39 protein-coding genes are annotated in these 52,169 nt (G+C 73.7%); 15 read left to right on the plus strand and 24 right to left on the minus strand.

The annotated features are described in order from the left end of the window. Positions 1-79: 79 nt before the first annotated feature. Entirely contained in the window at positions 80-424 is a 345-nt protein-coding gene (locus LE548_RS03205) for a GNAT family N-acetyltransferase (RefSeq protein ID WP_225095060.1), read from the minus strand. Between the two features lie 42 nt (positions 425-466). Then, complete coding sequence (gene panD, locus LE548_RS03210; protein WP_225095061.1) at positions 467-889, minus strand: aspartate 1-decarboxylase; 423 nt, start codon at positions 887-889, stop codon at positions 467-469. Between the two features lie 212 nt (positions 890-1,101). On the opposite strand from panD, the gene LE548_RS03215 reads away from it, so the two are divergent. Both LE548_RS03215 and LE548_RS03220 read left to right on the plus strand, forming a co-directional pair. Continuing rightward, positions 1,102-3,882 (plus strand): SpoIIE family protein phosphatase/ATP-binding protein, encoded by a 2,781-nt coding sequence (locus tag LE548_RS03215; protein ID WP_225095062.1) that lies wholly within the window; start codon positions 1,102-1,104, stop codon positions 3,880-3,882. Positions 3,883-4,123: 241 nt separating this feature from the next. Next, positions 4,124-5,263: an ABC transporter substrate-binding protein gene (locus LE548_RS03220; protein ID WP_225095063.1), complete on the plus strand. Its 1,140-nt coding sequence runs from the start codon at positions 4,124-4,126 to the stop codon at positions 5,261-5,263. A gap of 60 nt (positions 5,264-5,323) precedes the next feature. Here LE548_RS03220 and LE548_RS03225 read toward each other — a convergent pair whose 3' ends face one another. The 3 genes from LE548_RS03225 to LE548_RS03235 all read right to left on the minus strand — a co-directional run bounded on the left by LE548_RS03225 (position 5,324) and on the right by LE548_RS03235 (position 9,371). Continuing rightward, on the minus strand, positions 5,324-7,393 hold the full coding sequence (locus tag LE548_RS03225) for a SpoIIE family protein phosphatase (RefSeq protein ID WP_225095064.1): 2,070 nt from the start codon (positions 7,391-7,393) through the stop codon (positions 5,324-5,326). Between the two features lie 233 nt (positions 7,394-7,626). Continuing rightward, positions 7,627-8,754 (minus strand): MFS transporter, encoded by a 1,128-nt coding sequence (locus LE548_RS03230; protein ID WP_225095418.1) that lies wholly within the window; start codon positions 8,752-8,754, stop codon positions 7,627-7,629. 26 nt (positions 8,755-8,780) lie between these two features. Further along, on the minus strand, positions 8,781-9,371 hold the full coding sequence (locus LE548_RS03235; RefSeq protein WP_225095065.1) for a Chromate resistance protein ChrB: 591 nt from the start codon (positions 9,369-9,371) through the stop codon (positions 8,781-8,783). Between the two features lie 143 nt (positions 9,372-9,514). Here LE548_RS03235 and LE548_RS03240 point away from each other — a divergent pair, with 143 nt between their 5' ends. Then, the gene (locus tag LE548_RS03240) at positions 9,515-10,456 is read left to right on the plus strand and encodes a M56 family metallopeptidase (RefSeq protein ID WP_225095066.1); all 942 of its coding nucleotides are present in this window, start codon (positions 9,515-9,517) and stop codon (positions 10,454-10,456) included. A gap of 25 nt (positions 10,457-10,481) precedes the next feature. On the opposite strand, the gene LE548_RS03245 is transcribed toward LE548_RS03240, so the two are convergent. From LE548_RS03245 to LE548_RS03295, 12 genes are all read right to left on the minus strand, one after another. Further along, a complete protein-coding gene (locus LE548_RS03245; RefSeq protein WP_225095067.1) occupies positions 10,482-10,760 on the minus strand; it encodes a thioredoxin family protein in 279 nt (92 codons plus the stop codon). Positions 10,761-10,797: 37 nt separating this feature from the next. After that, complete coding sequence (locus tag LE548_RS03250; RefSeq protein ID WP_225095068.1) at positions 10,798-11,988, minus strand: sensor histidine kinase; 1,191 nt, start codon at positions 11,986-11,988, stop codon at positions 10,798-10,800. Positions 11,989-12,404: 416 nt separating this feature from the next. After that, on the minus strand, positions 12,405-14,129 hold the full coding sequence (locus LE548_RS03255; protein ID WP_225095069.1) for a cation acetate symporter: 1,725 nt from the start codon (positions 14,127-14,129) through the stop codon (positions 12,405-12,407). Next, positions 14,126-14,503 (minus strand): hypothetical protein, encoded by a 378-nt coding sequence (locus LE548_RS03260; protein ID WP_225095070.1) that lies wholly within the window; start codon positions 14,501-14,503, stop codon positions 14,126-14,128. Before LE548_RS03260 ends, LE548_RS03255 begins: the two co-directional genes overlap by 4 nt. Before the next feature lie 110 nt (positions 14,504-14,613). Then, positions 14,614-15,447 (minus strand): LytTR family DNA-binding domain-containing protein, encoded by an 834-nt coding sequence (locus LE548_RS03265; protein ID WP_225095071.1) that lies wholly within the window; start codon positions 15,445-15,447, stop codon positions 14,614-14,616. Positions 15,448-15,510: 63 nt separating this feature from the next. Next, positions 15,511-17,886 (minus strand): glycoside hydrolase family 65 protein, encoded by a 2,376-nt coding sequence (locus tag LE548_RS03270; protein ID WP_225095419.1) that lies wholly within the window; start codon positions 17,884-17,886, stop codon positions 15,511-15,513. Beyond that, complete coding sequence (locus LE548_RS03275; RefSeq protein ID WP_225095072.1) at positions 17,883-19,997, minus strand: xanthine dehydrogenase family protein molybdopterin-binding subunit; 2,115 nt, start codon at positions 19,995-19,997, stop codon at positions 17,883-17,885. Before LE548_RS03275 ends, LE548_RS03270 begins: the two co-directional genes overlap by 4 nt. 47 nt (positions 19,998-20,044) lie before the next feature. Then, positions 20,045-21,043, minus strand: a complete 999-nt coding sequence (locus tag LE548_RS03280; RefSeq protein ID WP_225095073.1) for a xanthine dehydrogenase family protein subunit M — start codon at positions 21,041-21,043, stop codon at positions 20,045-20,047. Further along, complete coding sequence (locus LE548_RS03285; protein ID WP_225095074.1) at positions 21,040-21,579, minus strand: (2Fe-2S)-binding protein; 540 nt, start codon at positions 21,577-21,579, stop codon at positions 21,040-21,042. Before LE548_RS03285 ends, LE548_RS03280 begins: the two co-directional genes overlap by 4 nt. A 120-nt stretch (positions 21,580-21,699) precedes the next feature. Continuing rightward, on the minus strand, positions 21,700-23,904 hold the full coding sequence (locus LE548_RS03290; RefSeq protein WP_374116016.1) for an RICIN domain-containing protein: 2,205 nt from the start codon (positions 23,902-23,904) through the stop codon (positions 21,700-21,702). A 24-nt stretch (positions 23,905-23,928) separates the two neighbouring features. After that, positions 23,929-24,051, minus strand: a complete 123-nt coding sequence (locus tag LE548_RS45325; RefSeq protein WP_263635644.1) for a hypothetical protein — start codon at positions 24,049-24,051, stop codon at positions 23,929-23,931. Between the two features lie 238 nt (positions 24,052-24,289). Then, on the minus strand, positions 24,290-26,149 hold the full coding sequence (locus tag LE548_RS03295; protein ID WP_225095421.1) for an ABC transporter ATP-binding protein: 1,860 nt from the start codon (positions 26,147-26,149) through the stop codon (positions 24,290-24,292). Positions 26,150-26,377: 228 nt separating this feature from the next. On the opposite strand from LE548_RS03295, the gene LE548_RS03300 reads away from it, so the two are divergent. Together LE548_RS03300 and LE548_RS03305 are read left to right on the plus strand one after the other, a co-directional pair. Next, positions 26,378-27,295 (plus strand): lysylphosphatidylglycerol synthase transmembrane domain-containing protein, encoded by a 918-nt coding sequence (locus tag LE548_RS03300; protein ID WP_308029880.1) that lies wholly within the window; start codon positions 26,378-26,380, stop codon positions 27,293-27,295. Between the two features lie 39 nt (positions 27,296-27,334). Continuing rightward, on the plus strand, positions 27,335-28,099 hold the full coding sequence (locus tag LE548_RS03305; protein ID WP_225095076.1) for a crotonase/enoyl-CoA hydratase family protein: 765 nt from the start codon (positions 27,335-27,337) through the stop codon (positions 28,097-28,099). Between the two features lie 46 nt (positions 28,100-28,145). Here LE548_RS03305 and LE548_RS03310 read toward each other — a convergent pair whose 3' ends face one another. From LE548_RS03310 to LE548_RS03320, 3 genes are read right to left on the minus strand one after another with little or no spacing between them, the layout of a single operon-like run. Next, on the minus strand, positions 28,146-29,618 hold the full coding sequence (locus tag LE548_RS03310; protein WP_225095077.1) for an FAD-dependent oxidoreductase: 1,473 nt from the start codon (positions 29,616-29,618) through the stop codon (positions 28,146-28,148). A 14-nt stretch (positions 29,619-29,632) separates the two neighbouring features. Beyond that, positions 29,633-31,036, minus strand: coding sequence for an FAD-dependent oxidoreductase (locus tag LE548_RS03315; RefSeq protein WP_225095078.1), 1,404 nt, complete (start codon positions 31,034-31,036; stop codon positions 29,633-29,635). Then, positions 31,033-32,463, minus strand: a complete 1,431-nt coding sequence (locus LE548_RS03320) for an FGGY family carbohydrate kinase (RefSeq protein WP_225095079.1) — start codon at positions 32,461-32,463, stop codon at positions 31,033-31,035. The genes LE548_RS03315 and LE548_RS03320 overlap by 4 nt, the downstream gene beginning before the upstream one ends. A gap of 253 nt (positions 32,464-32,716) precedes the next feature. Here LE548_RS03320 and LE548_RS03325 point away from each other — a divergent pair, with 253 nt between their 5' ends. From LE548_RS03325 to LE548_RS03360, 8 genes are all read left to right on the plus strand, one after another. Then, positions 32,717-33,694, plus strand: coding sequence for a hypothetical protein (locus LE548_RS03325; protein ID WP_225095080.1), 978 nt, complete (start codon positions 32,717-32,719; stop codon positions 33,692-33,694). A gap of 49 nt (positions 33,695-33,743) precedes the next feature. Continuing rightward, positions 33,744-35,300: an amino acid permease gene (locus tag LE548_RS03330; protein WP_225095081.1), complete on the plus strand. Its 1,557-nt coding sequence runs from the start codon at positions 33,744-33,746 to the stop codon at positions 35,298-35,300. A 183-nt stretch (positions 35,301-35,483) separates the two neighbouring features. Next, entirely contained in the window at positions 35,484-36,569 is a 1,086-nt protein-coding gene (locus LE548_RS03335) for a mechanosensitive ion channel family protein (RefSeq protein WP_225095082.1), read from the plus strand. A gap of 149 nt (positions 36,570-36,718) precedes the next feature. Further along, the gene (locus tag LE548_RS03340) at positions 36,719-38,938 is read left to right on the plus strand and encodes an NADP-dependent isocitrate dehydrogenase (RefSeq protein WP_225095083.1); all 2,220 of its coding nucleotides are present in this window, start codon (positions 36,719-36,721) and stop codon (positions 38,936-38,938) included. A gap of 229 nt (positions 38,939-39,167) precedes the next feature. Further along, on the plus strand, positions 39,168-40,481 hold the full coding sequence (locus tag LE548_RS03345) for a bifunctional o-acetylhomoserine/o-acetylserine sulfhydrylase (protein ID WP_225095084.1): 1,314 nt from the start codon (positions 39,168-39,170) through the stop codon (positions 40,479-40,481). 8 nt (positions 40,482-40,489) lie between these two features. Beyond that, complete coding sequence (locus LE548_RS03350; protein WP_225095085.1) at positions 40,490-41,617, plus strand: homoserine O-acetyltransferase; 1,128 nt, start codon at positions 40,490-40,492, stop codon at positions 41,615-41,617. 69 nt (positions 41,618-41,686) lie between these two features. Beyond that, positions 41,687-42,466 (plus strand): N-formylglutamate amidohydrolase, encoded by a 780-nt coding sequence (locus LE548_RS03355; RefSeq protein WP_225095086.1) that lies wholly within the window; start codon positions 41,687-41,689, stop codon positions 42,464-42,466. Between the two features lie 59 nt (positions 42,467-42,525). After that, positions 42,526-43,749 (plus strand): cytochrome P450, encoded by a 1,224-nt coding sequence (locus LE548_RS03360; protein WP_225095087.1) that lies wholly within the window; start codon positions 42,526-42,528, stop codon positions 43,747-43,749. Between the two features lie 6 nt (positions 43,750-43,755). Here LE548_RS03360 and LE548_RS03365 read toward each other — a convergent pair whose 3' ends face one another. The 3 genes from LE548_RS03365 to LE548_RS03375 form a co-directional block, all read right to left on the minus strand. Then, entirely contained in the window at positions 43,756-44,343 is a 588-nt protein-coding gene (locus LE548_RS03365; protein WP_374116021.1) for a hypothetical protein, read from the minus strand. A 101-nt stretch (positions 44,344-44,444) separates the two neighbouring features. Further along, the gene (locus LE548_RS03370; protein WP_225095088.1) at positions 44,445-45,083 is read right to left on the minus strand and encodes an RNA polymerase sigma factor; all 639 of its coding nucleotides are present in this window, start codon (positions 45,081-45,083) and stop codon (positions 44,445-44,447) included. Further along, entirely contained in the window at positions 45,080-46,519 is a 1,440-nt protein-coding gene (locus tag LE548_RS03375; protein WP_225095089.1) for a S8/S53 family peptidase, read from the minus strand. Before LE548_RS03375 ends, LE548_RS03370 begins: the two co-directional genes overlap by 4 nt. An 86-nt stretch (positions 46,520-46,605) precedes the next feature. On the opposite strand from LE548_RS03375, the gene LE548_RS03380 reads away from it, so the two are divergent. Beyond that, positions 46,606-49,209, plus strand: coding sequence for a CHAT domain-containing protein (locus LE548_RS03380; protein WP_225095090.1), 2,604 nt, complete (start codon positions 46,606-46,608; stop codon positions 49,207-49,209). A gap of 3 nt (positions 49,210-49,212) precedes the next feature. On the opposite strand, the gene LE548_RS03385 is transcribed toward LE548_RS03380, so the two are convergent. Next, entirely contained in the window at positions 49,213-50,940 is a 1,728-nt protein-coding gene (locus LE548_RS03385) for a LuxR C-terminal-related transcriptional regulator (RefSeq protein WP_225095091.1), read from the minus strand. A 95-nt stretch (positions 50,941-51,035) separates the two neighbouring features. Here LE548_RS03385 and LE548_RS03390 point away from each other — a divergent pair, with 95 nt between their 5' ends. After that, on the plus strand, positions 51,036-52,121 hold the full coding sequence (locus LE548_RS03390; RefSeq protein ID WP_225095092.1) for a M12 family metallopeptidase: 1,086 nt from the start codon (positions 51,036-51,038) through the stop codon (positions 52,119-52,121). The last annotated feature ends 48 nt before the right edge of the window (positions 52,122-52,169 follow it).

The following is a 52,169-nucleotide window of genomic DNA, read 5'->3' on the forward strand; positions in this document are numbered from 1 at the left end:
GATCCATCGTCCCTCTGGACTCGTCCCACGCCTGCCCGGCGAGCCCTGGGTCACTCACCCGACTGGGCGAGCCGGGTCTTCAGAAGCGGCCCGGGTGGCCCCGCAGCCAGTCCTTCGCGGCCGACAGCAGCGCCGGGTCGGCCGGCGGGGCGACCTCGGGGTGGCGGGCGGCCCACGTGACCACGTACGGGCACAGCGGGGCCACCAGGACGCCCTCGCGTTCGGCGACGGCGTACAGCTCGCGGGCGAGGGAGCCGGCGATGCCCTTGCCCTCGTGGGCGGGCTCGACGACGGTATGGACCGGGACCAGGGCGCGCGCGGGCGACTCCAGCACGAAGTACTCGATACGGCCGACGACTTCGCCCTCGCCGACGGCCTCCAGGCGGCCGGCCGCCCGGTCGTCGCGGATGTCGATCTCGCTCATGGGCTCACACGCTCCTGGTCCGGTCCTGATCAGGCGCTCCGGTCAGGCCGTCGGCACAGCCTGCGGGCTGCGCCGCTGGTCCGAACCGGGCACCGGTTCGGACGCGTCGGCGCCGAGGGAGACGATCCGGTTGGCGCCGTCCACGTGCACCACCCGTGGCCGCAGCTCACGTGCCTCGGCGTCGGTGACCTGAGCGTAGCTGATGATGATCACCAGGTCTCCGGGATGCACCAGATGGGCCGCGGCCCCGTTGATCCCGATGACCCCGGACCCGCGCTCACCCTCGATGACGTACGTCTCCAGGCGGGCGCCGTTGGTGATGTCGACGATGTGCACGAGCTCGCCGGGCAGCAGGTCGGCGGCGTCGAGGAGGTCGGCGTCGATGGTCACCGATCCCACGTAGTGCAGGTCGGCCTGGGTGACGGTGGCCCGGTGGATCTTGGACTTGAACATGGTACGAAACACGAAGAAACTCCCGATTCGTTCTGCTCCCTGCCTGCTTCTGCAGGTCAAGGGCGGTCTTCGGAGGCTACATCGTTCCGCGTGTCCGGTCAGCCGACGCTTGAGTCCGTGCGAGTCCGCCCGCCGTCGCTTCGAGGTCGGTCACCTGGAAAAGATAGAAAGGGGATATGAGTGGAGTTTCGAGTCAATCCGGGCAGGATGTGTCTGATGCGTCCATGAGCGTTCACCGGCCCGGTCGGCCACGCCGGGCGAGACAGGCGCGGCGGTCGGGTTCACTGCTGAGTCTGCGCAGCCTCGCGGGCCAGGTCTTCGTGCTCCAGCTGGCGGTGGTGATGCTGCTCGTCGCCGCCGCCCTCGTGGCGCTCGTCGTGCAGGCCCGACGCGACGTGATGGCGGACGCCCGCCACCGGACGCTCACCGTGGCGCAGACGTTCGCGAACGCCCCGGGGACCGTGTCGGCGCTGAACAGTGCGAACCCGACGGCGGCGCTGCAGCCGCACGCCGAGGCGACCCGGACGGCCACAGGCGTCGACGCCGTCATCGTGTACGGGCTGAACGGGATCACCCTCGCGCACAGCGACCCGCGTCAGATCGGGAAACGCGTCATCGGGCCCTACGCGGCGGCGGCGACCGGCACGCCGTTCACGAGTACGTTCAGGGGCTCGCTGGGGCTCTCCGTGATCTCGGCGGTGCCCGTCAGGGGTCCCGGCGGTTCGGTCATCGCCATCGTCTCCGTGCCCGTCAGGGTCGAGAGGGTGCGGCACCGGGTGAACCGTCAGCTGCCGGTCCTCCTCGGCGGCGCCGCCACGGCCCTGGTCGTCGCCGCGGGCGGGTCGGGCCTGGTGAGCCGGCGGCTGCGGCGGCAGACCCACGGCCTGGGGCCGACCGAGATGACCCGGATGTACGAGCACCACGACGCGGTGCTGCACGCGGTGCGGGAAGGAGTGCTGATCGTCGGCGGTGACGGCCGGCTGCTGCTGGCCAACGACGAGGCACGGCGGCTTCTGGACCTGCCGGCGGATGCCGAGCGGCGGCACGTCACCGATCTGGGGCTGGACGAGGACCTCGCCGGGCTGTTGGCCGGCGACCGCCCCGCCACCGACGAGGTGTACCTGGCGGCCGACCGGCTGCTCGCGGTCAGCAAGCGGCTCACCGCACCGCACGGACCGGACGGCAGCGTGGTCACGCTCCGGGACACCACCGAGCTGCGTGCCGTGTCCGGCCGGGCGGAGCAGGCGCGTGAACGGTTGCAGTCGCTCTACGACGCCGGACTGCGGATCGGCACCACGCTCGATGTGAAGCGCACGGCCGAGGAACTGGCCGAGGTGGCGGTGACCCGGTTCGCCGACGTCGTCACCGTCGATCTGCTGGACCGGGTCCTGCGTGGCGAGGAGAGCTCGGGTGGCGCCGGGATCACCGAGCTGCGCCGCAGCGCCGTCGCCGGTGTCGACGCGGGCCCTCCCCTCCACCCCGTCGGCGAGCTGATCCGGCTCGTCCCGGCCGACCCCGTCTCCACCGCGCTGGCCGAGGGCCGCCCGGTCCTGATCAGGGACGTGTCCGCCGCCGGCGCCTGGCGGGCCCGGCAGCCGGAAAGTGCCGGGCGGATCTTCGATCACGGCATCCGCTCCATGCTCGCGGTGCCCCTGCGCGCCCGCGGCGTGGTGCTGGGCGTGGTGGTCTTCCGGCGCGCGGAGGGCTCCCCTGCGTTCGAGGACGAGGACGTGACCTTCGCCGAGGAGCTGGCCGCCCGGGCAGCGGTGTGCATCGACAACGCGAGCCGCTACACCCGCGAACACGCCATGGCCGTCACCCTGCAGCACAGCCTGCTGCCCCGCGCGCTGCCCGAGCAGTCCGCCCTCGACGTCGCCTACCGCTATCTGCCGGCCCAGGCCGGGGTGGGCGGGGACTGGTTCGATGTCATCCCGCTGTCCGGTACCCGGGTGGCGCTGGTCGTGGGCGATGTCGTCGGCCACGGTCTGCACGCCGCGGCGACGATGGGCCGGCTCCGCACCGCCGTGCACAACTTCGCCGCCCTGGACATGCCCGTCGAGGAGCTGCTGGGCCGGCTGGACGAGCTGGTGGCGCAGATCGACGCCGAGGAGGTCACCGCGGCGGAGCACGAGCAGGGGGTGATCACCGGAGCGACCTGCCAGTACGCCGTCTACGACCCCACTTCCGGGCGGCTGGCCATCGCCACCGCGGGCCACCCGGGACCGGCGGTCGTCCGGCCCGACGGGACCGTCGACTTCCCTCAGCTGCCCGTCTCCCCGCCGCTGGGACTCGGAGCGGGCCTGCCCGTCGAGACCGCCGAGCTCACCGTGCCCGAGGACGCCCGGCTGGTGCTGTACACCGACGGGCTGATCGAGGACCGCACCCGGGACCTGGGCGCCGGCTTGGCGGCCCTGCGCGACGCTCTGACCGGGCCCGGTCGCACACCGGAGGCCACCTGCGCGGCGGTGATGGAGGCCATGCTGTCCGACCGGCCCCGGGATGACATCGCGCTGCTGGTGGCCCGCACGCGCCGGCTCGGACCGGATCAGGTCGCCGAGTGGGAGGTGCCCCGTGACCCGGCTGCGGTGGCCCCCGTGCGCACCGCCTGCGCCCGTCGGCTGGCCGAGTGGGGGCTGGAGCGGATCGGTTTCACCGCCGAACTCATCCTCAGTGAGCTGATCACCAACGCCATTCGCTACGGAGCCGAGCCCATCGCCGTGCGGCTGCTGCGCACGGAGCCGGTCGGCAGCCCCGATGCGGGCAGCCTGATCTTCGAGGTCGCCGACGGCAGCAGCACCTCGCCCCGGCTGCGCCGGGCGAAGGTCACCGACGAAGGCGGCCGCGGTCTCTTCCTGGTCGCCCGCTTCGCCGAACGCTGGGGGACCCGCTACACGGCCACCGGCAAGGTCATCTGGGCGGAACACTCCCTGCGCCACGACGCCACGCCGGAGGGGGAAGGACTCGACGAGCTCTTGCTCGACCAATGGGACGACACCGCGCTGTGAGGTGAGCCGGTACGTCCGTACGAAGAAGCCGGGGTGCCGGGGGAAGACGGTGATCTCGGGCCTCCCGGGCGGCATTCCGCTGTCGAGGCGGCCGGGTACGCTGGCCTCGATGACCACTTCGCCGGCGCCGTGGAGCCGAAAGAGCCGGGACGCACAGCGGCAGGCCCGCCGCTGCGGACCCGGTGGCACCGCCGGCAGCCGGCCGAGGTGACCACCTCATCCCCCACGTCCGGGAGCAGCCGTGACCACACCGTGTGCCCGAGCAGCGGCGGTCTTCGGCTGCTTCGCTCTCGTGGCACTGGGCCTGAGCGCCTGCGAGAACACACCGCCCGCCGGCCACGCGAAGCCGTCGGCCGCCACGTCCGCCGAGAGCATGGGCGGCATGCGCGCACTGATCGCCGCAGCGAAGCAGGAGGGCACGCTCAGAGCGATCGCGCTGCCGCGTGACTGGGCCGGCTACGGCAGCCTGATCAACGGCTTCGAGAAGAAGTACGGGATCAAGGTCACCGTCGAGCAGCCGCTGGGCCACAGCGAGGACGAGATCGACGCCCTGAGCAACAGGGGGAACCGGCCGACGGCACCCGACGTGATCGACGTGGGCGACACGTTCGCACGGAAAGCAGCGGTGAAGAACCTTCTCGCGCCGTACAAGGTGGCCGCTTACGCTTCGATCCCCGGAAATCAGAAGGACTCCAAGGCCCGCTGGGCCAACAACTACGGGGGCTACATCTCCATCGGCTGCGACGCCAACCGGGTCAAACCCTGTCCGCAGACCTTCGCCGATCTGCTGAAGCCACGGTACAAGGGCCAGGTCGCACTCGAAGGCGATCCGCGGCGGTCGGCCACCGCCTTCGCCAGTGTCTACGCGGCCGCGCTGGCGAACAACGGGTCGTTCGACGACGTCCAGCCAGGCCTCGGCTTCTTCGCCGAACTCAACCATCGCGGCAACTTCAACCCGCTCGCTTCCACCTCGGCGACGGTCGCGAGCGGCCGGACCCCGATCAGCATCAACTGGGACTACATCAACCTCGACTACGCCGACCAGCTCCGTGACAAAGGCGTGAACTGGCAGGTCGCGATCCCCTTCGACGGCAGCTTCGCCCAGTATTTCGCGCTGGCGATCAACAAGCACGCCCCGCACCCGGCGGCTGCCCGCCTGTGGCACGAGTACCTCTTCGGCCCGGAAGGCCAGAACCTCCGGCTGCGCGCCTATGCCCGCCCGGTGCTCATGGACGCCATGCGGCGGGACGGCACCCTCGACGAGGCCGCCGCCGCACGACTGCCGACGGTCGAAGGAACGCCGCAGTTCCCGACGGACGCGCAACTGGAGAAGGCGAGGCAGGCGGTCACCCGGGGCTGGGCGAAGGCCGTCTCCGGCTAGCTGGACGATGAGGACCCGCCCGGCTTCGAGCCGGGCGAGGTCGTCCGCAGACATGGTGGCTCAGGACCGGGCTCGGGCGATGAGCAGTGCCACGTCGTCCTCACCACCGGGCGGGCGCAGAGTCTCCAGGAGGCGGTCGCACGTGCCCTCCAGGTCGTCGCCATGTGCCGCCGTGAGGGTGTCGAGGAGGGTGTCGAGGCGGGCGTCGATGGGTTCGCTTCGGGTTTCGATCAGGCCATCGGTGTAGAGGACCAGCTCGTCGCCGGGGCGGAAGGCGATCGTGGCGGCCTCGAAGGGCACCCCGCCGACGCCCAGCGGTGCGCCGGGGGGAAGGTCCAGAAGCTGTGCCGCGTGGCCGCCGCGTATCAGGGCCGGGGGCAGGTGGCCGGCCAGGCAGATCTCGCACTGGTCCCGGTGAGGGTCGTAGACGCAGTAGACGCAGGTGGTGATGGTCTGCTCGACACCTTCGGTCAGGTGATCCAGGTGATGAAGGGCCTCGGCGGGGGCGAGGGCGAGTTCGGCGAAGGCACGGGCGGCACTGCGGAGCTGCCCCATGGTGGCGGCGGCATCGATGCCGCTGCCCATGACGTCTCCGACGACCAGGGCGGTTCTGTCACCTTGGAGAGGGATGGCGTCGTACCAGTCGCCGCCGATCTCGCTCGCGGAGCCGGCGGGCTGGTAGCGGCAGGCGACCTCCAGGCCGGGCAGGTGCGACGGGCGCTCGGGCAGCAGACTGCGCTGGAGGATGAGGGCCGCATGGCGCTGGGCCTGGTATCCGCGGGCGTTGTCGATGCAGACCGCGGCTCGGGCGGCCAGCTCCCGGGCGAGCAGCGCATCGTCGTCGTCGAAAGGCGCGGGGTTCCGGGTGCGTATGAGGTCAAGGGCGCCGAGGACTTCGCCCCGGGCGAGGAGCGGTACGGCCAGGTAGGAGTGAACGCCGGCCGCCGCGAGGAGGGAGGCGGCCTCGCCATGCCGGGCGATGCGCTCCAGATCCTGACGGGAGGTGTGGGGCACCAGTACCGGTTGCCGGGTGCGCACGCACTGGGTGATCAGGCGGTCGCTGTCGTAGGGGGCGAGTTCCCCCGGCGGGTCGGCCGCGCGGACCGCCTCGGTGGAGTGGGCCGCGCTGATCGCGAGGGCGCGGAAGAGGGCGGGTCCCTCGTGTGGGTCGGTCCGGCCGTCGAGAGCGCTGTCGAGTACGTCCACGGCCGCCACATCGGCCAGGACCGGTACGACGACGTCGGCAAGCTCGCGCGCCGTCGCTTCCAGATCGAGGGTGGTGCCCACGCAGGCGGAAGCTCTGGCGATCAGTGCCAGCCGTTGCCGGGCCTGTGCCGCTTCGGCAGCGGCTCGATGACGCTCGGTGACGTCGATGACGGAGTAGGCCAGGCCCAGCACCCGCCCACCGGAATCCTCCAGCCGGTAGTACGAGACGGACCAGGCGTGCTCGTGGTCCGGATCGGCGGGGGGACGACAGATGATCTCCCGGTCCACGACCGGCTCGCCCGTCTCCAGGACACGGCGCAGACGTGCCTCGGGGTCCGTGTCCAGGAAGGTCAGAACCTCGCCGGCCGGCCGCCCCAGACGCTCGGCGGCGGACTGACCGGTGATGCGTTCGAGAGCAGGGTTCACGGCCAGGTACCGCAGGTCCGGGTCCAGAATGGCCAGCCCGACCGGGGACTGGGACACCAGACACATCGCCAGGGCGGCATCTCGCTCGACCCGCTCCACAGCGGCCTGGTCCGCGACAAGGCCCAGGGCGTAGACGTCACCGAGGTCGTCCAGCAGCCGCATGTTGCGGAACTCCACCAGGCGGATGCTGCCGTCCTTGTGCCGGATCGGGAACACCCCTGCCCAGTCGGTGCCGGATTCCATGACCTCGGCGAACAGCTTGATCACCGCGTCCCGGTGCTGCTCGTGGACCATCAGCCGAGCCGCGTGCCGGCCCAGCGCTTCCGTCGCGGTGTAGCCGAACAGTTCCTCGGCCTTCGGGCTCCAGAAGACCACCTTCCCCTGCGCGTTCAGCACCACCGCGGCGACGCTGAGCAGATCGAGCAGGCCACTGGGCGGCGCGGCAGGACCCACCACCGACCGGTCGCAGCCTGCTCGGGAGGAGTCCGTCGTGCCCATACCTCATCTTCCCTCCCGCTCGGCGTCTCGGCTCTCGCCGTGCCGGCGGGGTGTTCTGCCTTCGTCCATGGTCGGCCCGGAACCCGCCTCGCTCAGCGCCTGAGTACTCGGACAGCTCGGCAGAGGCGGGCCGCGTCCGGCATCGCCGCGTGGACGTTCCTGCTCGCCACGGCGTCGCCGCAGGCCGGCGTCGAGTCGGACGAGCGAATGGCTCAGGCCGCTCGGTGATCCACTCATCGGCGGCGGTGGGCGAGGGCTGCCACCGCGCCCGCCCCGACGACGGCCGCGAGTGCTCCGAAGCCGTAGGTCAGAGTGGTGACGGAGGCGACGCCGGCGACCAGCAACGGGCCGCCGGCGTCGCCGAGTTCGCGGCCGAGTTCGGCGGCGCCCATAGTCTGGCCGAGGCGTTCCACGGGGGTACTCGCGGCCAGTGCGGCGAAGCCGAGCGGGGTGATCAGGCCCGTACCGATACCGGTGAGGGCGGCCGCGATCAGGATCCCGGTCAGGCCCGGCAGCATCGCGCAGGCCAGGCCCGTGGCCGTGAGCAGCAGGCCCGCGGCCAGACCGGTCCGGGTGGTCAGCCGGCCGTCGTCCAGGGCGTGTCCGGCGCGTGGCTGGACGACGGCCGCGCAGCCGGCGAGCACCGACACCGCCGCTCCGGTCGCCACCGTGCCCAGCCCGGCGGCTCGGCCGGAGACCGGCAGGAACCCGACTCCGACCGACAGCGCGGCGGTCGCCGCCGCGAGTGCCGACGTCGGGGCGAGGAAGGCCGGGTCGGCCAGCCGCCGGGCGAGGTCGAGCACCGTCTGCCGGGCCTTGGGCAGCGGGGGTACGACGGGGACGGCGAGCGCGGCCCAGGCGGCGACCGTGGCGCCGAGCACCGCGAGCACGGCGAACAGCAGTCGCAGTCCCCCGGCCCACACGAGGACGCCGCCGAGCAGCGGGCCGAGGGTGTAGCCGATGGACTTGTAGAAGCCGTAACTGCCGAAGGCACGGCCGTGTTTTGCGGCCGGATTGAGGCGGGCGACCAGTGCGGAGGCGGACGGCGAGAACGCGGAGGCCGCGGCGCCCTGCCCGAGCCGGGCGGCCCAGAGCCAGCCGGGGCTGTCGGCGACGACGTACAGCGTGGACGCGACGGCGAAGGCCACGAGCCCGCCGAGCAGGACCGGGCGGGCGCCGACGCGGTCGGCGAGGGTGCCGAAGAGCGGCTTGAGCAGCACCTCGGCACCGTCGTAGAGGGCGAGCAGCCCGCCCAGGACCAGCAGGGAGGTGACCGCGCCCTGGGCGCGACCGCCGAGGCTGGCGGCGATGCCGTGCGCGCCGAAGGCGGTGGTGAACCCGGCCGCGTACAGCGGCCACATCCGGCGGGCCGGGGCCGCCCGCCCGGTCACCGCTCCCCCTCGGGGTTCTGGTGCAGTGCGGCGAAGACGCGCTCGGCGTAGTCCTCGCAGGCCGCGGCGCACTCCTTGAGCCGCCGGCCGGCCTCGGCCGCCTCCGGGGCGCCGAACACGTCCCGCGCGGTCAGGTCGCGGTGCCGGCGCCGCAGCCGCTCCAGCGACTGCTCCTCTTCCGCCAGCTCGGCCAGGGTGAACGTGCCGATGCGGATCTCCTTGACCAGTTCCTCCTCGAACATGCCGCAGTCGGCGAGGAACTCCGTCCAGTCGGCGGTCCGGGCGGCCGTGAACAGCGCCCGGAAGCGGGCCGCGTCCTCGGTGCTGCGCCCGGCGGCGTTCAGGGTCACGGTCCGCCCGCCGGCCTGCTCGGTGAGCGCGAGGGCGCGGGCGACACCGTCCGCGAAGACCGGCACGTCGGGTACGGCCCAGACCCCCTGGCCCAGCGAGAGCGCACCCGCCTTGCGCAGCTCCCGCCAGACCGCGACCCGGTGCCTGCTCGGCTCGGCCGGCAGTCTGATCACGAGGACGAGCCAGCGGCTCTCCCGCTCTTCCGTCGGCAGGGGTTTCGACACAGGCTTCGGCACACGAGGGAATGTAGCAAGCGTTACATGGCACTCTGTGCCCGGTGATTCACCGGGCAGACGGGTACCGGGGGCCGATGGCGCTCGCCGGCCGTCCGATGGCAGACTCGGCCCCTAGCCGGACACCGACCGAGAAGAAGGGCCGGATGCGTCTCGCCGTCTATGTGCCGCTGCTGCTGTCGCTGCTCGCGCCGCTCGGCGCGCGGCCGCTGTCGGAGCGGTGCGAACCCCGCCTGGCCACCTGGCTGCTCACCGTCTCCGCCCTGGTCCTGGGCGCGGCGAGCACCGTCGCGCTGGGCCTGCTGGCCGTCACGGGCCTGATCCGCATCCCGCAACTGGCCGCCCTCGGGCACTGGTCGGCCGGCAGCGCGCGGCACCAGGATCCCACCGCGCTCTCCGTCGCCGTCGTCGCGGGAGTGCTGCTCGGCGGCGCGGTGTGGGCGGCCGCCCGCATGTTCTGGCGCCGGACCCGTACGCTGGCCGCCGCGACACTGGACGCGGCCTGCATGCCCGCCCGCGACGGCCTGGTCGTCCTGGAGGACGACGCCGCCGACGCCTATGCCATCCCCGGGCTGCCCGGCCGGGTCGTCGTCTCCACCGGCATGCTGCACACCCTGAACGAGACCGAGCACGACGTCCTGCTCGCCCACGAGCGCGCCCATCTGGCCGCCCATCACTACGCGTTCGTCGCGTTCGCCCAGCTCGGCGCCGCCGCCAACCCGCTGCTGCGTCCCCTCGCGACAGCCGTCACCTACACGATCGAGCGCTGGGCCGACGAGAGCGCGGCCGCCTCGACCGGTGACCGCAGGCGGGTCGCGCGCGCCGTCGGCAAGGCCGCGCTCGCCGCCCACCGCGCCCCGGCGCTCGCCCGCGCCGCCGGTGCGGTCCTCGGCATCCTCGGGCGCCGCGGTCCGCTCGCCTCGGCCGGTCCGGTCCCCCGCCGGGTCGCGGCGCTCCTCGCCCCGCCGCCGGGCCGCCCCCGGGCCCTCACCGCGGTCACCGCGGCCGTCGTCGCCTCGGCCGTGCTGGCCACGGCCGAGGCCGCCCACGACCTCCACCGGCTGCTCGCGGCCATCGGCGCCGGGTGACGCCCCGGCTCGGCCCGGACGGGGTTCAGCCGGACGCGATGACCTCGCGTAACTGCCGTACCGACGGAAGGGCGCCGACCCGGCAGGACAGGCTCGGTTCCTGACCGGGGCGGGCGAACGGATCGGTGCCGTCGGCCAGCAGCGTCGGCGAGCCGTGCATGCCCAGCCGCCGGGCCTCCTCCGGGTCGGCCACCTCGTGCCAGGTCACGGTGACGTCGGCACGCCCCTCCAGGGCGCGTGCCAGTCGCTCGCGCAGCGGCGCGGTGTGGGGGCACTCGGGCACGACCAGGACTGTCAGTTCCACGCTCGCAGCGTAACTGTGCTCCCCGGCCGCGAGAGGGTCATGGTGGTGGCGGGGCCTGGACGCCCGGGCGGAACTTCGGGACGCGCAGTGTGATCTTCGTACCCGCTCCGACCCCGGTCTCGATGACGAGGCCATGGTCGTCGCCGTAGACCTGGCGCAGCCTGCGGTCCACGTTGCTCAGGCCGATGCCGGTGGACGGGCCGGCCGCACCGCGCAGGATCGCGCGCAGGCGTTCCGGTTCCATGCCTATGCCGTTGTCCTCGATGACGACGCGGGCCTCGGTGCCCTCGTCCTCGGCGGTGATCGTGACGACGCTGCGCTCCACGGACTCCTCCAGGCCGTGTTTGAGGGCGTTCTCGACGAGGGGTTGCAGGCAGAGGAACGGCAGGGTCACCGGGAGCACCTCGGGGGCGATGCGCAGGGTGACCCTCAGACGGCGGCCGAAGCGGGCGCGGGCGAGTTCCAGGTACTGCTCGATGGCGCGCAACTCCTCGGCGAGGGTGGTGAAATCGCCTTCGCGGCGGAAGGAGTAGCGGGTGAAGTCGGCGAATTCCTGGAGGAGTTCACGGGCGCGCTCGGGGTCCGTACGGACGAAGGAGGCGATGCTCGCGAGGGAGTTGTAGATGAAGTGCGGGGAGATCTGGGCGCGCAGGGCCCGCATCTCGGCCTCGTGGGCGCCGGCCCGGGCCCGGTCCAGGCCGGCGAGATCGAGTTCGAGCGAGAGCCTGCCGGCCGCGGCCTGCGCCGCCCGGACGTGGACGCCGGACTCCGTGGCGGCGAACACGACGAGCGCGCCGACGCAGCGGCCGTCGGCGGTGAGCGGGGCCGGCGCGCCCCATCGGACGGGGCAGCTCCCGTCGTCGCAGGACAGCGCGACGGTCCGGCCGCGGGACGGATCGGCGAGCAGGGCCAGGAGTTGCTCGCGATGATGGTCGGCGGCGCCGTCCCAGGCGAGGACAGAGGTGCCGTCGGTGAGGGCGAGGGCGGGCGCGCCGAGCAGCGGACGCAGCCGGCGGGCCGCCCGGCGGGCCGTGTCCGGGGTCAGCCCGGCACGCAGCGGCGCCGCGGCGAGCCCGACGGCGTGCAGGGTACGCACCAGGGCACGTGCCTCGTCGGTGCCGTCCGCATGCTCCTGCTGCCGCCGCGCCGCCCCGTGCCCCAGCCCGGCCCCGAGCGCGAACACCGCCAGCCCGACCAGCACGAGGGCCGCGGTCCCGAGGACGGTCATGCCGGGGCCTGGGGGTGTCGGTGCCCGGAGCGGACCCGGACATCGGGGCGGCCGCCACGCTCCCGCGCACCGCGGTGACCGGCACGGGCCAGGACCGCGACACGACCGGCGGCGGACAGGGCGGTACGGCGACCGGCGCCGGCCGGGATGTCGGGGCGCCCCGTGCGCTCCTCGGCTTCGGAGTGCCCCCGGCAGACCGGCGTCGCGCGGTGGCCGGGACCGGCCCCAGCCGCTTGACCGGCGCCCGCCCCCATGCCAGAACGACCGACATCATCACCCCCGCCGACCCCGACCGCTCGACGATCCACCCCCACCCCCGAGCGCCCCGCACAGGTCCACACGGCATGGCGGCTCGTGTCGGCCCGGGGGGCTCGGGTGCATGGGGTGAGGTCGGTCGTGGGCACGGGGCTCCTCGGTCAGGGGGTGGCCGGGTGGGGGTGGGTGGGTTCGGGGAGGTGGAGGCGGGCCATGGTGGCGGCGGTGCCGGGCGGGACGCGGTCGCGGGTGGCCAGCGAGGTGAGGATCATCGCCGCGAAGCCGACCGGGACGGACCACACCGCGGGCCAGGCCAGCAGGGTGTGCGGCCAGCCGGAGTCGGCGCCGCCCGCGATGGTGGCCGTCACCGCGGTCAGCGCCGAGCCGCCGCCCAGCAGCAGCCCGGCGATCGCGCCCGGCGGGGTCAGACCGCGCCACCAGATGCCCAGGATCAGCAGCGGGCAGAACGAGGACGCGGAGACCGCGAAGGCCAGGCCCACCGCGTCGGCCACGGGCAGCTCGCCGACCAGCGCCGACGCGGCCGTGGGCACCGCGATCGCGGGCAGCGTGGCCAGCCTGAAGTGGCGTACGCCCAGGGTCGGCAGGACGTCCTGGGCCAGTACGCCCGCGACCGACATCGTCAGTCCGGACGCGGTGGACAGGAAGGCCGCGCAGGCGCCGCCCGCGACGAGCGCGCCGAGCAGGTCCCCGGGGACGCCGCCGATCAGCCGCTGCGGCAGGACGAGGACCGCCGCGTCGGTGTCGCCGGTCAGCAGCAGGTCGGGGGCGTAGAGGCGGCCCAGCATGCCGTACAGCGGCATCAGCAGGTAGAACGCGCCCAGCAGGGCCAGCACGCTCACCGTGGTGCGGCGCGCCGCGCGGCCGTCGGGGTTGGTGTAGAAGCGGACGACGACGTGCGGCAGGCCCATGGTGCCGAGGAACGTGGCGAGGATCAGCCCGTAGGTGGCGTACAGGCCGTGCTGTTCGCGGGAGGCCGACAGGGGTGTGCCCCAGCTGGAGGAGATGCGGTCGGGGGCCCGGTCCGGCAGGGGGACGACCGCGCCGACCGGGAATCGCACGGTCGTGTCCGCGCCGAGCCGGTGCCGGCCCTCGTCCAGCCGCAGCGAGACGCCGTGCACCGCGCGGCCGTCGACCCGGCCGGACGCCGTCACCCGGACCGGCTCGCGCACGGTGAGGGTGAGCGGCCGGTCGACGCGCACCTCGGTGGCACGGTGGAAGACGGGCCGGTCGTCCCAGACGGGCGCCGGGGCCCGGTCGGCGTGCCAGGCGAGCAGCAGGAACACCACGGGCACCAGCAGGGCGGTGAGTTTCAGCCAGTACTGGAAAGCCTGGACGAAGGTGATGCTGCGCATCCCGCCGGCGGCCACGGCCGCGGTCACCACCACGGCCACGACCAGCCCGCCGAGCCAGCCGGGGGCGCCGGTGAGCAGCCGCAGGGTGAGGCCCGCGCCGCGCAGCTGGGGCAGCAGATAGAGCCAGCCGATGCCGACGACCAGCACCCCGGCGACCCGCCGCACCGCCCGGGACTCCAGCCGGGCCTCGGCGAAGTCGGGCAGGGTGTAGGCGCCGGAGCGGCGCAGCGGGGCGGCGACGAAGGCCAGCAGCACCAGGAAGCCGGCGGTGTAGCCGATGGGGAACCAGAGCATGTCGACGCCCTGGGCCAGGACGAGTCCGGCGACGCCGAGGAAGGACGCGGCGGACAGGTACTCGCCGCTGACCGCGGTGGCGTTGAGCCGGGGCGCGACGGTGCGCGAGGCGACGTAGAAATCGGAGGTGGTGCGGGAGATGCGCAGGCCGAGCGCGCCGACGAGGACCGTGGCGAGGACCACGGCCGTCACGCCGAGCATGCCGTACGTCTGGTTCACGGTCGGGGGCGTTCCACGGGGGCGCGGGCGGCCGGGCCGGTCTCGTTGCGCTCGGCGCGGCGGACGTACCAGGCGCCGATGGCGAGCAGCGCGGGGTACGGCGCCACGCCCAGGACGAACCAGACGGCTAGCGGGATGCGGGGTGCCGTGTCGGTGAGCGGCGGCAGCCGCAGGAGGACGGGGAGCAGGCCGAGCGGGAGCACCAGGAGAGCCGTCGCGGCGAGGGCGGCACGTACTTGACGGCGCATCAACAGCCGTACGGCGGCGTCGCTTTCGGCAGGCGCAGGGCGGAGGCCGGAGCGGGGTGCCGTGCGGTCGCCGGGGCGCGGCCGTCCGGTGACCACCTCTCTGCGAGGGACGGATTCCGCACCCATGACGCACTCCCCGACGCCGCGGTGATCACCTTGTGTGCGGCGAGTGTACGCAGCGGGCGACCCGGTCGACAGCCGCAGGACGCGACCGGACGAGAATCGCCACACGTCCGTCACCTCCGGACCGATCCGGCCGCGTGCCGGGCCAGCAGGTCGCGCAGTTCGCGCGCGTTGCGACGGCTCACGGCCAGGATCCGGTCGCCGATCCGTACGGTCACGTTGCCGCCGTCCAGCCGGAGTTCCTCGATGCGGCCGAGGGCGACGAGCCGGCTGCGGTGGATGCGGACGAAGCCGCGCTCGCGCCACTGTTCCTCCAGCGTGGACAGCGGAACGCGCACCAGGTGGCTGCCGCGCCGGGTGTGCAGCCGCGCGTAGTCGCCCTGGGCCTCGACATAGGTGATGTCGGCGATGGGCACGAAGCGGGTCACCCCGCCCAGTTCCACGGGGACCTGGTCGGCGAGGCCGGGCGCCGGGCCGGCGGGGGCGGTGGCCGGGCGGGGGCCCTGTCCGGCGCGGACCAGTTCGGCGGCCCGGCGTACGGCCTCCGCGAAGCGCTCCTTGCGCAGCGGCTTGAGCAGGTAGTCGACGGCCTTGAGGTCGAAGGCGCGTACGGCGAAGTCGTCGTGGGCGGTGACGAAGACGATCAGCGGCGGTGCGGTGAACTCGCCCAGCAGGCGGGCCAGTTCGAGGCCGTCGCGCCCCGGCATGTCGATGTCGAGGAAGACGACGTCGACGGCCGGGCCGCCCTCCGCTCCCTCCGGCCCGTCCGGTCCGTCCGTCGGGGTCCGGCCGAGCCGGTGCAGCGCCTCGGTGGCCGTCGTGGCGGGCAGCACACTGCCGACCCGCGGGTCCTGCCCCAGGAGATACAGCAGCTCTTCGAGCGCCGGTTCCTCGTCGTCCACCGCCAGCACGCGCAAGGGGGCGTCGGTCGCGCTCGTCTCCGCCAACTCCACTCTCCGTTCAACCACTTACCGTTGCATCGTCGTCCCCCGTGCCGCCGGCGTCGACACCTACTCCGGCAGCACCAGGCGGGCCGTCTCGCCCGGCACCACCGGGATCACCTGCTCCCGCAGCCGGACGCCGATCGGCGAGTGGTGGGAGGCCGGTACGGCGATCTCCAGCAGGCCGCTGCGCAGGCGCAGATGGACGCCCCAGTGGCCGTGGTAGCGGATGGGGAAGCCGTAGGAGGAGAGTTCGGGCAGCGGGACGGGGTCGAGGCTGAGGACGCCACCGCGGGTCTCCAGGCCGGTCAGTCCGCGCTGGACGAGGTCGAGGGTACCGGCCATCGCGCCGAGGTGGATGCCCTCGCCGGTGGTGCCGCCCTGGAGGTCGGCGATGTCGCCGCGCAGCGCCTCCTGGACGAAGGCCCAAGCGTCCGCGCGGCGGGCGCGGGCCAGGATCCAGCCGTGCACCAGGCCGCTGAGCGTGGAACCGTGACTGGTGCGGTGCAGATAGTGGTCGACCGTGGCGGCCCAGGTGCGGTCGTCCAGGTGATGGCCCAGCCTCCCGAAGAGAGCGCGGAGTTCGGAGGCCGAGAAGAGGTAGCCGAGCATGAGGACGTCGGCCTGTTTGGACGCCTTGTAGCGGTTGACGGTGTCACCCTCGGCCTCCAGGATCCGGTCCAGGCGCCGGATGTCGTCGTACCGTCTGCGATAGCCGTCCCAGTCCAGCTCGGCGAGGTCGCCGTAGCCGTCGAACTGGCTGATCACACCGTCGTGGTAGGGGACGTACAGGGTGCGGGAGACGTCCTCCCAGCGGTCCGGCTCGTCCTCCTCCAGGCCCATTCCGTCGGTGAGCTCGCGGCGGCGCGGCTCGGGCAGGGCGTTCAGCAGGTCAAGGGCGCGGGCGAGCACCCAGGCGGCGGTGACGTTGGTGTAGGCGTTGTCGTCCAGGCCGGGAGTGTCCGCGCCGGGGTAGCCGTCGTGGTACTCGTCGGGGCCGACCACGCCCCGGATACGGTGCCGGCCGAGGGCGGGGTCGTAGGTGGCCGAGTCCGCCCAGAAGCGGGCGATGTGCAGCAGCATCTCGGCGCCCTCGCCGTGCAGGAAGTCGGTGTCGCCGGTGGCCTCGTAGTACTGCCAGACGTTGTACGCCACCGCCGAGCCGACGTGGTGCTGGAGCTGGGAGTGGTCCGGCAGCCAGCGGCCGGAGCGGGGGTTGAGGTGGAGCTGCTGGGTCTCCTCGCGGCCGTCGCTGCCACTCTGCCAGGGATAAAGCGCGCCGCGCCGGCCGCGTTCCCGCGCCGCGTGCCGGGCGGCGTCCAGGCGGCGGTGCCGGTAGTGGAGCAGGGCGCGGGAGACCTCGGGCAGATGGAGGTTGAGGTAGGGCAGGACGAAGAGTTCGTCCCAGAAGACATGGCCCCGGTACGCCTCGCCGTGCAGTCCGCGCGCGGGGACGCCGGCGTCGAGGTCGGCCGTGTGCGGGGAGAGGGTCTGCAGGACGTGGAACAGATGCAGGCGCAGGATGCTGCCCGCCTCGCCGGGGACCTCCAGGGCGGTGCGCCGCCACAGCTGCTCCCAGGCCGTGGCGTGCGACGCGCGCAGTTCGTCGAAGCCGGGTGCGGCCTCGACGCGCTCGACAGCCGCGTGCAGGGGCTCGCCGATGGCGGGGTCGCGGGAGGTGTGCAGGGCAACGGTCTTGTCCACGGTGACGGTACGGCCGGGCGTCAGGTGCAGGCTCACCCGCTGTACGGCGCGGTGGGCCTCGTTGGCGTGGGTGACCGGGAAGTTCGCGGTCAGCCGGTGGGCCAGCCCGAAGCGCATGTCGGAGGTGCGGGTGTGGCAGCTCAGCCACACCGTGCCCGGTGCGGCGGTGCCGGTGTCGAAGCGGTCGAGGTGCCGGCCGTCCAGCTCCTGGTAACGGGCGACCCCGGAGTTGGTGACGCTGCCGTCCAGCGCGGCCTCGGCCTCCAGGCCGAGGATATGGCCCTCGACGGTGAACTCCGTGCGCAGGGCGGCGAGATGGGGGTCGGCGAGATGGACCAGGCGCAGCTGGCGCACCTGGAGCATGCCGCCGCCGGGCAGGCCGTAGCCGGTACGGCGCTCCAGCAGACCGGGGTCGAGGTGGAGGATCTGGTGGTGCTCGGTCACGGGGGCGGTGTCCGGGCCGAGCCAGTCGCCGCCGGCGGGGCGGAAGCGCAGCGGGAGCCAGTTGGGCAGGTTGACCATGTCCTCGTTCTCGATCCGGCGGCCGGCGACCTCGGAGGTGAGCCGGTTGTAGCAGCCGGCCGCGTAGGTGCCCGGGTAGTGGACGTCGTCCGCGGCGCACTCCGGCAGCGCGCCGCGGGTGGCGAAGTAGCCGTTGCCCAGGGTGCACAGGGACTCCCGCAGCCGCTCCTCCTCGGGCCGGTAGCCGTCGTACTCCCAGGTCGGCCCGGTCACGGTCAGCCCTCGGACAGCAAACCGGCGAGGATCCGGTCGGGGGTGAGGGGCAGGTCACGGAAGCGGATGCCGGTGGCGTGATGGACGGCGTTGCCGAGGGCGGCGGCGGTGCCGACGATGCCGATCTCGCCGATGCCCTTGCTGCCCATGGGGTTGAGGTGCGGGTCGTCCTCGTCGATCCAGTCGGCCTCGACGTCGGGGACGTCGGCGTGCGCGGGCAGATGGTAGGAGGCAAGATCGGCCTCGGTGAAGTCGCCGAACGCCCGGTCCAGGGTGCTGTGTTCGGTGAGAGCCATGCCGAGGCCCATGGTCATGCCGCCGGTGAACTGGGAGCGCGCGGTACGGGAGTTGAGGATCCGGCCGGCGGCGAAGATCCCGAGCAGGCGCCGTACGCGCGTCTCACCGGTCACGGTGTCGACGGCGACCTCGGCGAACTGGGCGCCGAAGGCGTGCCGGGCGTAGGGGCTGTCGGCGTCGGCCCGCCCGGCGGTGTCGGTGCGGGTCGCGATGCCGTCGGCGGGCAGCGGCCCGCTGTGCGCGGCGAGCCGGGCGGCCAGCTCGGCACAGGCGTCGTGGACGGCCCAGCCCCAGGAGGCGGTGCCCATGGAGCCGCCGGCCAGCCAGGCCGACGGCAGGTCGCTGTGCCCGATCTCGGTGCGGACCCGGTCGAGGGGCGCGCCGAGGGCGTCGGCGGCGATCTGGGCGAGGACGGTACGGGCGCCGGTGCCGATGTCGGTGGCGTTGATCCGCACGGCGAAGGTGCCGTCGGGCAGGGCGCGGGCGGTCGCGGTGGCCGGGACGGCCGCGGCGGGATAGGTGGACGCGGCGACGCCGGTGCCGATGAGCAGCGGGCCCTCGCGGCGCGTTCCCGGACGCGGATCACGTTCGGCCCAGCCGAAGCGGCGGGCGCCCTCGCGCAGGCACTGGACGAGGTGCCGGCTGCTGAACGGCTTGCCGCTCTCCGGTTCCCGCTCGGGTTCGTTGCGGATCCGCAGCTCCACCGGGTCCATGCCGAGCGCCTCGGCGAGTTCGTCCACGGCCGATTCCAGGGCGTACATGCCGGGCGCCTCGCCGGGGGCGCGCATCCAGGACGGGCTGGGCACGTCGAGCGGGACCACACGGTGGGAGCTGAGCAGAGCCGGGGTGGCGTACATGACCCGGGAGGGCACCGCGGCCTGCTCGACGAACTCCCGCACCCGGGAGGTGTAGGTGGTCACCTCGTGCAGCAGGGCGGTGAGCCGGCCGTCCCCGCCCGCGCCGAGGCGGAGGCGCTGCACGGTGGGGGCGCGGTGGCCGACGGTGGTGGGCAAGTACCGGCGGGGGTAGGCGAGGGTGACGGGCCGGCCGGTGCGCCGGGCGGCCATGGCGGCGAGGACGACGTCGGGGCGCGGGGTGCCCTTGGAGCCGAAGCCGCCGCCGATGTGCTCGGTGACGACGGTGACGTGGTCCTCGGGGAGCTCGAACAGCTGGGCGAGCACCTCCCGCACGGTCGTACCGCCCTGGCTGGAGGTGTACACGGTGAGCCGGTCCCCGTCCCAGTGGGCCGTGCTGGTGTGCGGCTCCATGGGGTGATTGTGCAGCGGCGGCACCCGGTAGGTGACATCGACGCGGACCTCGGCGGCGGCGAAGGCGTCCGCCGGGTCGCCGTGCTCGACCCGGCCCGGGAAGCCGGCGTTGGTCTCCCGCGGCTCGTAGGCGTCGGGGTCACCGGGATCCAGGTCGGCGTCGTGCGGTTCGGCCGTGTAGGTGACCCGCACCGCCCGGGCGGCCCCGCGGGCCGCCTCCGGGCTCTCGGCGACGGCCAGGGCCACGCACCAGCCCCGGTGCGGCACGCCCGGGCCCTGGAGTACGGCGAGGGTGGCGTCCTCGGGTGCGGCAAGGCGGGGGGCGTCGTCGGGGGTGAGCACGGCGAGCACGCCGGGCAGGGCGAGGGCGGCCGAGGCATCGACGGCGCTGACCCGCCCGCGCGCGATCGCGGCAGGCACGGGCCAGGCATGGGCACGACCGGGCAGGGGGTACTCCCCGGCGTAACGGGCGACACCGGTGACCTTCTGCAGCCCTTCCCGGCGCTCGGCGGGGGCACCCAGGACTCCGTGGGGGGCCGAGTTGGCGGTCATGGATTTCCTCCTGTCCCTCTGGTCCCTCTAGTCCCTCCCGTGCCGGCTCAGGCAGGCGCGGGTGCGGGGGTGAGGCGGTTCAGGACGTCCAGGGCGAGGTTGCGGGCGAGGGACACCTTGTAGGCGTTGTCCCGCAACGGCTCGGCGTGGGCGAGTTCCAGCGCCAGGGCCCCCTCGAAGGCGGCCGGGGTGGCGGGGGCGCCCAGCAGGGCCGATTCGGCGTGATGGGCCCGCCAGGGGCGGTGGGCGAGCCCGCCGAAGGCGAGCCCCACCTGGTCGACGATGCCGTCCTCCGCGACCTTCAGCACGACGGCCACGGAGGCAAGGGCGAAGGCGTACGAGGCCCGGTCGCGGGCCTTGCGGTAGGCCGACGGGACGCCGGCGGTCGCGGCCGGGAGCAGCACGCCGGTGATCAGTTCGCCGGGGTTGATCCAGGTGTCCCGCTCGGGGTGCTCGCCGGGCAGCCGGTGGAACTCGGCCGCCGGCAGACGCCGGGTGCCCTGGGTGCCGTACAGCTCGACCTGGGCGTCGAGGGCGGCGAGGGCGACGGCCATGTCGGACGGGTTGGTGGCGATGCAGTGCTCCGAGTGCCCGAGGACGGCGTGGTCGCGGTGGACACCCTCCCTGGCCCCGCAGCCGCTGCCGGGCTCGCGTTTGTTGCAGGGTTTGTCCAGGTCCTGGAAGTACGGGCAGCGAGTGCGCTGGAGCAGGTTCCCGCCGGTCGTGGCGGCGTTGCGCAACTGTCCGGAGGCGCCGGAGAGGAGGGCCTGGGACAGCGCCGGGTAGCGGTCGCGGACGCGGGGGTCGGCGGCCAGGTCACTGTTGCGGACGGTGGCGCCGACGCGCAGCGAGCCGTCGGGCAGCTCCTCGATGTCGGCCAGCGGCAGCCGGCCGACATCGATCAGGACGGCCGGCCGCTCGACGCCGAGTTTCATCAGGTCGACCAGGTTGGTGCCGCCGGCAAGATAGCGGGCGCCGGGATGGGCGGCGTACGCCTCCACGGCCTCCTGGACGGTGGCGGGCCTGAGGTATCCGAAGCCGTTCACCGGATCACGTCCTCCACCGCCTCGACGATGCGCGGGTAGGCGCCGCAGCGGCACAGATTGCCGCTCAGGCGCTCGCGGATCTCGGACCGGTCCAGCGGGACGGGCCGGCCGGAGGGGTCCGTGGGGTCGGTGACGAGGGAGGGGTGGCCGGCGGCGGCCTCGGCGAGCATGCCGACGGCGGAGCAGATCTGCCCCGGGGTGCAGTAGCCGCACTGGAAGGCGTCGCGGTCGAGGAAGGCCCGCTGCAGTGGGTGTGGCTCCTCGCCGTCCCCGCCGAGGCCCTCGACGGTGGTGATCTCACTGCCGTCGAGGGCGACCGCGAGCAGCAGGCAGCTGTTGACGCGGCGGCCGTCGGCCAGCACGGTGCAGGCACCGCACTGGCCGTGGTCGCAGCCCTTCTTCGCCCCGGTCAGGCCGAGGTCCTCACGGAGCAGGTCCAGCAGGACACGCCGGTGGTCGACATGCAGGGTGTGGGGTTTGCCGTTGACCCGGAGGGTGACCTCCGAATCGACGGGGAGCTGGTTTTCGCTGGTCATGGCAGGGGTGGCCTTCCGGACGAACCCGGGTTCCGTCCTCACCGCGTATCCACGCGAGGGCGCCTCACACGTCCGTGGGGCCACACCCTTCACTCACGGGTAGCCGACCGGTCCGCTCACTCACGGGTAGCCGACCAGGTCCGCCACGTTCGACGACGAGTTCGACGGCCCTCCTCTGCCGTTGACGACATGGCTGATGGTGCCCGTGCCGCCGAGGGAGACCGTGACCATGCTGGTGAGGCGGACGTTCGCGGTGTCCGGCACCTCGAAGGCGCGGTCGGCCGTCACGCTCGGGTCGACGTCGAAGTAGCAGTAGCTGCCGAGGCCGTACGCCTGGTGGCTGGTGACGGAGTCCGCGACCTTGTAGGCGGCGTAGCCCTTCGTGCCGCCGTTCATCCAGGAGGCCTGGTCCGGCGGGTCGTACGGCATCTCGTTCTGGAAGAAGTAGGTGCGGCCGCCGTTGCCGTTCCAGATCACCTGGTACTTCTGGAAGTGCTCGACGAACAGCCCGTACATGGTCACGTCCGCGCCGTTGACCACCAGCCCGGTGTCGGCGGTGTTACTGGTCCAGCCGACGCCGCTGCCGTGGTCGGCACGCCAGAGCCACATGTGGTCGCCGATGACGTCGTTGCTGTTGACGACGAGGCTGGTGGCCGCCTTGCCGACGCCCGCGCCGCCGATGCGGAAGTAGACGTCGTGCAGGGAGGTCGGGTCGGCCGCGTGGGAGGCGGCGGAGCCGGCCGGCCCGACCTCGACCAGGGTCTTCGAGCTGGTGGTGCCGGCGTCGAAGAGCAGGCCCGCGAGCTCGACGCCGTCGACGTCGGCGACGGTCATCGCGGTGATGCCATTGTCCGGGACGAAGGTGGCGAGCCCGAGGCCGAGGACGACCGTGTCGGGGCGGGTCACCTTCAGGGTCTGGTCGAGGTGGTAGACGCCGGGCGTGACCAGCAGGTTCTGGCCGGCGGCGAGGGCCGCGTTCAGCTGGGCGGCAGTCGCGCCGGGCTTGGCGACGTAGAACCGGCTCAGCGGCAGCGAGGTCCCGGCCGGGCTGCCGCTGCCCCAGCTGGTGCCCGTGGTGTCGGAGCGCGTGGCCGGCACGAACACCTGGTAGTTCCCGGAGCCGTCGATGTACAGGAACGGCTTCTCCCGGACGACAGGGCTCTGCGCGACGGTGGTGTACGGCGGGTTCGGGAAACTGGTGGCGGGCACGCCCTGGCTGCCGGTGAATACCATGTTCCAGTTGGCCCCGGTCCAGCTGCCGAGCTGGGAGTTGCGGGTCATCCACTGCTGCTGCGTACCGGAGTTGACCTGCCCGTCGATCTTGCTGTCGGCGAGATAGCCGCCGGACGACCAGCCGCCGTCGTCCAGGGCGAGGTTGCCCCGCAGATGCATGCGCCGGTACGGCGCGGCCTGCGAGACGGCCCAACGGTCGCTGCCGCCCGTGGGGTTGACGGAGAGGTTCTCGGCGCCGCGCCAGAAGTTCTGCGTGGCGTTGCCCTGGAACCAGTCGGCCTCGGCGTGCACCGCGCCGTCGACCGTCACCGCGTCCGGAGTCAGACCGAGGCCCAGCACCTGGGTGTAGAAGCCGACGTTGACGTCCGCGCTGTAGGCGCCGGGCTTGAACAGGACGGCGTAGCGCTGGGATCCGAACTGGTTGGTCTCCTGCTGCTTGAAGAGGGTGTCCAGCCTGCTCTGGATGGTCGAGGACGGCATCGACGGGTCGAAGACGATGACGTTCGGGCCGAGGTCGGGGTCGCTCGTGGACTGGGTCACGGGGACTACCTGGAAGCGCTGGGCGGCGGTGCCGTTGCACGTGTACTGCTGGAGTTGCGTGCTGTCGGCGAGCGACGCGCCCGGATCGTCCAGGCACTTGCCGCTGTTCCTGTTGACGAAGTGGAAGGCTCCGCCGCCGTCGTCCACGGCCTGCCACTGCTGGTTGGCGCCGCCGCCGTAACTCCACAGCTGGACCGGCGCGTTGTCGGCGGTGGAGACGTCGACGACGTCCAGGACCTGGCCGGTGTCGTTCGCGTTGCCGACGCGGACGTATCCGCTGCCGGCATCGGTGAGGCTCCACTGCTGGGCCGTGGTGCCGTTGCAGGTGTACTGCTGCACGACGGTGCCGTCGGCGGTAGCGGCGGCCTTGGCGTCCAGGCACGTGCCGCTCGCCGCGTTGATGAGGGTGGCGAATCCGGTGGGCAGGGCGGTAGCGGCATGCGCGGGCGTGGCCGTGAGCAGGGGGGTCGGTGCGGCGGTGAGCACACAGGCGGCCGCCGCGCCGACCAGGGCGGCCACCGCGGATCTGCGGCGGCGGGAAAGTAAGGGCACGGGGATTCTCCTTCGGGGCCGGGGTCAGCCGGTGCAGCAGGCGAAGGGGTCCGGCGGGCTGCCGCAGCCGTTGTAGAGGTACGGCGCGACGGCCATCGGCACGGCCGCGGTGGTGCCGCCGTCGGCCGCGGGGAGAGGTCTGGCCATGTGCGGGGTGGCCTTTCGTGGGGGGGCCAACGCCCTTGGGAGCAGTGGGCGCTGGGGAGACCGCAGGCTTTGTTTAAGGCGTGAAACTAAAGGTACGGACCAATGGAGTCAAGGGGTGCAGCAATAACCGACTTCTCCTGGGCCCGCCCCGAAGGGGCGCGGGGAACGCGCGACCAGCCACGAACCCGCAGCCGGAAACGCCCCCCCCCCGGCCCCTACGGCGAACCCCCGCAACCGCTCACGCCGCAGCGGCGAACTGCGTTCGGTACAGCTCGGCGTACCGCCCCTCCGCGGCCAGCAGCTCTTCGTGCGTCCCCCGTTCCACGATCTGCCCGGCCTCCACGACCAGGATCTGGTCGGCGGCCCGGACCGTGGACAGCCGGTGGGCGATGACCACGGCGGTACGGCCCTCCAGCGCCTCGGTGAGCGCCTCCTGGACGGCCGCCTCGGAGGTGTTGTCCAGGTGGGCGGTGGCCTCGTCCAGGATCACCACCCGCTGGCGGGCCAGCAGCAGCCGGGCGATGGTCATGCGCTGGCGCTCACCGCCGGAGAGCCGGTAGCCGCGCTCGCCGACGACCGTGTCCAGGCCGTCGGGCAGGGACCGTACGACCTCCGCCAGGCGGGCGCGGTCGAGGGCGTCCCACAGCTCCTCGTCGGTGGCGCCCGGGCGGGCCAGCAGCAGGTTGGCGCGGACGGTGTCGTGGAAGAGGTGGCCGTCCTGGGTGACCATGCCGAGGGTGGCCCGCAGGGAGGCGGCGGTCAGGTCGCGCACGTCGGTCCCGCCGATGCGGACGGCGCCCGCGTCGACGTCGTACAGCCGCGGCAGCAGCTGGGCGATGGTGGACTTCCCGGCGCCGGAGGAGCCGACGAGGGCGACGGTCTGGCCGGGTTCGGCGCGGAAGGAGATGCCGTGCAGGACCTCGGAGCCGCCGCGGGTGTCGAGGGCGGCGACCTCCTCCAGGGAGGCGAGGGAGACCTGGTCGGCGGCCGGGTAGGCGAAGCGGACGTCCTCGAACTCGACCGCGACCGGGCCCTCGGGGACCTCGGCCGCGTCCGGCTTGTCCTCGATGAGCGGCTTGAGGTCCAGCACCTCGAAGACCCGCTCGAAGCTGACGAGCGCGCTCATCACCTCCACCCGGGCGCCGGCGAGCGCGGTCAGCGGGGCGTACAGCCGGGTCAGCAGCAGAGAGAGGGAGACGACCGCGCCGGCCTGGAGGGTGCCGTGCAGCGCGAACCAGCCGCCGAGGCCGTAGACCAGGGCGAGGGCGAGCGCGGAGACCAGGGTGAGGGAGGTGATGAACACCGACTGGGCGGTGGCCGTCCGCACCCCGATGTCCCGGACGCGGGCGGCGCGGGCCGCGAACTCCGCCGACTCCTCCTCGGGGCGGCCGAACAGCTTGACCAGGGTCGCGCCGGGCGCGGAGAACCGCTCGGTCATCCGGGTGCCCATGGCCGCGTTCAGCGCCGCCGCCTCCCGCTGCATCCTGGCCATCCGGCTGCCCATGCGGCGGGCCGGGAGCACGAACACCGGCAGCAGCACCAGCGCGAGCAGAGTGATCTGCCAGGACAGGGTCAGCATCACCGCGAGCGTGAGCACCAGCGTGACCAGGTTGCTCACCACGCCCGAGAGGGTGTTGGCGAAGGCGCGCTGGGCGCCGATGACGTCGTTGTTGAGACGGCTGACGAGCGCGCCCGTACGAGTCCGTGTGAAGAACGCGACGGGCATGCGCTGCACATGATCGAACACAGCCGTTCTGAGGTCGAGGATGAGTCCCTCCCCGAGCGACGACGACAGCCGCCGTCCGAGGATGCCGAGCCCCGCCTCCGCGAGCGCGACGAGCGCGATGAGCAGGGAGAGCCGGACGACCCGGCCGGAGTCGTGCCCCGCCACGATCGCGTCGACGACGCGGCCGGCGAGCACGGGGGTCGCGACGGCGAGCAGGGCCGACACCACCCCGAACAGTACGAACCGGACGATGCCCGCGCGATGCGGGCGGGCGAAGGCGGCGATACGGCGCAGCGTGGCGCGGGCGAGGGGGCGGCGGTCGTTCTGCGCGTTCATGACGCTGTGCAGCTGCGTCCAAGCGGTGGTCTCCATGCTCATGTGCAAGAACGTAGAACCTCAAGCTTCGTTGAGGTCAATGTCCGCCGCTTTTCACCCCCACCGAGACTCCCACGGACCCCGATGACCACAGTCTGTAATCCGCCGTCCGCGCTCGCGCCACCCGCCGTTGGGACGGCACGGAAAACCTCTCGGGGTGTGACCCCCGTACACCCCTCCGAGCTGCGCCAGGGCCGCCTGCCGAGGCTCGCCCGGCGGCTGCCGGTGCGGCAGATCTTGTGTCTGCTCCCGCTCCTGCTCGTCACCGTCGTCGCCGTCCAGCACCGGTCGGTGCTCGTCGAGGGCTTCCGCCATCTGCGGACCGCCTCGTGGCCCTGGCTGCTCGCGGCGGGCGGGGCCACGTGTCTGACCTGGGTGGCCGCCGCCTTCACCCGGCAGGGCGCGGTGATCCAGCCGCTGCCCCGCTGGCGGCTGCTGGCCACGCAGTTCGCGGCCGGCTCGGCGAACCACCTGCTGCCGACCGGGCTCGGCGCCGGCGCGGTCAACCTGCGGTTCATGACGGTGTGCGGGGTGCCGCTCGCCCGCTCCTCCGCCGCGCTCGCGCTGTATCTGCTCGCCGAGTCGGTGGGCCGGCTGAGCCTGCTGACCGCGTTGCTGCTCGCCTTCCCCGACGCGCTGCGGCTCGGCACCCTGATCCCGGCCGGGGCGGTCGCCCCGCTGCTGGCGGTCGCGGGCGCCGTGCTCGCGGTGGCGGTGGCCGCGCTGTCCCTCGTACGACGGCTGCGCGCGGCCGTGCTCGGCTTCGTCCGCACGGCGCTCGGCGAGGCCCGCTCGGTGCACATGCGCCCGGCGCGGGCACTCGCACTGTGGGGCGGTTCGCTGGCCTTTCCGGCGCTGCAGGCCGCCGGTCTGGTGGCGGTCGGGCAGGCGCTGGGGCTGGGGGTGCCTCCGGCCCACATGGCGCTGGCGTACCTGGCCGCGACGGTGGCGGTGGCGCTGGTGCCCACCCCGGGCGGGCTCGGCTCCGTCGAGGCCGCGCTGATCGTGGCGCTGGTGGCGGCGGGCGGCCCGGTGGCGGTGGCCACGGCGGTGGTGCTCGCCTACCGGATCATCACCGTGTGGGTGCCGCTGGTGCCGGGGGCGCTGACCCTGGGGGCGCTGGTGCGGCTGAAGGTCATCTGAGGCAGAGTGGCCCTCCCAGCCGAAGCAAGGGAGTGCGCCGTGCCGGTCCGCGTGGAGCGCAAGGAGTACGTCACCACGGTCGTCCTGTCCCGGCCCGCGGCCCGCAATGCGGTCGACGGCCCCACGGCCGCCGAACTCGCCGCCGCCTTCCGGGAGTTCGAGGCGGATGACGGTGCCCGGGTGGCGGTGTTGTGGGGTGAGGGCGGGACGTTCTGCGCGGGCGCGGACCTGAAGGCGATCGGTACGGAGCGCGGCAACCGGGTGGCCGAGGACGGGGACGGGCCGATGGGGCCGACCCGGATGCGGCTGTCCAAGCCGGTGATCGCGGCGGTGGCCGGGCACGCGGTCGCGGGCGGTCTGGAACTCGCCCTGTGGTGCGATCTGCGGGTCGCGGAGGAGGACGCCGTCTTCGGCGTGTTCTGCCGCCGCTGGGGCGTACCCCTGATCGACGGCGGCACGCTCCGGCTGCCCCGGCTGATCGGCGCCGGCCGGGCCATGGACATGATCCTGACCGGCCGCCCGGTCCCGGCCCGGGAGGCGTACGAGATGGGCCTCGCCAACCGCGTGGTGCCCACGGGGTCCGCCCGCGCCGAGGCCGAGACGCTGGCGGCCGGGATCGCCCGCTTCCCGCAGGCCTGTCTGCGCAGCGACCGCGCGTCGGTCCTCGACCAGGAGGGCCTGGACGAGGAGGCGGCCATGCGCACCGAACTCCGGCACGGCATGGGCGTACTGGCACAGAGCGCCCAGGGCGCCGCCCGGTTCGCGTCGGGGGCGGGGCGGCACGGGTCGTTCAGCGAGATCTGAGCGGGCGGGCGGGACCGCGTGCGGTCCCGCCCGGGGCAGGTGCCGGTCACGCTTCCGCGCTCACCCGCACCTGTCCGCCCTCGGGATCGACGCGGTGGTGCCAGCCGGCACCGAGGGTCAGGGTGCGATGGGGCAGGACGGTGCCGGGGACGCGGCGCTCGTGGTGCAGGAGGCGGCCGTCCTGGCGGACGTACAACGCGGGTCGGTGCAGCGGGACTTCGGTGCGCAGGACGTACTGCTCCGGCCGGGCCGCCGGGCTGACGCGGTTCGGGGCGATCCAGCGCAGCGGGGCCTCGACGGTGAGCGGAAGTCCGGGGCCGGGCCAGCCCGCGCCCGTGCCCGTGCCCGTGCCGAGGAAGTCCAGGACGGCTCCGGCCGCGCGGGCGCCCTCGCGGGCCGCGGTGGCGGCGGGTTCGACGGCATGCAGGACGTTCCCGGCGGCGAAGACCCCGTACCGCGAGGTGTGCAGGGAACCGTTCACGGCGGGGCCGCGGGTGCCGGCGTCCAGGACGAGGGCGCCGCGGCGGGCGAGTTCGTGGTCGGGGATGAAGTCGCCGGTGAACACGACGGTGTCGCAGGCCAGGACGGTGGTACGGCCGTCACGGTGGCGCACCCGGACCCCGGACAGGCGTCCGTGGCCGAGGATTTCGGTGACCGTGGTCTCCGTCAGCAGCGCGATACCGCGACCCAGCCGGACCGACTGGGCACGATACAGCGGGACTTGGGCGCGAGGCTGTTCCGTGACCAGGGCCACGACCTCCGCCCCGGCCGCGCGTACGGTGTCGGCCGCCGCGTAGGAGACGTTCTCGGCGCCGACGACGACCGCGCGGGCGCCGATGTGCTGCCCGAACAGGTGGACGGCCTGCTGGAGTTCACCCGTGGTGCAGACCCCGGCGGGACGGGTCCCGGGCACCAGCCGGGCCGTGCAGGGGCGTTCACGGGCACCGGTTGCGAGGACGACGGCCCGCGCGGCGATGGTCTCGTGACCGCCGGGGCCGACGACGCGAAGCACCGGCCCTCGCTCCGGACCGACGGCGTGACGCCCGAGACCACCGCCCACGGCACCGGCACCGGCCACTCCCTCCGGCACGCGCCGGCCCACCCCGGACGGCACCGCCGCAGACGCCCCGCCCTGATCCGGGGTACCCCGTCCCGCCTCGGCCACCCTCGCCCCCGGCAGGCCCGGGGAGGCCATGGCACCCGACGACGCCCCCCAGTCCAGGACGGTCACCCCGGTCCGGATCACGGCGCCCGCCCGCGCTGCCGCCTCCGCCAGCAGGTGGGCGTACTCGGGGCCGGTCCGCGGGCGGCTGCGGCTCCCGAAGCCGCCGTGGGCACAGTGCCGGGGCACTCCCCCGGCCTCCTGCTCCCGCTCCAGCACCTCGACCCGGCCGGCTCCGGAGGAGGCCAGCCTGGCGGCGGCGACCAGCCCGGCGGGCCCCGCACCGACGACCAGGACGTCGGCCCGTCGGCTGGACGGGTCCGGTACGTCATGCCCCGTCCCGCCGGTCCCCGACACGCTTCCCCCGGCCGTCACGCCCGCGCCCTCTCGAACAGCTCCTGCACCGCCGCCCCGCAGTAGAAGCCCTGGCAGCGACCCGCGCGGGCCCTGGTCCGGCGGCGCAGGCCCGCCAGGGTGCGGGGTGGGATCGGGCCGGCCAGGGCGTCGCGGATCTCGCCTCGGGAGACGCGTTCGCAGTGGCAGACCAGAGTGCCGTACTCGGGGTCGGCGGCGATGAGTTCGGGGCGCTGGTAGGGGCGTGGGAAGGACTCGCCGAGGTTGGGCATGGTCACCGGTTCCAGTTCGCGTCGCGGGCCGAGGTCGAGGCCTGTTTCCGCCAGCAGGCCGGTGACGTGGGCGGCGATCGCCAGGGACGCGGTCAGGCCGGTGGAGCGGATGCCGCCGACGGTGACGTAGCCCTGTCCGGCGTGGGCGGAGATGCGGTAGTCCTCCTGGCCGGTGGCCGCGCGCAGTCCGGCGTAGACGGCGGTGACCTCCTCCTGAAGCAGGTCGGGCAGGATACGGCGGCCCTTGTCCCGCAGTCCGGCGAGGCCCTCGGCGGTGGAGCCGGTGGCCCGCTTGTCGTCCAGGTCCTCGGCGGTGGGGCCGAGCAGGACGTTGCCGTAGACGGTGGGTGCGACCAGGACGCCCTTGCCGAGCGCGGTCGGGACCGGCAGGAGGATGTGCCGGACGAGGGGGCGGGCGAGCTTGTCGTACACCAGCAGCTGGCCGCGGCGCGGGGTGACGGTGAAGTCCTCGTGGCCGAGGAGGCGGTCGACCGTGTCGGCGTGCAGTCCGGCCGCGTTGACCAGGCGGCGGGCGTGCAAGGTGCCGCGGGAGGTCAGCAGGCGATGGCCGCCGTCCTGCCGACTCGCGTGCTGCACAGACGTGTTGAGGTGCAGGTCCACTCCCGCGCGGACCGCCTGCGTGGCGTACGCCAGAGTCGTCGTCCAGGGGCAGATGATGCTCTCGCCGGGGACGTGCAGGGCGCCGAGCGCGCCGGGTCCGAGGCGGGGTTCGCGGGCGTACAGCTCGCCGGGGCTCAGCGGGCGCGTCTCGTGGTAGCCGTTGCGCTCGGCCTTCGCGGCCAGCCGGGGCAGGGCGGCGAGCTGCTCCTCGTCCCAGGCGACCAGCAGGGCGCCGACGCGTTCGACGGGGATGCCGGTCTCAGCCGCATAGGCGCCGAGCCGCTCGTAGCCGTCGCGGACCAGGCGGGCCTCCAGGGTGCCGGGGGCCGCGTCGAAACCGGTGTGCAGGATCGCGGTGTTGGCCTTGGAGGTGCCCTGGCCGACGTCGTCCTGGGCCTCCACCAGGGCGATGCGCAGCCGGGGGTGGCGGGCGAGCGCGCGGGCGATGGCGCAGCCGACCACTCCGGCGCCGACGACCGCCACGTCGTACGCCGTCTCGGGCAGTGGCCCGTCCGCGGTGACGGTCATGAGCCGAGCAGGGACTGGACGGCGGCGCGGAAACGGTCGCGGCGTGCGGCGGCCTGGTCGGCGCTGATGCGGGGCTCGTACACGGCGGCGGGCTCCCCGTCGGGCAGGGCCTGGTCGACGCCCAGGGTACGGTCCGCGCCCAGACGGGCGAGCGTGGCGGCGCCGAGGGCGGTGGCGTCGGGCAGCGCGGACACCTCGACGGGGCGTTGCAGCAGGTCGGCCTGGGTCTGCATGAGGAGCGCGGAGCGGGTCAGGCCGCCGTCGACGCGCAAGCCGTCGAGGCCGGTGCCGAGGTCGCTCGCGGCGGCGTCGGCGAGTTCGGCGACCTGGGCGGCAATGCCCTCGCACAGGGCGCGCACGAGGTGGCCGGGGGTGGTGTCGAGGCCGAGTCCGGTGAGGGAGCCGCGCAGGTCGCCGCGCCACCAGGGGGCGGCGAGTCCGGCGAGGGCGGGGACGAAGGTGACGCCGCCGCTGTCGGGGACGGCGCCGCCGACGGGGTCGAGGTCGGCGGCGCAGGAGAGGACGCCGAGATCGGTGAGCCAGCGGACGGCGGAGGCGGCCGTGTAGACCTGGCCGTCGAGGCAGTAGCCGGTGGTGCCGGCGAGCCGCCAGGCGACACAGCCGACCAGGCCGGAGGTGCTGCGCCGGGGCCGGTCGCCGGTGTGCGCGAGCAGGAACGCGCCGGTGCCGTAGGTGCACTTGGCGGTTCCGGGGCGGGTGACGCGCTGGGCGAGCAGGGCGGCCTGCTGGTCGACGGCCAGGCCGGTGAGCGGGATGTCGTCGCCGAATGCCGTCGTCGTGCCGATGTGCTGGGCGTTGTCCGTCACCCGCGGGAGCTGTTCGTCCGCCAGGCCGTAGATCTCCAGCGCCCGCTGCGACCACTGGGCGCTGTCCAGGTCGAGGAGCTGGGTGCGGCCGGCGGTGGCGGCGTCGGTGGCGAAGGTGCCGGTGAGGCGGTGGACCAGCCAGGCGTCGGAGGTGGTGACGACGCCCTCGCGGGTGAGCCTGCGACGGATCCAGGCCATCTTGGGGGCGGCGAAGTACGCGTCGAGGGGCAGACCGGTCAGGTGGCGCAACTCGTCGGCGTGATCGGCCAGTTCGGCACAGACCGACTCGGCGCGGCGGTCCTGCCAGACCAGGGCGTCGGTGAGCGGGCGGCCGGTGACCGGGTCCCAGGCCAGGACGGTCTCGCCCTGGTTGGCGAGGCCCAGGGCCACGACCGGCTCGGCGGCCTCGGCGAGCGCCTGGCGGCCGGCGGTGAGCACCGAGTCGTAGAGCTCGGCGGGGTCCACCTCGACCAGGCCGCCGGGCAGATACCGGGGGCGGACCTCGGCGAAGCCGGTGCCGAGGACCCCGCGCTCCGGGCAGACCACGAGCGCCTTGGTGCCGGACGTGCCCTGGTCGACGGCGAGCACCGGCCCCGTCATCGCACCTTCTCCCGTCGCACCTCGAAGATCACACCGCGTCAGCCTGCCGTCGCGCCGCGTCCGGAGTCAAGCACCGGCGGACATTCAACTCGCGGGATAAATAGTTGAGTTGACAACAATGGTGGGGTGCAACCTCCCCCTCTATAGTGACCGCCGACCACCGCACCGCACCTCAATCCCCGCCCACAGGAGGGCTGTTGCTACGCCACCCCGCCACCTCGCCGATGCGCCAGTGGCCCGGGACCGACGGCTGATGGCCCGAGAAGGAGCACGCCCCTCCTATGACCCCGCCGGTCCGGACCGCGCCCTGCGCGCCGCGTTGCAGGACCTGCGCACCGGCCGCTGGATGGCCATGCGCACGCTTCTCGCGGACACCCGGGACTGGTGGCAGTGGACCCAGCGCACCCAGGTCCTCGCGGCGGCCGCCGCCGGCACCGACGTGGTGCGGGCCTGGCTCGCCGAGGAGCCGGGCAGCGTGCACGCCGTGGTGATGCACGCCCGGGTGGCGGTGGAGCGGGCTCTTCGCGCGCAGCGCGAACGGCACCGCCGTACCCACGAGTTGTGGATCGAGGCCTGGGACGCCGCCCAGTCCGCCACCCGCAGCGCCCCGCACGACCCGGTGCCCTGGGTGTGTCTGCTGGCGCTCGCCCAGCTGGACCCGGAGCAGCGCTGGGAGGAGCACCGGGCGCCCGCGCCCGAGCCGATGCTGCCGCCGGGCCCCTGGGGACTGCTGGCCGAGGCGGGCAAGCGGGACCCGCACAACCGCGAGGCGCACCACCGGATGCTGCAGTTCCTGTACGCGCGCGGCGGCACGGGCCGGCTCGCGGAGGCCGCCGGCTACGCGCACTGGGCCGCCGCGCAGGCCCCGGCCGGCTCCGCGCTGCACGTGCTGCCGCTGTACGTCCGGGTCGAGCGCTACCGGCGCGACAGCGGCCATGACGCGGCGCTCGACCTGCACTGGGTGGCGGAGGACGCGGCCCGCGAGGCGCGGCGCGCCCTGCACGCGTGGTTCGAGCACACCCGCCGCGACGAACGCTCGCTGCTGGACCTCAACCATCTGGCCCACGCCCTGTGGGGGTCCCTGCAATTCCCCGACGCGGCCCGGGTGTTCGACGCGGTCGGCCCGTACTTCACACCCCCGCCCTGGATGTACCGCACCCCCGACCGCCACCGGGCCCTGGAGATCTTCCTCCAGGCCCGCGACCGCTGCCGGGCGGCGACCCGCCCCTGAACGCAACGCCCCACGTCCGCAACCCCGTCGACCGGAGGATCCCCCCCGCATGTCCGCCACCCCCGACCCCTCGCCCTCGCCGTCCCCCTCGCTCCCGGCCTCGCCGGGCCTGCTCCAGCAGGACGAGGAGCAGCGGCTGCGTGAACTCGGCTACCGGCCGGTGCTGGCCCGCCGCATGGGCGGCTTCGGCAACTTCGCGATCAGCTTCTCGGTGATCTCGATCCTGTCCGGCTGCATGACGCTGTACGGCTTCGGCCTGAACACCGGCGGTCCCGCCGTGATGCTGTGGGGCTGGGCGGGCGTCGGCCTGTTCGTGCTGTGCGTCGGTCTCGCGCTCGCCGAGGTCACCAGCGCCTATCCGACCTCGGGCGCGCTGTACTACATGGCCGACCGCCTCGGCGGGCCGCGCTGGGGCTGGTACACGGGCTGGCTGAATCTGCTCGGTCTGCTCGGCGCGATCGCCGGTATCGACTACGGCGCGGCCCTGTTCGCCGGCGCGTTCGCGAACCTCCAGTGGGGCTTCACACCGACGCCCGGCAAGACCATGCTGATCTTCTGTGCCATCCTCCTGCTGCACGCGGTGCTGAACCTGTTCGGCGTCCGCCTGGTCAGCCTGCTCAACTCGATCAGCGTGTGGTGGCATCTGGCGGGCGTCGCGCTGATCGTCGGCGTGCTCGCGATCGTCCCCGACCACCACCGGTCGGCGTCCTTCGTGTTCACGAAGTTCGTCAACGAGACCGGCTGGCACAACCCGGTCTACGTGGCGGCGATCGGCCTGCTGCTCGCGCAATACACGTTCTCCGGCTACGACGCCTCCGCGCATCTGTCGGAGGAGACCTCGCAGGCGTCGGTGTCCGCGGCCAAGGGCATCGTGCGCTCCATCTGGGCGTCCTGGATCGCCGGCTTCGTCCTGCTCGCCGGACTGACCTTCGCCATCCAGGACTACGACGCCACCCGCAACACCGCGACCGGGGTGCCGCCCGCGCAGATCCTGCTCGACGGGCTCGGCACCGACGGCGCGAGCGCGCTGCTGCTGGTCGTGATCATCGCCCAGCTCTTCTGCGGCAACGCCGAGGTGGCCGCGGCCAGCCGGATGGTGTTCGCGTTCAGCCGGGACGGCGCGCTGCCCGGTTCGCACCTGTGGCGCAAGGTCAGCGGCCGCACCCAGACACCGGTCGCCGCCGTGTGGCTGTCCGTCGTCGTGGCCGGCGTCCTCGCCCTGCCGTCGCTGTACTCGGCGACCGCGTACAACGCGGTGACCGCCATCAACGTCATCGGGATCACGCCCGCCTACGCCATCCCGGTGCTGCTACGGCTGCGCGCGGGCGACCGTTTCCAGCCGGGGCCGTGGCAACTGGGCCGCTGGAGCAAGCCGATCGGCTGGATCGCGGTGATCTGGGTCGCCGCCGTGACCGTGCTGTTCTGCCTGCCGCAGGCCTCGCCGGTGACCGTCGACACGATGAACTACGCCTCGGTGGCGCTCGCCGTGGTCCTGGTCCTCGCGAGTGTCTGGTGGTACGTCGCCCGCCGCTCGTACGGCACGCCGACGGCCGCCGCGTACGGCAACGACCGTGACCAGGCCGAACTCGCGGAGGGCATCATCTGAGCCGGCTGCCCGCGGGACGCCGGTCCGGGTGCGAACTGGTGTTCCGGATACGGCAGGATGAACGATCGCGCCGGTGGGCGGAGTTCCTCCGGCCGGCGCGTTCGCACATCCCGCACAGCAAGCAGGTGACCACGTGACGAGACGTCCCCCCTTTGCAGCCGCCGCAGTCCCCGGAGGTGACCGGTGAACCGCGCGCTGACCCTGGACGACCTCGTCCTCGCCGGCATCTCCCTCGCGGCGGGCCTGTTGCTCGCCTTCCTGTCACGCACCCTGCTGCGCTGGCTCGCGAAGCACGCCAAGCGCACCAGGTGGAGCGGAGACGACGTCATCGTGGACGCGCTGCGCTCGGTCGTGCCATGGGCGGCGATCGCGGGCGGCGCCGCGGCGGCAGCGGCCGCACTCCCCCTCACCCGGACCGTGCAGCACCACACGAACCAGTTCCTGCAGGTGTGGCTGATCTTCGTGGTGACCCTGTCCGCGGCCCGGGTGATCGCGGGCCTGGTCCGCACGGTCACCCAGTCCCGCTCGGGCGTGGCGGGGTCGGCGACCATCTTCGTCAACATCACCCGCGTCCTGGTGCTCGCGATCGGCTTCCTGGTCGTCCTGCAGACGCTGGGCATCTCCATCGCACCCATGCTGACCGCCCTGGGCGTCGGCGGTCTGGCGGTGGCCCTGGCTCTGCAGGACACGCTCGCCAACCTCTTCGCAGGCATCCACATCCTGGCCGCCAAGACCGTCCAGCCGGGCGACTACATCCGCCTCAGCAGCGGCGAGGAGGGCTACGTCGTCGACATCAACTGGCGCCAGACGACGGTCCGCCAGCTGTCCAACAACCTGGTGGTCATCCCCAACGGCCAGCTCGCCAAGGCCAACATGACCAACTACACGCGCCCCGAGCAGCGGCTGACGATCCTGGTCCAGGTCGGTGTGTCGTACGACGCCGACCTGGAACACGTCGAGCGGGTGACGTCGGAGGTCGTCGCGCAGACCATGCGCGAGGTCGAGGGCGCCGTCCCCGACCACGAGCCCGCGGTCCGCTTCCACACCTTCGGCGACTCCCGCATCGGCTTCACGGTGATCCTCGGCGTCGGCGAGTTCAGCGACCAGTACCGCATCAAACATGAATTCATCAAGCGCCTGCACCGCCGCTACCGCGCGGAGGGCATCCGCATCCCGGCCCCGGCCCGCACGGTCGCGCTCCAGCAGGGGGCCGTGGTGATTCCGCAGCAGCGCAGCGGGGAGGACGTGACCCCGGGAGCCGTGGAGTAGTACGCACGTTCGAAATGACGGGAGTGTCCCGGCCGGCGGGGCCGGACGACGGGAAAACGGCGGGCCACTCCCGGACCCCTGTCGAGCCGGCCCCGATCACGAGATATCTTGATGTCGAGCAATGTTGCAGACGTGGAGCGGAGCACCCGGTGACTGACTCGACCATCATCTACACCTACACAGACGAGGCCCCGGCCCTGGCGACGCATTCGTTCCTGCCGGTGATCCAGGCGTACGCCTCGCAGGCCGGTGTGCCGGTCACGACGCGCGACATCTCGCTGGCCGGGCGCATCATCGCCCACTTCCCGGAGTACCTGAACGAGGACCAGCGCATCCCGGACGCGCTGGCCGAACTGGGCGACCTGGCCAAGACGCCCGAGGCCAACATCGTCAAGCTGCCGAACATCTCGGCGTCCATCCCGCAGCTGCGCGCCGCCGTCGCCGAGCTCCAGGGCAAGGGCTACGCGCTGCCGGACTACCCGGACGACCCGAAGACCGACGAGGAGCGCGAGATCCGCGCCCGCTACGACAAGGTCAAGGGCTCCGCCGTCAACCCGGTGCTGCGTGAGGGCAACTCCGACCGCCGCGCCCCGGCCTCGGTGAAGAACTACGCCAAGACCCACCCGCACCGCATGGGCGCCTGGAGCTCCGACTCCAAGACCGAGGTGGCCACCATGGGCGTGGACGACTTCCGCTCCACGGAGAAGTCCGTGGTGATCTCCGAGGCGGGTGCGCTGCGCATCGAGCTCAAGGGTGACGACGGCTCGACCACCGTGCTGCGCGAGTCGGTCCCGGTCCTTGAGGGCGAGGTCGTCGACGCCTCCGTGCTGCGCGTCGCCGCGCTGCGCGAGTTCCTGACCGCGCAGGTCGCCCGCGCCAAGCAGGAGGGCGTCCTGTTCTCCGTGCACCTGAAGGCCACGATGATGAAGGTCTCGGACCCGATCATCTTCGGTCACGTGGTGCGCTCCTTCTTCCCGAAGACGTTCGCGAAGTACGGCGAGACGTTCGCCGCCGCCGGCCTGACCCCGAACGACGGTCTGGGCGGCATCCTCAAGGGCATCGAGGCCCTGCCCGAGGGCGCCGAGATCAAGGCCTCCTTCGACGCCGAGCTGGCCGAGGGCCCCGCACTGGCCATGGTCGACTCCGACAAGGGCATCACCAACCTGCACGTCCCCTCCGACGTGATCGTGGACGCCTCGATGCCGGCCATGATCCGCACCTCCGGCCACATGTGGGGCCCGGACGGCCAGGAGGCGGACACCCTCGCGGTGCTGCCGGACTCCTCCTACGCCGGTGTCTACCAGGCCGTGATCGAGGACTGCCGCGCCCACGGCGCCTACGACCCCTCGACCATGGGCTCCGTCCCGAACGTCGGCCTCATGGCGCAGAAGGCCGAGGAGTACGGCAGCCACGACAAGACCTTCGAGATCCCGGTCACCGGCACCGTCCGCCTGGTCGACCAGGCCGGCAACGTCGTCCTGGAGCAGACCGTCTCGGCCGGCGACATCTTCCGCGCCTGCCAGACCAAGGACGCCCCGATCCGCGACTGGGTCAAGCTGGCCGTCACCCGCGCCCGCGCCACCGGCGACCCGGCCGTGTTCTGGCTGGACGAGGACCGCGCCCACGACGCCCAGCTGATCGCCAAGGTCAAGCAGTACCTGCCGGAGCACGACACCGAGGGCCTGGACATCAGGATCCTGTCCCCGGTCGAGGCCACCAAGCTGTCGGTGGAGCGCATCCGCCGCGGCGAGAACACCATCTCGGTCACCGGCAACGTGCTGCGTGACTACCTGACCGACCTGTTCCCGATCCTGGAGCTGGGCACCAGCGCCAAGATGCTGTCGGTCGTCCCGCTGATGGCGGGCGGCGGCCTGTTCGAGACGGGCGCCGGCGGCTCCGCGCCCAAGCACGTCCAGCAGCTGGTCAAGGAGAACTACCTGCGCTGGGACTCCCTCGGCGAGTTCTTCGCCCTGGTGCCGTCCTTCGAGCAGTACGCCGAGGCCACCGGCAACACCCGCGCCAAGGTCCTCGCCGACACCCTCGACCGCGCCACGGCGACCTTCCTCAACGAGGACAAGTCCCCGACCCGTCGCGTCGGCGGCATCGACAACCGCGGCAGCCACTTCTACCTGTCCCTGTACTGGGCGCAGGAGCTGGCCCGGCAGACCGACGACGCCGACCTGGCCAAGGCGTTCGCGCCGCTGGCCGAGTCCCTCGCGGCCGACGAGCAGAAGATCGTGGACGAGCTGATCGCCGTCCAGGGCAAGCCGGCCGACATCGGTGGCTACTACCAGGTCGACAAGGCCAAGGCGGACGCCGTCATGCGCCCGTCGGCGACCTGGAACGCGGCGCTCGCGTCCCTGAGCTAGTGCCCACGGCGCCCGAGCCGACCCCCTGACTCCGCCCCGGCCGGTATCCACCGGCCGGGGCGGAGCCGTGTGCGGGGTGACGGGATCCGGTCGCCGGTGTTGCCGGACATTGCGCCGGCATGTCGTCCGTGACGTCCTCATGTCACGTTCCCTGCACGGCTGCCCGGGTCCGCCCCCGCGTGCTTCCCTCGTGCCACGTCCCGCCGCTCTCCCCCGCACGAGGAGCACCATGAGCACGCAGCCCGACACGTCGGCCTGGTCCTTCGAGACGAAGCAGATCCACGCCGGAGCCGCCCCCGACCCGGCGACCGGCGCCCGGGCGACACCGGTGTACCAGACCACGTCCTTCGTCTTCCGCGACACGCGACACGCGGCCGACCTGTTCTCGCTGGCCGAGCCCGGCAACATCTACACCCGCATCCACAACCCCACCACGGACGTGTTCGAGCAGCGGATCGCCGCGCTGGAGGGCGGGGTCGGCGCGGTCGCGCTCGCCTCGGGGCAGGCGGCCGAGACCCTGGCGATCCTGACGCTGGCCGGGGCCGGGGACCACATCGTCTCCAGCACCTCGCTGTACGGCGGCACGTACAACCTCTTCCGGCACACCCTGCCCAAGTTCGGTATCGAGGTGTCCTTCGTGGACGACCCGGACGACCCCGAGGCCTGGCGGGCGGCGATCCGGCCGACCACCAAGGCACTGTTCGCCGAGTCGCTCGGCAACCCGCGCGGCAATGTGCTCGACGTGCGGGCGGTCGCCGACGTGGCCCACGCGGCCGGGGTCCCGCTGATCGTGGACAACACCGTGCCGACCCCGTATCTGCTGCGGCCGATCGAGCACGGCGCCGACATCGTGGTGCACTCGGCGACCAAGTTCCTGGGCGGGCACGGCACCGCCATCGCCGGTGTCGTGGTGGACGGCGGCACCTTCGACTTCGGCGCGCACGCCGACCGCTTCCCGGACTTCTCCGAGCCCGACCCGAGCTACCACGGTCTGCGCTACTGGCCGGCGCTCGGCCCGGGCGCGTTCGCGGTCAAGCTGCGCGTGCAGCTGCTGCGCGACCTCGGCCCGGCGCTCTCCCCGCACTCGGCGTTCCTGCTGCTCCAGGGCGTGGAGACGCTGAGCCTGCGGCTGGAGCGGCACACCGCCAACGCGCAGGCCCTCGCGGAGTGGCTGGAGCAGCGCGACGAGGTGTCGGTCGTCCACTATCCGGGCCTGGAGTCCAGCACGTGGTACGACGCCGGGCAGAAGTACCTGCCGCGCGGGGCCGGTGCCGTGATCTCCTTCGAGCTGCGCGGCGGGGTCGAGGCGGGCAAGCGGTTCGTGGACGCCGTCGAGCTGTTCAGCCATCTCGCCAACATCGGTGACGTGCGCAGCCTGATCATCCATCCGGCGTCCACCACGCACAGCCAGCTCACCGAGGAGCAGCTCGCGGCGACCGGCACCGCTCCGGGCCTGGTGCGGCTGTCGGTCGGCATCGAGAACCTGGCCGACCTCAAGGCGGACCTGGAGGCCGGCTTCCGCGCGGCCAAGGGCACGTCCTGAGCACGCGGATGACCGAGAGCGGGGCGCCGGTCACCGGGGCCTGGCGCGAGGGGGATCCGCCGGGCCACCGGAAGTGGTGGACCGCCGAGAAGCCGCTCCCGCTGGAGGCGGGCGGTGAACTCCCGGGCGTACGGCTGGCGTTCGAGACATGGGGGCGGCTCGCGCCGGACGCGTCCAACGCAGTGCTGGTCCTCCACGCGCTGACCGGCGACAGCCACGCCACCGGCCCCGTCGGCCCGGGCCATCCCTCCCCCGGCTGGTGGGCGGGGCTGGTGGGCCCCGGTCTGGCCCTGGACACCGACCGCTGGTTCGTGGTGGCGCCCAATGTGCTGGGCGGCTGCCAGGGCAGCACCGGCCCCGCCTCCCCGCGTCCGGACGGCCGCCGGGCCTGGGGCGGTGCCTTCCCCTTCCTCACCCAGCGCGACCAGGTGGCGGCGGAGGCCGCGCTCGCGGACACGCTGGGCATCGCGCGCTGGGCGCTGGTCGTCGGCGGCTCGATGGGCGGGATGCGGGCCGTGGAGTGGGCGGTGTCGTACCCGGAGCGGACCGGTGCGCTGCTGCTGCTCGCCACCACGGCGGCGGCGAGCGCGGAGCAGATCGCCTGGGCCGGCATCCAGCTGCACGCCGTCCGCGCCGACCCGCACTGGCAGGGCGGCGACTACCACGGAACGGGCCACGGCCCGCACGCCGGCCTGGGCCTGGCCCGCCGCCTCGCCCAGGTCACCTACCGCAGCGAACCGGAACTGACGGCCCGCTTCGGCCGGGCCCCGCAGGACACCGAGGACCCCTGGCAGGGCGGCCGCTACCAGGTCGAGTCCTACCTGGACCATCACGCGGCGAAGCTGGTGCGCCGATTCGACGCGGGCAGCTACGTCGTCCTCAGCGAGGCGATGAACGCCCACGACGTCGGCCGGGGCCGAGGCGGACTCCGCACCGCCCTGGCCCGCGTGACGGCTCCCACCCTGGTGGCCGGCATCGACTCCGACCGCCTCTATCCACTCGCCCAGCAGCGGGAGCTGGCCGCGCTGATCCCGGGCGCGGACGCAGTACGCGTGATCGAGTCTGCGTACGGGCACGACGGGTTCCTGATCGAGACGGGGCAAGTGGGTGTGCTGGTGCGGGAGTTGCTCGGCTGACGCAGGCGCCGGGGTCGCGGTGTGGCACGGTGGTCCCGACGCCGTCACCCAGACCTCCCGGAGCCGCCCGTGTCCGCCTTCGACCTGCTTCCCGGCGCCCCCGACTCACCGGTACTGCTGCACGTGCCCCACTCGGCGCGGGCGATTCCCGAGGTCGTGCGCCACGGAATCGTGCTGGACGACACCGCTCTGGAGCGGGAGCTGGACCACATCACGGACGCGCACACCGCCGAACTGGCCGAGCGGGCGGCCGAGTTGGCGGGGCTCACCCCCTGGCGGTTCGTGAACCGGCTGTCCCGGCTGGCCGTGGACCCGGAGCGATTCCCGGACGAGCGGGAGGAGATGGCGGCCGTCGGAATGGGTGCCGTGTACACCCGGACCACGCACAAGGACGAGCTGCGCCGGCCGGACACCGATCCGGAGCCGCTGCTGGCGCGGTACTTCCGGCCGTACGCACGGGCCGTGACCGAGGCGGTGGCGGCCCGGCTGGCGGCCACCGGGCGGGCCGTGATCATCGACGTGCATTCGTATCCGACCGAGCCGCTGCCCTACGAGTTGCACGGCACCGGACCGCGCCCACCCGTGTGCCTGGGCACGGACGCCTTCCACACCCCACCGGAACTGCTTCAGGCGGCTCGGCAGGCGTTCGCGGGCTTCGGGGGGACCGGGCTGGACAGCCCGTTCGCGGGGACGTACGTGCCGCTGGAGTTCTACGGCACCGACGCCCGTGTCAGTGCCCTGATGGTGGAGATCCGGCGGGACACCTATATGGCGGAGCCCGGAGGGGCTGCCGGGCCGGGGGTGGAGCGGCTGGCCACAGCGCTGGCCGCGCTCGTCGACACGGTGTAGGACTCCGGCTGGAGCATTCCCGCAGGACACCGGCCCGCCCCCGTACCAGGGTGGAATGCATGACCGAGGAGACCACGCTCACCGGCCAGGCCCCGCCCCCCGTGCGGGACTGGCCCACGCCCGACCTGGACGGGACGGACTTCGACCCGGTCCTCGCCGGCCTGATGCGCGAGGGTCCGCTGACCCGGATCCGGCTGCCGTTCGGCGAGGGCTGGGCGTGGCTGGCGACCCGCTACGACGACGTGAAGCTGATCACCAACGACCCGCGCTTCAGCCGGACGGAGGTGACACACCGTCAAGTGACCCGGATGGCACCGAACTTCGCGCCCCGCCCCGGCTCGCTCGCCTGGGCCGACCAGCCCGACCACAACCGGCTGCGCAAGCCCGTCGCCGGTGCCTTCACGGTGAGCGCCATGAAGCGGTTGCGGCCCCGCGCCCAGGCGATCCTGGACGAACTGGTAGACGGCGTCGTACGCGACGGGCCGCCCGCCGATCTGATCGAGCGGGTGCTGGAGCCGTTCCCGCTCTCCGTGGTCAGCGAGGTGATGGGCGTGCCCGCCGCCGACCGGGCGCAGGTGCACGCCTGGACCCGGGAGATCATCTCCACCAACGGGGTCGAGGCGGCGGGCGCCGCCAAGGAGGGCCTGTACGGGTGGATCACCGCGACCATCCGGGCCCGGGCCGCGAGCCCGGGAGAGGACGTCTACTCGATGCTCGGCGCGGCCGTCGCACGGGGGGACATCAGGGAGGAGGAGGCCGTCGGGCTCGCCGGCCCGCTGCAGATCGGCGGCGAGGCGGTCACGCACAACTGCGGCCAGATGCTGTATCTGATGCTGACCCGGCCGGAGCTGATGGAGCGGATGCGGGCGCGGCCCGAGGCACGCGGCCCGGTGCTGGACGAGCTGTTCCGGTGGATCCCGCACCGCAGCTCGGTCGGGCTCGCCCGGATCGCGCGGGAGGACGTGGAGATCGCCGGTCACCGGATCGCGGCGGGCGAGCCGGTGTACGTCTCCTACCTCGCCGCCAACCGTGACCCGGCCGTCTTCCCCGACCCGGACCGCATCGACCCCGACCGCGACCCGAACCCGCACGTGGCGTTCGGCAACGGCCCGCACTTCTGCACCGGCACGCTGCTGGCCCGGCTGCAGACCGAGTTGCTGGTCGACACGCTGCTGGAGCGGCTGCCGGGGCTGCGGCTCGCCGTGCCGCCGGAGCAGGTGCGGTGGCGGCACCGGACCATGATCCGCGGGCCGCGGACGCTGCCAGTCACCTGGTCCGCCTGACCGGGTTCAGGCCCGCAGCCACTCCGTGACGATCACGTCCGCGCCGGTCCGCAGCCTGAGGGCGAAGGGACCGGCCGGGGGTGTGTCGCTGGTGAAGCGGCCGAGGGTGTCGACCGTGACGGGGCGGATGGTCTGCGGGCCGCCGAGCACCTCGATGCGCGCCGAGCTCGGCGGCAGCACCTGCCCGATCAGGCCGTCCTCGGTGACCTCGACGTCGACCGTCACCTCGCCCGCGCGGAACGTCAGCATCCGCGGAGGGTCCGTGACGCCCCTGACCGGCAGCGCGTCCACCAGCGAGTCGAAGGTCAGCTCGGCGATCTGTGCGTCCAGGTCGTGCAACGCGTAGGCGTCCAGGGCCAGTTGGCGCAGGACGTCCGGGACCGGGTCCAGCACGGCGGCCGCCTGCCGCAGCTCCTCCTCCAGCAGCGCGTCCACGAACTCGCCGTCATCAGCGACCTCGTGGGGCGGACCGTCGCCGTCCTCCACACCCCCGGGAAGCGGACCCTCACCGACCGGACCGCTGACAGCCTCCGCACCCTCATCGGGCGAGCCGCCGGCGCCCCCCGCGCCGTTCAGGGGCAGGCCGTCTCCCATGCCCTCCGGGGACAGGCCGCCGCCCGGGCTCCCGCCCCCGTGGGGCACGCCGCTGCCCTCGTCCGCGCTCTCGGGGCGCACCCCGTTGCCGTCGTCGCCGCTCATGCCGCACCCCGTGCGTCCATCCGGGCCCGCAGTCGGCGCAGACAGCGCTGGCGCAGGGGCCCGATACTGCCGACCGCGATACCGAGCGCGGCCGAGATCTCCACATAGCTGGGCGGCGGGGAGGCGACCAGCACCCGCAGCAGCTGCCGGCAGCGCTCCCCCATTCCGTCCAGCTCCTGCCACAGGCGGCGGGCCCGCTCGGCACGGTCCGCCGCCTCCTCGGAGTCGATCAGCGACTCCTCGGGGGTCCGGTCGTCGCTGGCCCGGTCGAGCACCTGCGGATCGTCCGTCAGGGTCAGCCGGGCCAGGCTCCTGAGCACTTTCAGGCACTCGTGACGCGCCGTGCTGGCCAGCCAGGCGCCGGCCTTGTCGGGTTCGCGGATCCGCCCCAGATGCTGGGCGAAGCGGAACCACACGGTCTGGTAGACCTCGTGTGCGTCGGCGTCGGAGAGCCGGTGGGCGCGCACCACCGACCACACCAGCGGACTCATCCCCTCCACCAGCGCCTTCCAGGCCGCGGCGTCCCCGTCGACGGCGGACTGGACCAACGCCCCGACCTCTGTACGGTCCACGGCTCCACCCCTCGTGTACGGCACGTCATCGTACGCCGTGGAGCGGAGAGTCCCGGTCCTCATACGGGCACGGCCGGGTCGGCGACGGACACCGGGCGCCAGGTGGGAGGCCTGAGCACCGGGACACGCGCCCCGCGCACCTCCGCGCTGCCGGTGGCCGCCGCGAGGAGCCCGTCGCGGGCGGCGCGCGGGTCGCGCTCGCCGTACGCCGTCATGTGCGCGGCGACGAGGCCCGCGACCACCGGCGTGGCGAAGGAGGTGCCGCTCCACTGGGCGAGCCCGTCGAACATCACCTGGTGCGGCTTGGCCCCGGTGCTCTCCCGGCCCTCGCTCAGCACGCCGGTGTGGCGCGGGAACTGGCAGGTGCAGGAGTAGTCGTAGTCGAACCGGCAGCCGTCGTAGGTGGAGTGCTGGTAGACGTAGGGCACGGGCGTGTCGAAGCCGGCGAGGGCGCTGGTGAGGCGCTCGCCGGGGGCGAAGACCTGTACCCAGGGCCCGTGGTTGCTGAAGCAGGCCTCGCTCTCGCCGTCCGCGCTCAGCGCGCCGACCGACAGCACGCTGTCGGCGTACTCGGGCAGGCCGGCGTAGGCGGCGGGCCAGAACGGGGCGTGGCTGGAGTTGTTGCCGGCGGCGGCCACCAGCAGGGTGCGCTGCTCGCGCAGTTCGCGCATGAACGCGTCGAGGCCGAGGAGGCCGTCCGTGACGCCCTCGGTGGTGGTGCCGGCGGAGAGGCTGATGATGTCGGGCCAGCCGCCCTCGTCGACCGCCGCGAAGAGCCGGGCGCCGAACTCGGACTCCAGGATCGCGCCCGCGTCGCTCAGCGTGTTGCGGACGGTCACCGCGGTGTTGGGCGCGACGGCCGCGAGGATCCCGGCGATGAACGTGCCGTGGCCGACGTACTGGCGCAGCACCCCGTCGGCGTCGGTCTCGGCCGGCTCGATGTCGCCCGCGGTGTGGGCGAGCGGCGGGTAGGCGTCGTGGTCGTGCACGAGACCGGTGTCGATCACGAGGACGCGGGCGGCGGTGCCGGCGTCGTAACGGCCCTCGGCGACGGCCGGGTTGGCCGGCTGGGTGCGCGCGACCGGCACCGGCTCGTCGCCGGGGCAGGCGTTGACCCCGCCCGCGATGTGCACCACGTGGTTGCGGCTCACCAGCCGGCGGCTCCGGCGGGCCTCGGCCTCGCGCAGGGCGCGCAGGGCGTGCGGGACGGTGTCGGCGCCCTCGGCCGGGTCGCCGATGCGGATGCGGGTGACGCCCGTGCGGTTGGTGTGCGGGCCGTCCCGGCGCACATGGTCGGGCACGAGGCCCGCGGTCTCCGTGAAGTGGGCGCGCACGGTGTCCTCGACGAGGCGGGCCTCCTCGCCGTCCCGGGCGAGGACGACGCCCTTCTCGTACAGGAAGTGCGCGTCGCCGTCGTCGTACGGGCCCATCGCCAGGGCGGTGCCGAGCATCGCCCGCTGGATGTGATCGAACTGCTCGTGGAAACGCTGTGGTGCCATGGTGTCTCCTCCCCCGACAAGACGGTGTTCGACAGTGAGAGTCCCGAGGACACCGTCTGATACAGCTGGCCACTACCATGCGAGACGTGACGGCGGGAAGCGAGTCAGTTTCCGAATTGCTGCCCTTGGTCTTCGCCGACCCGGGCGAGGCCCGAACGCGCGCGGAACAGGTGCTGCGGGCCGCACCGCCGCCGCTGCACGCCAGCGTCGCCCATCAGGTACTCGGCATCTGGCAGCGGGACTTCGGCGATCTCAAGGTGGCGCTCGGGCATCTGCGCCGGGCCCGGGACCTGGCCGCCCGCGCCGAGTCGGCCGACCGGGAGGCCGACGTGCTCGCGACCCTCGGGGTCGCACTGGTGCACGCGGGGCGCACGCGACAGGGGCTCACCTCCTTCGAGCGGGGTGTCGCCCGGGGCAGCGGACACACCCGGGCCCGGGTGCTGTACCGGCGGGCGTACGTGTGGTGGGTGCTGGGGCATCACCGGGAGGCGCTGGAGGACGTACGGCGGGCGCTGCCGGTGCTGCGGCAGGCCGGCGACGACATCTGGACGGCGCGGGCGCTGACCCTGCGGGCCACCGTGCATCTGGCGCTCGGCGCGGTGGACCGGGCGGTCGCGGACTTCACGGCGGCCGAGCGGCTGTGGGAGACCACCGGCCAGGAGCACGACAAGGCCGACGTGGTGGAGAGCCGGGGCCTGGCCGCGTTCCGCTCCGGGGACATCCCGGCGGCGCTGCGGCTGCTGGACGAGGCCGAGGAGCGTTACGCCAAGCTGGGCACCCCGACGTACATGCTGTCCATCCGGCGCTGCGAGGTGCTGATGGCGGCCGGGCTGGCCCCGGAGGCGCTGGCCGAGGCCGACGCGACGATCGCGCTGCTGGACCGGATCGGCGGGCAGACCACCCGCAAGGCCGAGCTGCTGCTGGCCGCCGCGTGTGCCGCCCGCTCGGCCGGGGACGCGCACACCGCCGTCGCCCGCGCCGCCGTCGCCGTACGGCTGTTCGCGGCCCAGCGGCGGATGTGGTGGGAGACGCATGCGCGGCTGGTGCTGATCGAGGCCCGGGTGACGGCCGGGCGCCGTTCGGGGCGGATGGTCGCGGACGCGGCGGCGGTCGCCGAGAAGCTGGCCTCGTTCGGTTCGCCCGCCGCGCCGGAGGCCTCGCTGCTCGCGGGCCGGATCGCGCTCGCGCTGGGCTGGACGGCGGACGCGGAGCGGCACCTGGCGGTGGCCGCGCGCAGCCGGTACGGCGGCCCGCCGCAGGCCCGGGTGACGGGCTGGGTGGCGCAGGCACTGCGGGCCCGTGCCGCGGGGTCCCGGCGCGGGGTGCTGGAGGCCTGCCGGCGCGGTCTGGACGTGCTGGACGACCACCGGATGACACTCGGCGCCTCGGAGCTGCGCGCCCATATCACCGCGCAGGGCGCCGAACTGGCCGCGCTGGCCCAGGAGGTGAGCCTCGCCCAGGGCAGTCCGCGGCGGCTGCTGGAGTGGAGCGAGCGCTGGCGGGCGACCGTCCTGTCCGCACCCCCCACCCGGCCGCCCGCCGACCCGGCGCTGCTGAGCGGGCTGACCGCCTACCGGGAGATAGCGGCCCGCGCGGAGGAGGCCCGGATGGAGGGCCGCCCGGTGCCCGCGCTGGAGCGCGAACAGCGGCGCCTGGAGCGGGAGATCCGCTCCCGCACCCACCACATCCGGGGCGCCGCGCCGCACGACGCGGACCGTTTCGAGGTGGCCCGGCTGCTGGACCGGCTCGGCGACGCCTGCCTGGTCGAACTCGCCGTCGTGGACGGGCGGGTGCATGTCCTGCTGTGCGGGCAGGGCCGGGTACGGCGGTTCGCCGGCGGCTGCGTGGCGGAGGCGCTGGCCGAGGCCGAGTACGTCCAGGCGGGTCTGCGGCGGCTCGCCCACCCCGGCGCCGACGCCCGGCTGCCGCTGGTGGAGGCGGGCGGCCGGCGCCTTCAGGAGCTGCTGCTGGGCGGGGCGGCGCGGCATCTCGGCGCCGGTCCCGTGGTGATCGTGCCGCCGGGCGCCCTGCACCGGGTGCCGTGGGCGCTGCTGCCCGCGCTGCGCGAGCGGGTGCTCAGCGTGTCGCCGTCGGCGGGCAGCTGGCTGCGCGCCCGCGAGACCGCGCCGCCGCCCGGCGGCCGGCACGTCCTCGTCCGCGGCCCTGGCCTCGCCACGGGCGGCGCCGAAGTCCCCGAAGTGGCCGGCCGGTACGGTACGGCGACGGTCCTGGAGGGCGACGACGCCCATGTCTCCCGGGTCCTGGAGCACCTCGACGGCGCGGCCCTCGCCCATCTCGCGGCGCACGGCACGTTCCGCGCGGACAGCCCGCTGTTCAGCAACCTGAGGATGGCCGACGGCCCGCTGATCGTGCACGACTTCGAGCGCCTGGCCCGCAGCCCGTACCGGATCATCCTCTCCAGCTGCGACACCGCCCGCCTCGCCTCGGTCGGCGCCGACGAACTCCTCGGCCTGGTCACCGCGTTGCTCCCGCTGGGCACGGCCGGGGTGGTGGCGAGCAGCGCCCCGGTCAACGACGCGGCGGTGGTCCCGCTGATGCTGGCCCTGCACAAGGGCCTCGACACGGGCCTCTCCCTGGCCGAGGCCCTCCGCGACGCCCGCGCGGCCCTCCCGGGCGACGCGGTGCACCAGGCGACGGGGTGGGCCTTCGCGGCGTTCGGGGCGGCATGAGGGTCACGCCGGCGCACACTCCGGCAGCTCGACCAGCCACGGCAGCGCCCCCCTGTCTCCCGTCCCCAAGCGGGTGTAGGCGCTGTACAGGTGATTGCCCACCGTCCGCACCGACAGCGTCAGCCGCTCGGCGATCTCCCGGTTGCTGAGCCCCGCCGCCGCCAGCGAGACGATCTGCCGCTGCCGGGCGGTCAGTTCGCCGAGGACCAGCCCGGCCAGCGCGGGCGTCCGCGCCCCCTGGCAGCGGCGGGCGAGCGCGACGGCCCGGGTGCGTGACAGCCGGGCCGCGCGCGGATCCCGGTGAGCGCGCACGGCCTGTGCGCACGCCTCCGCCGCGAACAGCAGGAACCCCCGCTCCTCCAGCGCCTCGGCGGCCCGGTCCAGTCCGGTCCCGTCCTCCCGCGTCAGCGCCTCGGCGTGCCGCGCGAACGCACTGTCCTGCGGCAGCCGCCCCACGACCGGCCCGGGCTCACCCCGGCGTACCGACTCGTACCGCGCGTACACGTCGTCGCCCGCAGCCGACTCACCGTCGATCAGCGAGAGTTCGGCGCGGCAGCCCTCGTCCCCGGGTGTCTCCCGCAACCCCTCCCGGGCCCACGCCGCCGCGTCCCTCAGTTCGCCCCGCAGCCGCGCGAACCGGGAGCGTACGGCGGCGTATCCGGCCGGGACCGCGGCGCCCTCGGCCACCAGCCACTCCCCCACCGGGGTGGGCACGGTCCGGACGTCCAGTTGCTCGATCCGCCGTGCGAGGGCCCGCCGTTCGGCCTCCAGGGCCGGTCCCAGGTCGCGGGGCTCACTGCTCAGGCGGCGGGCACGCAGGCGGCCGGTGGTGGCGCGCAGGGCCGGGCCGTGCAGGGGGTGGGCGAGGGTGACGGCGCCGGCGTCGTCGTCGACGTGGATCAGGCCGTCCGTCTCCAGCCGCTCCAGGACGCCGAGATCGAGGTCGTCCAGCGGCAGCGGCAGCGGCTCGGCGAAGGCCAGCCGCTCCAGCGTGTCGCGTTCGCCGGGACCGGAGCGCTCCAGCAGCGGGGCGAGCCGTTCGCGGACGGCCGGGGTGACCGGCAGCGCGCCGCGCCAGGCCCGCTCGCCGGTGCCCGCGACGGACACCGGCCGGCCGGCCCCGGTCAGCGCGGCCATCAGGTCCCGCAGCAGCCGTAGATCGCCCTGGCACACCGTGTGCAGGCGGCGCACGGTGAGCGGTTCCAGGCCGGCCGCGGCGAGCAGCTGCGCGGTGTCCTCGTACGGCAGCGGCGCCAGGGCCAGCCGGGGCAGCAGTTCCCCGGTCCACAGCCGGGACACCGCGCCGGGCGCGGGGGCGCCGTCCACCGCGGCCACGAGGAGCCGGGTGCGGCCGTGCACGGCGAGCTGGTGGACGAGGGCGGCGGAGGCCTCGTCCAGCAGATGGGCGTCGTCCACGACGAGCAGCCGTAGCCCGGACAGGATCCGCACGGCGCGCTGGGGCGAGACGGCGTCGGGCAGCAGGTGCGCGAAGGCGGCGAACGGCAGGTCGCGGGCCTCGGGCGTGCCGGTGACCCGGGCGTGGTCGGTGCCCCGCACCGCCTCCGTGATCAGCCGGGTCTTGCCGTGGCCGGCCGGTCCGGTCAGCACGATGCCGTGCCGCCCGGCGGCCCACGATGCGCGCACCTGCTCCAGTTCGTCCTCCCGGCCGGTGAACGGCCAGGGCGGCTGCGGTGTCGTCGCGGTCGTCGCGTCCTGTTCGTAAGTCCTCACACCATCAAGAGCGCGGGTACTCAGGTTTGATACAGGGTGACTTGAGTAGCCCTCGACTCAGGTGCCCGGCAGCGGTGGACGGGCACGCTGGGCGCATGACCCGACGCCTCTGCTCGCTGCCGCGGCGGCCGGCCCCGTGCTTCGCACCGGGGCTGACGGCCGAGCGGCTGGGCGCGCTGCTCGCGGGGCGGCGGATCTGGGTCAACGGCACGGTCCTGCACTACTACTTCTACGGCCACGGCTGCGACGCCTCCGTGATCCCGGTGCCCGGGACCGGGGAGCTGCGCCGGGTGCCGTGGGCCGGCGGGGAAGCACAGCGGGAGGCGGTCCGCGACGGTCTGCGCGAGTGGCAGGAGCTCGGCATCGGTGTCACGTTCACCGAGGTCGGCGACCGGCACGAGGCGGAGCTGCGGATCGGGTTCCAGGCCGGCGGCGGCTGCTGGTCGGCGGTGGGCCGGGAGGCGCTGTCGGTCGGCCGGGGCGAACGCACCATGAACCTGGGCTGGGACGTCACCGGGCCCGGGGAGCGGGGCACGGTCCTGCATGTGATCGGGCACGCGCTCGGCATGGTGCACGAGCACCAGAGCCCGTACGCCGGGCTCCACTGGGACGACGAGGCCGTGTACGCCGAGCTGGCGGGCCCGCCGAACTTCTGGAGCCGGGAGACCACGGACACGAACGTCCTGCGCTCGCTGGACGCGGGCGAGGCGAGCGGCTCGGTGTGGGATCCGCAGTCGGTGATGACGTTTCCGTTCGGGCCGGGGCTCGTGCTGGAGCCGGAGCAGTACCGCGGGGGGCTGCGTCCGTCCGGTGCTCCGTCCCCGGCCGACAAGGAGTTCGTGCTCCGCTGGTATCCGCCGGCCGCCCCGGCGGGGCCGGCCGCGCTGGTGCCGTTCCGCTCGGCTCCGCTCGGTCTCGGGCCGGGCGAGCAGGCCGATTTCACCGTCGAGCCGCCGGAGACCCGCGACTACACCGTGGGCACCTTCGGCGACGCCGACACCGTGCTCGTGGTCTTCGAGGAGCGTGACGGGGAGCCGCGCTTCCTCGCGGGCCACGACGACGGCGGCACGCCGGACAACGCCGCCGTCCGCGTCCGGCTCGTCAAGGGCCGCCGCTATGTGGTCCGGGTCCGGCTGTACTCGACCTGGGGTTCGGGGGAGACAGCGGTCATGTGCTGGTGACAGCGCAGGGACGACAGCCATAGTCCGGCGCCGGGGGAGCGGCCGCGG

Source organism: Streptomyces sp. CoH27 (genome assembly GCF_020181035.1).
GTDB lineage: Bacteria > Actinomycetota > Actinomycetes > Streptomycetales > Streptomycetaceae > Streptomyces > Streptomyces camelliae.

Excerpts from the sequence above, each read along its gene's own strand:
- LE548_RS03225 (WP_225095064.1), bottom strand. The coding sequence starts at position 7,393 with ATGGGCACGACGGACTCCTCCCGAGCAGGCTGCGACCGGTCGGTGGTG.
- LE548_RS03320 (WP_225095079.1), bottom strand. The coding sequence starts at position 32,463 with ATGACGGGGCCGGTGCTCGCCGTCGACCAGGGCACGTCCGGCACCAAG.
- LE548_RS03215 (WP_225095062.1), top strand. The coding sequence starts at position 1,102 with ATGAGCGTTCACCGGCCCGGTCGGCCACGCCGGGCGAGACAGGCGCGG.
- LE548_RS03365 (WP_374116021.1), bottom strand. The coding sequence starts at position 44,343 with ATGGGAGACGGCCTGCCCCTGAACGGCGCGGGGGGCGCCGGCGGCTCG.
- LE548_RS03285 (WP_225095074.1), bottom strand. The coding sequence starts at position 21,579 with ATGACCAGCGAAAACCAGCTCCCCGTCGATTCGGAGGTCACCCTCCGG.
- LE548_RS03205 (WP_225095060.1), bottom strand. The coding sequence starts at position 424 with ATGAGCGAGATCGACATCCGCGACGACCGGGCGGCCGGCCGCCTGGAG.
- LE548_RS03230 (WP_225095418.1), bottom strand. The coding sequence starts at position 8,754 with ATGTGGCCGCTGTACGCGGCCGGGTTCACCACCGCCTTCGGCGCGCAC.
- LE548_RS03315 (WP_225095078.1), bottom strand. The coding sequence starts at position 31,036 with ATGACCGTCACCGCGGACGGGCCACTGCCCGAGACGGCGTACGACGTG.
- LE548_RS03260 (WP_225095070.1), bottom strand. The coding sequence starts at position 14,503 with ATGGGTGCGGAATCCGTCCCTCGCAGAGAGGTGGTCACCGGACGGCCG.
- LE548_RS03390 (WP_225095092.1), top strand. The coding sequence starts at position 51,036 with ATGACCCGACGCCTCTGCTCGCTGCCGCGGCGGCCGGCCCCGTGCTTC.
- LE548_RS03375 (WP_225095089.1), bottom strand. The coding sequence starts at position 46,519 with ATGGCACCACAGCGTTTCCACGAGCAGTTCGATCACATCCAGCGGGCG.
- LE548_RS03275 (WP_225095072.1), bottom strand. The coding sequence starts at position 19,997 with ATGACCGCCAACTCGGCCCCCCACGGAGTCCTGGGTGCCCCCGCCGAG.
- LE548_RS03350 (WP_225095085.1), top strand. The coding sequence starts at position 40,490 with ATGACCGAGAGCGGGGCGCCGGTCACCGGGGCCTGGCGCGAGGGGGAT.
- LE548_RS03330 (WP_225095081.1), top strand. The coding sequence starts at position 33,744 with ATGTCCGCCACCCCCGACCCCTCGCCCTCGCCGTCCCCCTCGCTCCCG.
- LE548_RS45325 (WP_263635644.1), bottom strand. The coding sequence starts at position 24,051 with ATGGCCAGACCTCTCCCCGCGGCCGACGGCGGCACCACCGCGGCCGTG.
- LE548_RS03295 (WP_225095421.1), bottom strand. The coding sequence starts at position 26,149 with ATGGAGACCACCGCTTGGACGCAGCTGCACAGCGTCATGAACGCGCAG.
- LE548_RS03345 (WP_225095084.1), top strand. The coding sequence starts at position 39,168 with ATGAGCACGCAGCCCGACACGTCGGCCTGGTCCTTCGAGACGAAGCAG.
- LE548_RS03240 (WP_225095066.1), top strand. The coding sequence starts at position 9,515 with ATGCGTCTCGCCGTCTATGTGCCGCTGCTGCTGTCGCTGCTCGCGCCG.
- LE548_RS03360 (WP_225095087.1), top strand. The coding sequence starts at position 42,526 with ATGACCGAGGAGACCACGCTCACCGGCCAGGCCCCGCCCCCCGTGCGG.
- LE548_RS03325 (WP_225095080.1), top strand. The coding sequence starts at position 32,717 with ATGGCCCGAGAAGGAGCACGCCCCTCCTATGACCCCGCCGGTCCGGAC.
- LE548_RS03370 (WP_225095088.1), bottom strand. The coding sequence starts at position 45,083 with ATGAGGACCGGGACTCTCCGCTCCACGGCGTACGATGACGTGCCGTAC.
- LE548_RS03250 (WP_225095068.1), bottom strand. The coding sequence starts at position 11,988 with ATGACCGTCCTCGGGACCGCGGCCCTCGTGCTGGTCGGGCTGGCGGTG.